The following is a 56,894-nucleotide window of genomic DNA, read 5'->3' as shown; positions in this document are numbered from 1 at the left end:
GCCGGCGACCTCGGGGTGACCGGCGCCCGGAGCCGGGCGGTGATCACGACCGTGGGCGGGATCGCCGCGGTGGCCGTGCTGCTGGGCAACGCCGCTATCCCGATCGCGGTCCAGGCCGGGTGGTTGACGTGACCTTCACCCCGCCCCCCGTCCTCATGCCCGACGCACGACAGGGACACGTGCTGAGCTCCGGCACACCCGGGGGCGACCCGGCCTCCGCTTGGGCGAGGCGTCGCGACGCCTACCGCCTGGTCGCGCCGGCCAACCGCCGCCACCTCCACGTGGTGGTGATCGGCACGGGCCTGGCCGGGGCCGGCGCGGCGGCCGCCCTCGGCGAACTCGGCTACCGGGTCACCGCGTTCACCTACCACGACGCCGCCCGGCGCGCGCATTCCGTGGCCGCCCAGGGCGGGATCAACGCCGCCCGCGGCCGCCGGGTGGACGGAGACTCCGTGGCCAGGTTCGTCGCCGACACCGTCTCGGGCGGGGACTTCCGTGGGCGGGAGGCCGAGGCGTTCCGGCTGGGCGAGGAATCCGCGCGGGTGATCGATCACTTCTCCGCCATCGGGACCCCCTTCGCACGCGAGTACGGCGGCGTCCTGTCGACCCGGTCCTTCGGCGGCGTGCAGGTCTCGCGCACGTACTACTCCCGCGGTCAGACCGGCCAACAACTCCAGCTCGCGGGCGTCTCGGCCCTGCAGCGGCAGATCCGTGCCGGCGCCGTCACGCTGCACACCCGCCACGAGATGCTCGACCTCGTCGTCGACGATTCGGGGTGCCACGGTGTGGTGGTCCGTGACCTGGTGTCCGGCCACATCCGGGCCGAGACCGCGCACGCGGTCGTCCTCGCGACCGGTGGCTACGGGACCGTCTTCCACGACTCCACGCTCGCGATCCACTCCAACGCCTCGGCGGTGTGGCGCGCGCACCAGCGGGGGGCCCTGTTCGCCTCACCGTCGTTCGTGCAGTTCCACCCCACCGCGCTGCCCAAGGACAACGACTGGCAGGCCAAGACGATCCTCATGAGCGAATCGTTGCGCAACGACGGCCGCGTCTGGGTCCCGCTCCACGACGGCGACGATCGGCCGCCCGGGGAGATCCCGGACGCCGACCGCGACTTCTTTCTCGAGCGCCGATATCCCGCCTTCGGCAACCTCGTGCCCCGCGACGTGGCCTCCCGGGCGATCACCTCCGAGATCCGTGCCGGGCGAGGGGTGGGGCCACGCCGCAACTCCGTCTACCTGGACTTCCGTGACGCCCTGGCCCGCGACGGCCGGGGGACGATCACCGAGCGCTACGGCAACCTGTTCGAGATGTACGCCCACGCCACCGGCGAGGACCCGTACGCCGTACCCATGCGCATCGCGCCGACGTGCCACTTCACGATGGGCGGGCTGTGGAGCGACTTCGACCTGCAGACGTCGATCCCCGGCCTGTTCGTCGGCGGCGAATGCGGCTGGGCGTATCACGGCGCGAACCGGCTCGGCGCCAACTCCCTGCTCAGCGCGAGCGTCGACGGGTGGTTCACCCTTCCCTACTCGGTGCCGGCGCACCTGGCCACCCGCCTCGGGGACGACCTACCGGGCGACGACGACGAGGTGGTCGTCACCGCCGTGGCCCGCGCCCGGTCGCGGGTGCGGAACCTGCTCGCGGTGGGCGGCTCGACCGGGCCCGAGCACTTCCACCGTGAGCTCGGCGAGATCCTCTACTCGGGGTGCGGCGTCACACGGACGGCCGACGGCCTGACCCGGGCGATCGAGCGCATCCGTGACCTGCGGACCCGGTTCTGGACCGACCTGCGGGTCACGGGCACAGGCGGTCACCTCAACCAGGTGCTCGAACTGGCCGGGCAGGTCGCCGACTTCCTCGAACTGGCGGAACTGATGTGCGTGGATGCGCTGGACCGGGACGAATCGTGCGGCGCCCACTTCCGCGACGAGCACCAGACGCCCGACGGCGAGGCCCGGCGGGACGACCGTCGGTGGGCCTTCACCTCCGCCTGGGCCTCCGAGGGCGATGACCGTGGCGGGCCCCGGTCCTTCACCCGACACGCCGAACCGCTGGAGTTCTCGGCGGTCGCCCCCACCGCGAGGGATTACCGATGAGACTGACCCTGCGCATCTGGCGGCAGTCCGGGCCACACGAGGCCGGACGGTACGAGGAGTTCGAGGTCCGCGACGCACGGCCGGAGATGAGTGTGCTGGAGCTGCTCGACGTCCTCAACGGCGACCTGGTGGACGCGGGCATCGAACCGGTGGCGTTCGACTCCGACTGCCGCGAGGGCATCTGCGGGGCCTGCGGCGTCACCGTCGACGGTCGCCCGCACGGTCCCGCGGAGAACACCCCGTCGTGTCACCAGCGGCTGACCCCCTACGCCGACGGGGACACCCTGCGCATCGAACCGCTTCGCGCCGCCGTGTTCCCCGTCATCCGCGATCTGGTGGTGGACCGGTCCGCTCTGGACGGGGTCGTCGAGTCCGCGGCCCATGTGGGAATCCCGGCCGGCGCCGCCCCGGACGCGGACTCGACCCTCCAGGGTCACGACACGGCGGAGACCGCACTGGACTTCGCGGCGTGCATCGGGTGCGGGGCGTGTGTGGCGGCCTGCCCCAACGGCTCGGCCAACCTGTTCGTGGGGGCCAAACTCGGGCACCTCGCCCTCATGCCCGTCGCGGGCGCCGACCGCGCGGCCCGCGCCCGCGAGATGGTCAGCGCCGCCGACGAGGAGTTCGGTCCCTGCTCGCTCTACGGGGAGTGCTCGCGGGTGTGCCCGGCGGGGATCCCGCTGCGGGCGATCGGCGTGGTCAACCGTGAACGGCTCCGGGCGGTCTTCCGGCGCTCGTGAGCGAGCGGCGCCGCCTTGGCCACGTGCACGAAGGCCGGCACGTCGCACTCGGGTGACGACCGGGCCGTCCGTGACCTAGACGTCGTCCTCCCCGACCGGTCCGCCCTCGCCCTCCCACGTCTCGATCATCCTGACCTTGGTCCGGGTGAACTTGCGGCGCACGCCCACTCCCCCGCGGTCGCTCTCCGGGATGAAGCGCGCACCGAAATGGGTCAGGGCGTCGGTGAGGGCCTGCACCTCGGCCTCGTCGAGGTCGCCCGCCCCGCGCTCGTAGTCCCGGATCCTCTCCTCGTTCACCCCGGAGCGAAGGGCGACGACCTTGGTGGAGACCAGGCACAACGCTCGCGCGGCACGCGCGAGACTGGGGTCCATGAACAGTTCTGAGTGAGTCATGACCCCATCCTGCCAGCGCGACGCCGGGGGGGCGCCGTCGACGGGTCAGCGCATGCGTTGGGAGATGACCTTGGAGATGCCGTCGCCCTGCATCGACACGCCGTAGAGCACGTCGGCCACGTCCATGGTGGGCTTCTGGTGGGTGATGACGATGAGCTGGCTGGTCTCCCTGAGCTGTTCGAACAGCCCGATGAGCCGCCGCAGGTTGGTGTCGTCGAGCGCCGCCTCGACCTCGTCCATGACGTAGAACGGGCTGGGGCGGGCCTTGAATATCGCCACCAGCATGGCGACCGCGGTGAGCGACTTCTCGCCGCCGGACAGCAGCGACAACCGCTTCACCTTCTTTCCCGGTGGCCGCGCCTCCACCTCGATCCCGGTGGCGAGCATGTCCTCCGGCTCGGTGAGGATCAGTCGCCCCTCCCCTCCGGGGAAGAGCGTGGAGAAGACACCCCGGAACTCGCGCTCGACGTCGACCCACGCCTCGGTGAAGATCTGCTCGATGCGCTCGTCGACGTCGTCGATCACCCCCTCGAGGTCGGACCGGGCCTTCTTCACGTCGTCGAGCTGGGTGGACAGGAACGCGTAGCGCTCCTCCAGGGCAGCGAACTCCTCCAACGCCAGCGGGTTGACCTTGCCCAGGGTGGCCAGGTCCTTCTGCGCCGACCTGAGACGACGCTCCTGTTCGGCGCGCACGAACGGCATCGGCGGCGGCGGGGTCACGTCCTCGCCGCGCTCGCGAGCCGCCTCGTACTCCTGCATCTCCAACGCCGACGGCGGCAGGTCCACGTCCGGGCCGTACTCCTCGACGAGGGCCTGCGGTTCGATACCGTGACGCTCGAGCACCGCCGCCTCGAGCTCCGAGACCTTGACCTCGAGCTGCGCCCGGACGATCTCGTCGCGGTGGGCGGCGTCGCCGAGCCTCGAGACCTCGGACTCGGCCGCCGCGAGATCACCGCGCAGCGCGGCGACACCGGCGGTGGCCTCGGCGCGCGCGGCCGAGAGCCGGTCCCGCTCGGTTCCGGCGGCGGTGATGAGTTCGTCGAGCCGCGAGAGCAGCCGCCCGCTGAGTTCGTCGACCACGCCGGCGACCTCCGCGCCGCGGCGCCGCTGCGCCGCCGCCCTGGCGGCCCGGGCCCGGGACTCGCGCTCCGCCTGCGCGGCCCGCCGCAGGGACGCCGACTTGCCGCGGACGCCGGCGGCCCGTTCCTCGGCGGACCGGTGGGCGAGCCTGGCCTCGAGTTCCGCGGCCCGGGCCGAGGCCACCGCGGCCTGCGCGGCACCACGCCCGTCGTCCTCGGGTGGCCGGACCTCGTCGTCGTCGTCCCCGGCCCTGGCGAGTCGGTCGGTCAGCTCGGCGTGTTCGGCGCGCGCGGCGTCGAGCTTGTCCACCGAGATCCGGCGGGTCTGCTCCAGGCGCCGCACCTCGGCCTCGGCGCGACGGCGCCGCTGGCCGATACGGGCGAGCTCCGCGTAGATCTCCTCGATCGCGGCGTCGGACTCGCTGATGGCGGCGAGCGTCTCGGAGAACCGGTCCGCCCGCTCGGTGTCCTCGGCCGCCGCGCCGGCCAACTCGGCGCGGGTGGTCTCGATCTCGGCCCGAACGGCGTCGCGCTCGACGACCGCGGCGTCGATCGCCGACTGGATCTCCAACCCGGTGCGCCCCGACGCGGACCCGCCCACGGTCCACCCCGCACCGGCCAGCTCACCGTCGCGGGTGACCGCGCGCACGCGGCGGTCCGCCTCGACCTGGGCGTGGGCGGCGGCGAGGTCGTCGACCACGACCACGTCGACCAACAGGGCGGTCACCGCCGCCACGAGGTCCTCCGGGACGTCCACCACGTCCAGCGCCCAGCGTGCCCCGCCGACCAGGTCGACCTCCAGTCGGTAGTCGCCACCCGGCGTCCCGGCTCCCACGAGACCCGCCCGGCCCGCGTCGGCCTCCCGCAGGGCCGCCAGGACCTGCCGGCGGTTCACGGAGGTGTCCACGACCACCGCGTCGACGGCCGGCCCGAGGGCGACCCCCACGGCGCGTTCCCACCCGTCGCGGACGCCGAGCATCTCCCCCACCGTCCCGGCGACGGCGTCGGCCCCGAGATGCCGCAGGACCCACTCGGCGCCGTCCCCGGCGCCCTTGTTCTGCTCGAGAGTCTCGATCCGGGCGGCCAGCCGCGCGATCCGCTGGTCGGCCTCCCGCTCGATCCCCTGCAACTCCGCGAGCCGGGCCCGTGCCGCGAGGTGGGCGCGCTCGGCCCGCCCCAGGTGTTCGTCGAGGGTCCGTTCGCTCTGCTCGTGCGCCCCCACCCTGGCGTGGACGGCGTCGAACTCGGCCTCGGCGTCGACCACGGCGGTGCGCGCGACCTCCGCCTCGGCGTCCACGCGCGCGATCTCCGCCTGGGTGGACTCCACTCTCGCGGCGAGGGTCTCGACCTTGCCCGCGAGCCTGGCCACGCCCTCCCGGCGGTCCGCGATCGCCCGGACGGCCTTGAGGTGCTCGGCCTCGAGCGCGGCGAGCGTCGACTCGGCCCGTCCCAACGCCTCGGTCGCCAGACGGGCCTTCTCGGCGGCGGCGTCGACCTGAGCGGCGAGTTCCTCCTCGTGCGCGGCGGCCCGCTCGGCCTGGCGGTCGAGCTCGTCCGGGTCGGTGCCGTGGTGCACGGCGACCTCGGCGGCCAGCGACCGCGCGCGGTCGGCGGCGATCCGGGCGGTGGCGCGGGCCCGCTCGGCCAACGTCGACAGGGCGAACCACCGCTGCTGCGCAGCGTCGGCGTCCGGGGTCAACCGATCGAGCTCGGCCTGGGTGTCGGCCACGGAGCGTGTGAGCGCATCCCGGCGGTCGACCGCCTGCGCGACCTGGTCCGCCAACCGGGCGCGGACACTCTCGGCGTCCGCGAGTTCGCGTCGACGGGTGACGAGGTCGTCGGCGGCGAGGCGGAACGTGGCGTCGCGCAGGTCGGCCTGGATGGTCTGCGCCCGACGCGCGACCTCGGCCTGCCGTCCCAGCGGCTTGAGCTGGCGCCGCAGTTCGGTGGTGAGGTCGTTCAGCCGGTCCAGGTTGCCCTGCATACCGGCGAGCTTGCGCTGTGCCTTCTCCTTGCGGCGCCGGTGTTTGAGGATCCCGGCGGCCTCCTCGATGAACGCCCGGCGTTCCTCCGGCTTGGACTCGAGGATCTCGGCGAGCTTGCCCTGGCCGACGATGACGTGCATCTCGCGGCCGATGCCCGAGTCCGACAACAGTTCCTGCACGTCCATGAGCCGGGCGCGGTCGCCGTTGATCTCGTACTCCGCGGCGCCGTCGCGGAACATCCGCCGTGTGATCGACACCTCGGCGTAGTCGATCGGCAGGGCGCCGTCGGAGTTGTCCAGGGTGAGCGTCACCTCGGCGCGGCCGAGCGGCTGCTTCCCCGCGGTCCCCGCGAAGATGACGTCCTGCATCTTGCCGCCGCGCAGCGACTTGGCGCTGTGCTCACCCATGACCCAGGTCAGGGCGTCGACGACGTTGGACTTACCCGACCCGTTGGGCCCCACCACGCAGCAGATGCCGGGCTCGAATCTCAGGGTCGTCGGCGCCGCGAAGGACTTGAAGCCCTTGAGCGTCAGCGACTTGAGATACACGGTTGTCGATCCTAGGTCAGCGTTCGACGAATCCCGGGAGTCCGCCCCGCGCCGGCTCCCAGGTGTCGACGACGAGGTCCACATGGCCGGGGGTCCCGCCGCCGCGGAGAAGTTCCAGCAGGGCACGGCACGCCGACTCCGGTCCCTCCGCCACCACGTGGACGCGTCCGTCCGGCTTGTTGGCCGCGTACCCGCTCAGGCCGAGTTCGAGTGCGCGGCTGCGGGTCCACCAGCGGAAGCCCACGCCCTGGACGCTGCCGTGGACCCAGGCGATCAGCCGGACCTGGTCGGGATCCGGTGCGCTCATGCCGCGCCGCCCCCGTTTCCGGCGTCAGCGCCGCCGGTCTCGGCGTCGGCGCCGCCGGTCTCGAACCCCAGCGCGATCTCGGTCCCCGCGGTGAGCGTCCGGCCAACCGTGCACGCGGAGTCCACCGAGCGCCGGATCATCGCCACCAGTCGCTCGGCCATCGCCGGGTCTAGCCCGGACAGGTCGAGCTCGTAGCTCTCCTCCAGCAGCGGGTATCGCTCGTTCTCGCGGTCGGCGTCTCCGGAGACGCGAACGGTCGCGGCGTAGTCGTCACCCAACCGGCGGGAGATCGTGAAGTCGGAGGCCATGGCCGTGCAGGCCCCGAGCGCGATCTTGAGCAACTCCCCCGGGGTGAACACCCCCTCGACGTCGGCCGAGCCGATCTCGACCCGGGCTCCCCGGGAAGATGTCCCCACGTAGCGTCGGGTCCCGGTGCGTTCGACACGGAGATCGGGAGCGGGGTGCGCCGCCTGCGGGGCGGCCGGCGCGGGCGTCTGCGTGGGGGTGGGGGGCGTCGACTCAGTCATGCGGTCATCGTACGACCGGTCCGCGGGCCACCTCAGCCCCGCCGCGGCGCGCGGGACCGACGTGGCGGGCGGGACCGGCGTGGCGCGGGCTGGCAGACCGGGCAGAAGTGCGAACCGCGGTTCATGAAGTCCTCCCGCACCACGGCCGTCCCACACCGCGCGCACGGCAGGCCCGCCCGTCCGTAGACGTCGAGGGAGCGATCGAAGTACCCCGAGGCGCCGTTGACGTTGACGTACAGCGCGTCGAATGAGGTGCCGCCGGCCGCCAGCGCGTCCGCCATCACCTCGCGGGCGTGCTCGAGGACCCCGGTCACGGCGCGGAGTGTCACGGCGCCGGACCGCCGGCGGCCGTGGAGACCGGAGCGCCACAAGGCCTCGTCGGCGTAGATGTTGCCGATCCCCGAGACCACGGTCTGATCCAGCAGGAGGCGCTTGATCTCGGTGTCCCGGCGTCGGATCGTCCGGGCGGCGGCGAGGGGGTCGAACCCGGGCTCGAACGGGTCCGCCGCGATGTGCGCGGCCGGCGCGGGCAGGAGCTGCCCCGTGCCGTCGAGTGCCTCCGCCAGTGGTACGACGGTCCACCCGCCGAACGTCCGCTGATCGACAAAACGCAGCTCCCTGCCGTCGTCGAGCTCGGCTCGCGCGTGCAGATGGCGTACCGGTGGCGCACCGCCCTCGGTGACCAACATCTGCCCGCTCATCCCCAGGTGTACGAGCAGACAGTCCGCCCCCGCCGCGTGGTCGGAGTCCAGGGTGAGCCACAGGTACTTGCCGCGACGCCGGGCGCCGCTGACGGTGCGGCCGGTCAGACGCGCGACGATCTCGGGGGCGCCGCCCGGCTGCCGGCGCGCGGTGCGGGCGCCGGTGACCTCCACGGACGTGATCGCACGACCGACGACGTGATCGGCCAGGCCCCTGCGGACGACCTCGACCTCGGGTAGCTCGGGCACGTCAGCGTGTGGTCCCGTCCAGGGCGGCCCACGCCTGCTCGGCGGCCTTCTGTTCGGCCTCCTTCTTGGTGCGACCGGTCCCCTCGCCCAGGGACTCGTCGCCCACGAACACCACCGCGGCGAAGGTCTTGTCGTGGTCCGGCCCGGTGGAGGTGATCTCGTACCGCACCCTGGGCCTGCCCGTCGACGCGCACTTCTCCTGCAGACTGGTCTTCCAGTCGAGGGCCGCCCCCAGATGCGGGACCACCTGCAGTCGGTCACCGATGATCCGTTCGATCAGACCCCGGGCCGTCTCGAGCCCGTGGGTCAGGTAGACGGACCCGAACACCGCCTCGAGGGTGTCGGCGAGGATCGAGTGCTTGTCGCGGCCGCCCGTCAGTTCCTCACCGCGGCCGAGCCGCAGGTGATCTCCCAGGCCGCCGGGACCGAGCTCGCGGGCGATGTCGGCCAGGACATAGGTGTTGACCAGGCTCGCACGGATCTTGGCGAGGTCGCCCTCGGGACGATCCGGGTACGCCGTGTAGAGGTGTTCCGTCACGACCAACTCGAGCACCGCGTCGCCGAGGAACTCCAACCTCTCGTTGTGGGGCAGGCCGCCGTGCTCATAGGCGTACGAGCGGTGGGTCAGAGCCTGGGTGGCGAGGTCGACGGGGAGGGCGACCCCCAGGACGGAGTCCAGTGGCGACGGCTGCTCCGTCACGCGCGGTCCTCACCGGCGTCGCCGGCTCCGGTTGACCCGAACTTCTCCGCCAACCCGGCCCACCGGGGATCGATCCGGCCCTCGGCGTCGCCGGAGACGCCGTCGGGAGCGGGGGTGTCCGGGTTGATGCACTCGTCGTGGCCGTAGTCGGTGCACGTCGGCGACATGGGGAACTCCAGACCGAACGCGTCGACGAGCGCGGGCTCGAGGTCGAGCAGGTCGCCATCCAGCAGGCGGACCTCGTCCTGCTCGGCGGCCTCGGCCGCGGCGGTGCCCTCGGCCGCGTACATGTCGGTCAGGTCCACGCCCACCGGGGCGGAGAACTCGCCCAGGCAGCGCGCGCACTCGACCTCGGCCCGACCGGTGACCGAGCCGGTGACGAGCACGCCCTCGTCGACGTAGGTCAGCATGAGGTCGAGGTCCACCTCGGAGCCCTCGGGGATCCGGATGAACTCCACGCCGATGGCCGAGGGGAGGACGGCGGCACGCTGCACCGGCACCATCGAGCCGGGGGCGCGTCCGAGGACGCGGGTGTCGAGGACGAGCGAATCGGCGGCGGGCCGGCCGTGGCGGGGGGTACGGGAGGTGGTGGACACGCCCAGCAGACTACCCGCCGGGGTCAGTAGTCCCCGTACCCGTCGCCCGGGCGCTCGTCCTCGCGGACCCCCCGCCGGCCGGTGGGCTCCCGTCGCCCGACCGGGGCGACACCGTGCAGCTCCTCGCGACCCCGGCTGACGGTGCGGATGGTGGTGCCGAGGAACTCCTCGAACCGGGCCATCTTCTCGTCGATGTAGGCGTCGCATTCCTCGCGCCGACGCTCGCTCTCGGCGTGCGCGGCGTCTCGCACCCGCGCGGCCTCCTCGTCGGCGATGCGGACGACCTCGGACTCGGACAGCATCCGCTGCTGCTCCTGCCGGGCTTCGGTGATCGTGCGGTCGTAGAGGATGTTGGCCTGTTCGACGAGCCGGTCGGCCTCCGCGCGGGCGCGGCTCGTGGTGGACTCGGCATCCCGACGCGAGCGGTCGAGGAGCTCCGCCGACTCGGCGCGGGCGTCGCCCACCAGCCCGTCGGCGTGGGTGGTCGCCTCGGCGACCATGCGGTCGGCGCGGGCCTTGGCGTCGGCGAGCATGGCATCCGCGTCCTCGCGCGCCTCGCGCAGGGTGCGGTCCGCCTCGGCGTCGGCGGCGGCGACCGTCTCGCGGGCGGTGGCATCGGCCTCCGCGAGCACCCTGTCGCGCTGGTCCAGCACGTCCTGGGCGTCGTCGAGTTCGCCGGGGAACGAGTCACGGATGTCGTCGAGCAACAGCAGGGACTCGTGCCGGGGCACCACGCAGTTCGCGGTCATGGGCAGACTGCGGGCGTCCTCGATCATCGCGTTCAGCTCGTCGAGGGCCTGGAACACTCGGTACACGCTCGTCCCTTCACCGGATCGTCACTCTTGTCCCACCAGTGTGCCCGCAACACAGGTCGCCGGGCCGGTGCGTGGGCGGTGTGTCCGGCAGGTCCGGCGGGCCGACGCCCGCGACCCGCCCCTCCCCGTCAGCCCAGGCGCTCCCTCAGGGCCCGGGCGACCGGCTCCGGAAGCAGGTGGGACACGTCGCCGCCGAGTCGGGTGACCTCGCGGCACAGCGAGGAGGAGACGAACGCCAGGTCGGCCCGGGTGGGCAGGAAGACGGTGTCGATCCCCGCGATCGAGCGGTTCATGTGGGCCATCGGCAACTCGTAGTCGTAGTCGGTGGAGTCGCGCAGACCCTTGATCACCGCGGTGGCACCCTGATCGCGGCAGTAGTCCACGAGCAGTCCGTAGAAGCTGTCCACCCGCACCCCGGGGATGTCGGCGCAGACCTCGTCGATCATCGCCTTGCGCTCGTCGATCGAGAAGGTGCCCTGCTTGTTGGGGTTGGCGACCACGCACACGATCACGTCGTCGAACAGCGCGGCGGCTCGCCGGATGATGTCGAGGTGCCCGAGGGTCACCGGATCGAAGGAGCCTGGGCACACGACGGTGGTCATGGGGCGACCGTATCAACAGGCCGGGCCATCTCCACGGCGGTCTCGCCGTAGGTGCGCTCGAACACGACCTCGTACCCGCCCGGCCACCGCACGGCCGGGTCCCGCTTCGACCGCTCCCAGACGACGAGCGCGTCCTCCGCGAGCCACCCCCCGGCGAGCAGGGCGTCCAGCACCGGTTCGTCCAGCTCGGCGGACCGCCCGTACGGGGGGTCGGCCAGGACGAGGTGGAATCCGCCCTCGACGGGGCACCCGCCACGGACAGCGGCTGGCAACGCCGCGCGCTTCACTGTGAGACGGAGCGGGGACGACGACGATGAGGACGACGACGACGACAACGACGACGACGACGACGACGCGCCCGCCGTGTTCTTCTTCAGGCACGCCACCGCGCGCTGGTTCTCCTCGACGAACCACGCCACGTCGGCTCCCCTGGAGACCGCCTCGAGCCCGAGTGCGCCGGAGCCCGCGAACAGGTCGAGAACGGCGGCGCCGTCCAGGTCCACCCGGCTTCCGATGGCACTGAAGAGCGCCTCGCGGACACGGTCCGTGGTGGGCCTGGTGCCGGCCGGCGGCACGGTGATCGACAGCCCGCGCAGGCGGCCGGAGATGATGCGGGTCATGTCTTCCCTGTGGTCGTGGGTCAGTATCTGAACAGGTAGTCGGATTCCTCGGAACCGGCCAATCGGCGGACCCGCTCCGCGAGCGCCGGGTGGGCGTGCAGCCCCGGGTCGGTCTCCAGGATCTGTTCGGCGTGGCGCCGGGCGATCTCGATCACCTCACCGTCGTCCACCACCGACAGCAACCGCAACGCCGAGAGGGCACCGGACTGGGCGTCCCCGAGGACATCGCCCTCGCGGCGCTGCACCAGGTCCAACTGCGCCAGCACGAAGCCGTCCGTCGTGGCCGCCACGGCATCGAGCCGCTCCATCGAGCGACCCCCGGTGCGGGAGTTGGTCACCAGCAGGCACAGGCCGGGCAGTCCGCCCCGGCCGACGCGGCCACGCAGCTGGTGCAGCTGACTCACGCCGAAGCGCTCGGCGTCCATGACCACCATGACGGTGGCCTGGGGAACGTCCACACCGACCTCGATCACGGTCGTGGAGACGAGGACGTCGAGAGCGCCGGCCGCGAACGCCGCCATGGTGGCGTCCTTCTCCTCCGGCGGGAGTCGGCCGTGCATGAGTCCGATCCTCAGTCCCGCCAGGGGCCCGGTGGAGAGGTGCTCGTGCAGGTCCACGGCCGCGGCCAACGGCGGTCGGTCGCCGCCGTTGTCGTCGTCGCCGTTGTTGTCGCCGCCCTTGTCGTCGCCCCCCTTGTTGTCGCCGCCCTTGTCGGCGCCGCCGCCCTTCTCGGGGTCGTCGGCGTCGATCCGCGCGCACACCACGTACGCACGGTGGCCGGCCTCCACCTCCTCGCGCACCCGCTCCCAGGTCCGCTGGAGCCACCGCGGTTTCTCCCTCGCCGGGACGACGGAGGTGGAGATGGGGCGACGCCCCCCGGGGAGCTCCTGGAGCTCGGACACCTCCAGGTCCCCGAACACGGTCATGGCGATGGTCCGCGGGATCGGGGTCGCGGTCATCACCAACAGGTGCGGCACCAACCCCGCCCGACCCTTGGCGCGCAGACGATCACGCTGTCTGACGCCGAAGCGGTGCTGCTCGTCCACCACCACCAGGCCGAGGTCGAAGAAGTCCACCGAGTCCTGGATCAGCGCATGCGTCCCCACGACGATCCCGGCCTCCCCGGTGACGATGTCGAGCAGGGCCGCGCGCCGCTGGGCCGTGGACATCGACCCGGTGAGCAGCACCACGCGGGTGGCCTGCTCGGCCGCGCCCAACCTGCCGCGCTCACCGAGATCGCCGAGCATCGCCGTCAGTGAACGGTGGTGCTGGACCGCCAGGACCTCGGTGGGGGCCAGCATCACGCACTGCCGGCCGGCGTCGACCACCTGGAGCATCGCCAACAACGCCACCACGGTCTTGCCCGACCCGACCTCGCCCTGCAGGAGCCGGTTCATGGGCTCATCACGGGTCAGGTCCGCCGAGATCTCCTCCAGTACCGCCGACTGTCCGCCGGTGAGCTCGAACGGCATCCGGGCCTCCATGGCCGCGCGGAGCCCGTCCCCGCGCACCGGACTGGCCGGCGCCGGGTCCCGCGCGACGAACCGGCGCCTGGCGCCGAGCAGCAACTGCAGCGCGAGCGCCTCGTCGAAGCGCAGCCGGTACCCGGCCCGATCCTTGTCCCGGGAGTTCTCGGGCAGGTGGGCCTTACGCAGTGCCTCGTCGAGGTCCATGAGGCCCGCCACCGACCGGACCGTGGCGTCGAGCGGGTCGACCACCGGCACCAACGCCCGCAGGGTGGTGACCACCGCGCCGAGCAGGTCCCAGGAAGTGACCCCCTCCTTGGCCGCGTACACGGGCAGCAGTGGCCGGTCGAACAGGCTCGGTCCGCCCTCGGCGTCGATCTCCGCGGCCAGGCGGGCCAGCGCCGCGAGGTCGCCGGACCCCTTGAGCTGGCCGCCGGGGCCGGTCACCGGACGCAGGACGAGGAACTCGGGATGCTTGAGGTCCAGTGACCGGCGGAAGCGGGAGACGGTGCCGTCGAACATCGCCAGCGTCCCCACCGGGAGCATGAACTTGATCTTGCGCCCGGCGAAGAACACGACCCGGAACGTGGTGTCGCCGTCCTCCACCGTCAGCGTGAGCATCTCCCGTGTCTGCCGCTGCTTGGTCTGGTAGGTGCGGGTCCGCGCGGTGGTGACCTTGCCGATCACCGTGACCCGCTCGCCGTCGACCAGTTCCCGCTTGTCGTAGCGCTGTCCGTGCTGGCGGTAGCGGCGCGGCAGGGTGTGCAGCAGGTCGCCGACGCTGCGGTGCCCGAACGCCGCGGTGATGCGCTCCGCCAGCCCGGGGTCGAGGACCTCGGCGAGCGGGGTGTCCGTGGTGGCCAGAGAGGTCATTCGACCCCGACGTGGGCCACGGCCCGCCCGGGGCCGGCGGCGTATCCGACCACCTCGATGTCGGGGTGGCGGGACCGCACGCGGGACAGCGCCGACTCGGTCGCCGCCTCGTCGTAGGCGTCACTGAACAGCACGGTGACGAGTTCGCCTCCGGAGGACAGCACCCGGTCGACGAGCGCACACACCGCGTCGACCGCGTCGGACTCGATCAGTGCGACGTCGTGCCCAACCACGCCGAGCAGGTCGCCAGCCGTGCACCGACCCACCAAGGTCAGCGCGTCCTGCTCAGCCCGGATCAGGTGGGCGTGCCGGGTCCCGGCCGCGGCGTCGGCCATGGAGAACCCGTCCAGCGACAGGGTGGTCGTGGGGTCGTGCACCGCCAGGGCGGCCAGGCCCTGGACCACGGATCCGGTCGGCAGGATCAGTGCGTGACCCTCGCCGTCGCGCAGCGCGGCATCGATGGCGCCGATCTGGTCGCGGGACAGTTCGCCGTTGGGTAGGACGAGGAGCTCGTCGGCGTCGACGGCGAGCACTGCGTCGATCACGCCCTCCCCGTCGTCCCCCGGGTCGACGGTCTCCGCCCCGGCCTCGGAGAACAGGTCGGCCAGCGGCCCTTCCGGCACGATGGCGACGACCTTACGCAGCCCGGGGTCGCCGGTTCGCGGGTCCGAACCGTGCGGGTCCCCGGCGCCGTGGGCCCGGTGCTGCCCGGGCCGATCGCCCACGGGGTCGAGCATGTCGGTCACCCGGATCTCGGTGACCCGCCCGAGCGACAGGGCCGCCTCGATCGCGGCGCCGATGTCGTCGGTGTGGACGTGCACCGCCCACCTGGCGTTGGCTCCGGAGCCACCGTCGCCGACGACACCCACGCTGTCGCCCACCATCCGGAGTGCGGTCCGCAGCTCGTCGGCGCGCGCGTCGTCGGAGTGGGTGAGCGAGTACATCACCTCGTAGCGGGTCCCGGCGTCCTCGTGCGGTTCGTCCGTATCGTGCCCGGGCGTTGACGACGCCTCTGCGCCGTCCTTCGGGATGAAGTAGTCCGGCCGTTCGGGGGTCTGACCCGCCAGGATCTCGACCATGGCGTCCAGCAGGACGAGCAGCCCACGCCCGCCGGCGTCGACGACGCCGGCCCTGCTCAGCGCGGGCAGTTGTGACGTGGTCCTGTCGAGCGCCTCGGCGCCGGCGTCGGCGGCCACGCGGGCCACCTCGACCAGCGAGGAGGCGGAGGACCGTCCGGCCGCGGTCGCGGCCTCCCGCAGGACCGTGACGATGGTCCCCTCGACCGGCTCGCTCAACGCGTGGTCCACGAGAGTCACCGCGGTCCGCAGTGCGCGCCGGTAGGTGGAGGCGTCGACCACGGTGAAGGTCGCCGCCTCGCCGACCGCCCGCAACACCTGCGACAGGATCACGCCGGAGTTCCCCCGCGCACCGTGCACGGCCCCGTGGCCCAGCGCGACGGCGATCTCGCGGGCGCCGGCGGTGCCCCCGCCCTCGGAGATCCACGCGTCCTCGCCCTCGGCCCGGTCCACGGCCGCCCGCATGGTGTAGAGCAGGTTCGTTCCGGTGTCGGCGTCGGGGACCGGGAAGACGTTGAGGGCGTTGATCTCCTCGCGGCGGGCGGCGAGCTGCTCGACGCACCGCCGGGCCCACGTGAGCAGCCCGTGCGCGTCGAGGGTCGACGGACGTTCCTCGACACGTGTCGACTCCTGCGTCATCACCCCTCCTCACCGCGCGCCCACCCCTGCGGCCATCTTCCCTGTCGGCCCGGCCAAGCCTAGTACCCTCTGCACTCGACAGCCGTCCGACTAGCCGAGACGGCCGACACGACCCGGGAGCACCACGATGACCGCAGACCTCACCGCCACCCCCCTCGTCACTCTCACCGATGGGGTACTCACGCTCCCGGTCTCGCTGGAGGGCAAGGGCAACTCACTCGATTCCGACGCGGTCGATCAGGCGGCCATCGCCCTCCGTGCGCTCCTCGACGGCGAGATCTACGCCGGGTCGGTCCTGCTGGTGGGCCTGGGCAAGAATTTCTGCAACGGCGGCAACGTCCCGGGCTTCGCCGCGGCCGAGGACCGTTCGGAGCACGTGCGGGAGCTCGCGGACCGGCTGCACGGGGTCGTCCGGATGCTCGACGAGGTGACCGTGCCCGTGGTCGCCGCGGTCGCGGGGTGGGCGGCCGGCGCCGGCGCCTCGCTGTCCATGGCCGCGGACTTCTCGGTCGGCGGGCCCGACACCCGACTGCTTGCGGCGTATCCGGGCATCGGGCTGTCGCCGGACGGAGGGATGTCGTGGCGCCTGCCGCGCGCGGTCGGTCAGCCCGCCGCGCGGGCGTTCATCCTCGGCAACGAGCCGATGGACGGTGAGCGAGCCTTCCAGTTGGGCCTGCTCACGACCTTCGTCGACGGCGACGTCCGGGAGGCCGCCCGGTCGCTGGCTGTGCGTCTCGCGGCCGGACCGCGCGAATCCCACGCCGCCGCGAAGGCGCTCCTGCGTGCCTCCGAGAACGCCACGCTGTCGGATCAGCTCGACGCCGAGCGCGAGTCGATCGCCCGCCTCGCCGTCTCGCCGGACGGCATCGAGGGCGTGGATGCGTTCGTCGCCAAACGTCGTCCGGAGTTCGGACGGGGCTGAGCCGGGAACGCCACGTCGTGGACCGGCCGGGTCCGCTACATCTGTAGCGGATCCTCCGGTAGTCGCCAGTCCATCGGCTCGGCACCGAGTCGCCTCAGTTCCTCGTCGGCGCGGCTGAACGGCCGTGAGCCGAAGAACCCGCGCGACGCCGAGAGCGGCGACGGGTGCGCGGAGGCGATCACGGGGGTGTCCCCCAGCATCGGCGCCAGCGACTGCGCATGGCGCCCCCACAGGATCGCCACCATCGGGCGATCCCGCTCGACCAGGGCCTCGATCGCCCGCCCGGTGACCTCCTCCCACCCCTTGCGACGGTGGGAGGCGGGCTCCCCGGGCGCGACGGTGAGCACCCTGTTGAGCAGCAGCACCCCTGCCCGGCTCCAGGCCCCGAGGTCGCCGTGGCCGGGGGCCGCCAGTCCCAGGTCGTCGGTGTACTCGCGATAGATGTTGACCAGGCTTCGCGGGAGCGGACGCACGTCGCCGTCCGCCGCGAAACTCAGTCCGACCGCGTGGCCGGGCGTCGGGTACGGGTCCTGCCCCACGATCAGCACGCGCACGTCGTCGAACGGCTGGGTGAACGCGCGCAGCACCCGGTCGGCGGCGGGGAGGTACCCCCGGCCCGCCGCGTTCTCGGCGCGGAGGAAATCACCCATCCGGTGGATCCGTTCCTCGACCGGCGCGAGCGCGCGTGCCCAGCCGGGGTCGAGAAGGTCGGACAACGGTGCGGGCGGGGTGTGTCGGTCGTCCACCGGTCAGTCGAGCCGACGCAGGTCGGCGCGGTAGCGCATGGCGTTGTCGTGGTACATCTGCGTGTTGCCCTCGAGCATCGCGGGGTCCACCTCGACGCCCTCGCGGATCTTCGCCGGCGTCCCCATCGCCATGCGGCGGGCGGGGAGGTCGAACCGGGGCGGGACCAGGCAGCCGGCGGCCACGACCGCCCCGTCACCGATCACGGAACCGTTGAGCACGATCGAGCCCGACGAGATGAGGACGCCGTTCCCGATGGTGGCCCCCTCGATGTGCGCGTTGTGGCCCACCACGCAGTGTTCACCGATGATCGTCGGTTCGGTGGCCGTGCAGTGGACGATCGTGCCGTCCTGGATATTGCTCATCGCGCCGATCTCGATGCGCCCGTAGTCGCCGCGCAGGACGGCGGTGGGCCACACCGAGGCGCCGGCGCCGAGTGTCACCCGGCCGATGACCACCGCATCGGGGTGCACCCAGGCGTCGGGTGCGATGTCGGGTTCGAGGTCTCCCAGTGCGTAGACAGCCATGCGGATCACCCTAGTTCGCGCCGCGGGCGGAGTCCCAGCCTCCCGGCGTGCGGGGCTCACCGTCGAGGGTGACCAGGCCGGGTTCTCCCGACCGGACGGTGCCGATCGCCGTGAACCCGGGCGGGATCACCGCCCCGGGCGGGAACGTCCCGAGCAGTCCGTGGTCCTCGCCACCGTCGAGGACCCAGTCCAGCACCTGACGCCCGGGGTCCGCGACGCCCAGTGTTCCCGCGGCCTCGGCCAGGACCGGGTCGACGGGCAGCGCATCGGTGACGAGGTCGGCCGCGACGCCCGATGCCCGCGCGAGCCCCGACAGGTCGCGCAGCAGCCCGTCGCTCACGTCGGTGAGAGCCCGCGCGCCCGCCAGTCGGGCGGCGGTGCCGGAGCCGATCGGCGGTACGGGTACCCGGTGCGACCGCTGGAGCGGGCCGTCGGCGTGCCCGGCCAGGAGCAGCGCCAGCCCGGCGGCCGAGCGTCCGGGCGCGCCGGTGAGCGCGACCGTGTCGCCGGGCTCCGCCCCGTCGATCCGCAGGGGGCGGGCGCCGTCCGGGAGGGTGCCGATCGCCGTCACGCCGACGACGACGAGGTCCGCTCTGGTGAGATCCCCGCCGACCACGACGGCGCCGGATCGCGCGGCCTCCCCGTGAACACCCTCCGCAAGGTCCGCAATCTGCCCCATCGTCGTCGCGGCCGGCACGGCGAGGGCGACCAGGACACGTGTGCACTCGGCCCCCATGGCCAGGACGTCGGAGACGTTCTGCGCCACCGCGCGCCTGCCCACGTCGCCCCAGCCGGTGAGGTCCAGACGGAAGTGGGTGCCCTCGACGAGCATGTCGGTGGTGACCACGGTGGCGGCGGCGGGTCCCAGGACCGCGGCGTCGTCGCCGTTGCCGACCGGGTCGTCCACGGCGTGCCCGGCCGCGCCGCTCAGGACGGCGAGCACCGCGGCCTCGCCCGCCTCGGCGACGGTGAGGGCGCGGTCGGACACGGCGGCCACCTCTGCTTCCCGTGGTGTCTCGTCGCCGGGCACACCGGCGGGGGTCTGTAGCGTTGCCGTCAGGTTAGCGGCCGCCCGAGTCGGCGGCCGATCGTGGGAGGAAGGACGACACGACGTGGCTTCGACGGATTCGGACCCGGCCGGGCGGTATGACGCCGGCCCGCGGGACACCGGTACCCCGGGTGCGCGGGCGGTCCCCGTGTCGACCATCGTGGTGGTCCTCGCGGTGGTCGTCCCGCTGGTCATGCTCGCCGTCGTGTTGGTGCTGTTCCGCTCGGTGGGTGAGGAGGCCACGGAGGCGGCCGCGAGCGAGCCGGTGGCCGCGGTGCCCATCCCCTCGCCCGGAGCCGGGTCCGAGGAGTGCGCCGCACTGATCGAGTCGCTCCCGGAGTCCCTCGGGGAGGCCGGCCGCGTCGCTCTGGCCGAACCGGCGCCGGAGGGGACGGCGGCATACCGGATGCCCGATGCCGAACCGGTGATCGTCCGCTGCGGACTGCCGGCTCCGCCGACCTTCACGGTGGGGGTGGGCCTGCAGGAGGTCAACGGCGTCCAGTGGTTCAACGAGCCCGATCCGGACCCGGCGGTCACCGCGTCGACCTGGGTCGCCGTCGACCGTCCGCAGTTCGTCGCGGTGACACTGCCCGACGGCAGTGGAACCGGCCCGATCCAGGACCTCTCCGACGCGCTCACCGCGAGCCTCGAGGCCGTCGAGCCGGACCCCGCACCGATCGGCTGACCCGGCCGACGGGGCCGGGGTGCGACCGTCTCAGCCGCGGGCGAGCGCGGTCCGCACCAGGGTGTCGAGCAGGGTCGGGTAGTCCACGCCCGTCGCCGCCCACATCTGCGGGTACATGGAGATCGGGGTGAACCCGGGAATGGTGTTGACCTCGTTGATCACCGGCCCGTCGGCGGTGACGAAGAAGTCCACCCGACTCAGCCCCCGGGCGTCCAACGCGTGGAACGCCTCCACCGCCAGTGCGCGCAGTCGCCCGGTCTCCTCGTCCGACAGATCGGCGGGCAGGTCGAAGGTGGTCACGTCGTCGAGGTACTTGGTGTCGAAATCGTAAAAGGCGTCACCCTCGGTCCCACCCTCCCCGCCGGTGGGCTCGCCGGGGATGTGCAGTTCGGCGGGCAGACTCGCCTCCACCCGGCCATCGGGGTACTCGAGGACCCCGCACTCGACCTCGCGTCCGACTATCGCGGCCTCGACGATCACCTTCGGGTCGAAGCGTCGCGCCTCGGTGATCGCCGCATCGAGTTCCTCCGCCCGCGACACCTTGGTGATGCCGATGGACGAGCCGCCGCGGGCCGGCTTGACGAACAAGGGAAGCCCCAAGCGGTCGAGGTCCGACGCCGGGAGCGTCGCGGTGCCCGGCCGGAGCACGACCTGCTGACCGATCGGCAGGCCCGCTGCGCCGAGGACGACCTTGGTGAACTCCTTGTCCATGCCGGCGGCACTGGCGAACACGCCCGGGCCGACATAGGGGATGCCCGAGAGTTCGAGCAAACCCTGGACGGTCCCGTCCTCCGCGTGGGTGCCGTGCATGACGGGGAAGACGACGTCCACCCGAGCGAGTTCCTCCCCGGCCCGGTCACCGCCAGAGAACCGCAGCACCCCGCGGTCGTCGGTGGACAGCCCCAGTGCGACCCCGGGGCGGTGCGGGTCGACGACCGGCATGCTGCGATCGACGATCCGCAGGTCGGACACGTCCTCCGGGCCGAGCGTCCACGTCCCGGATTCGGTGATCCCGACGGGGATGACCTCATAGATCGCGGGGTCGAGGTGCGACATGACGGCGCCGGCGGAGACGCAGCTCACGGAGTGCTCCGAGCTGCGACCGCCGTAGAGGACGGCAACGGTGATGCGATTCACCGGGCCGAGGCTACTCGGGCTTGGTGCTCCGCCTCATGAGGCGCACCGCCACCTCGACGGCGTCGCCCCCCTCGTGACAGATCTCGTGGATCGCCTCCGTCAGCGGCATCTCCACCCCGACCCTACGGGACAGCTCGCGGATCGACGTGCACGACTTGACCCCCTCGGCGACCTGACCGTTGGTGGCCTGCTGGGCCTGTTCCAGGGTCTCTCCCCTGCCCAGACGCTCGCCGAAGGTCCGGTTGCGGGACAGGGGCGAGGTGCAGGTCGCCACGAGGTCCCCGAGGCCCGCCAGCCCCGCGAAGGTCATCTGGTTGGCGCCCAGCGCCACACCGAGCCTGGTGGTCTCGGCCAGCCCTCGGGTGACGAGGGTGGCCATGGTGTTGTCGCCCAGCCCCATCCCGGTGGCGATACCGCACACGAGGGCGATGACGTTCTTGGTGGCGCCACCGATCTCGCAGCCCACGACGTCGGTGTTGGTGTACGGGCGGAAGTAGGGCGTGGAGAAGGCGTCCTGGAGCCGGGCCGCACGCTCGTCGTCCGTGCAGGCGATCACGGTCGCCGCGGGCTGCCCCTCCGCGATCTCCCTCGCGAGGTTGGGGCCGGACAGCGCGGCGATCCGGCGATCGTCGAGCCCGGTGACCTCCGCGACGACCTCGCTGATGCGCATCAGGGTCCCTGTCTCGATGCCCTTGGCCAGCGAGATCACCCCGGCCTCCGGCTCGAGGTGGTCGACCCAGTGCTCGAGGTTGCCCCGCAGACTCTGGGACGGGACCGCCAGCACGACCTCCTCGGCGCCGGCCAGGACCCGCGCCGGGTCGGTCGACGCGGTGACCGTCGCCGGCAGCACGATGCCGGGGAGGTATTTGGAGTTGCAGTGCGCGTCGTTGATCCCGGCTGCCACCTCGTCCCGACGGGCCCACATCACGACCTCGGATCCGGCGTCGGCGAGAACCTTGCCGACCGCAGTCCCCCAGGACCCCGCACCCATCACCGCGATCCGCGCCATCATCGCCTCCCGACCGTCGACCTGCTCCCGACCGCCACCCTCAGGCGGATCGTGGTCAAACGCTACCCGGCGGAGGACGCTCGTGAGGCCCGGCTGGCAGGATGGCGGGCGATGAGCACAGCGGGGCACGGCGGGTCGACGGCTGACGGGTGGACGATCGTCGTCCCCGTCAAGGCGCTCGAGCGCGCCAAGAGCCGGTTGGTGCCCGCACTCACCGCGGACGGCAGGAGGGCTCTCGTGGTGGCGATGGCCGTGGACGTCCTGGCCGCCTGCCGGGAGACCCCGGGAGTCGCCCGCGTTCGCGTCGTCTCCGCCGACCCCCGTGTGGAGGAACTGGCCTCGGGGGCGGGGGCGGAGTTCGTCGACGAACCCGCCCGTACGGACACCCGCCACGGTGACCCCCTCAATTTCGCCCTGGACAACGCACTCGCCGACGTCTCGGGCCCGGTCGGAGTGGTCGCGGCGGATCTCCCGGAACTGCGACCCGAGCACCTCGCGCGGATCCTGGACATCGCCGGCCGGCACCCGCACGCCACGGTCACGGACCACCGCGGAGCCGGGACCACGATGGCGTTCTGGACCGGCGCGCCCGCTCCCCGTGTCTGCCGGTTCGGTGTCGATTCGGCCGCCCGGTACCGCGACGAGGGCGGCGCGGTACAGATCGCGGCGGTGGGCGATCTGGCCGCCGCCGCCCGGGATGTCGACGTCCCGGAGGATCTCGCGAGGTTGCCGGGGCGGTCCGTCGGTCCCGCCACCGCCGGGGCCCTCCGTGACCCCTCCGTCCGCCTCCTCGCCCACGCGACCGGGGTATCGGCCACAATGGTCCCGTGACCGCCGAACCGACCGCCCTCCAGGGATTGCCCCGGCCCCGCGACCGCTACCTCAACCGCGAACTGAGCTGGCTCGACTTCAACGCCCGGGTCCTCGCACTCGCCGGGGAGAAGGACCTCCCGCTGCTGGAGAGAGCCAAGTTCCTCGCGATCTTCGCGTCGAACCTCGACGAGTTCTACATGGTCCGCGTGGCCGGTCTCCAGCGCCGCGACAAGACGGGACTGTCCGTACGCTCCGCGGACGGCCAGACCCCCGCCGAACAGCTGGGCCGCATCAGCCGACGGACCCGGGAACTGTGCGACGAACAGACCCGCCTGTTCGAGGACGAGATCCGCCCGGCGCTGGAGGAGCACGGGATCCGGATCCTGCCCTGGGCCGACCTCACGGCCGAGGAACGCTTCACCCTCGCGGAGCTGTTCCGGAACTCGATCTTCCCCGTCCTCACGCCCCTCGCTGTGGATCCTGCCCACCCGTTCCCGTACATCTCCGGGCTGAGCCTGAACCTCGCGGTGATCATCCGCGACCTGGACTCGGGCCAGGAGCACTTCGCCCGGGTGAAGATCCCGCACAACGTCCCGCGCTTCGTCCGGGTCGACCGCGGCGGCCCGGACGAGTACGCGTTCGTCCCCGCCGAGGACATCATCGCCGCGCACCTCCAAGATCTGTTCCAGGGCATGGAGGTCGTCGAGCACCACGTATTCCGGGTGACCCGCAACGCGGACATGGAGGTCGAGGAGGACCGCGACGAGGACCTGCTGCAGGCACTCGAGCGCGAACTCGCCCGCCGGCGCTTCGGATCGGCCGTGCGGCTGGAGATAGCGGAGGACACCACCCCGCGGATGCTCCGCATCCTGCAGCGTGAGCTCGACGTGGACTCGGCCGACGTCATCCGGTTCTCGGGCCTGCTGGACCTCACGGGGCTCTGGCAGATCCACGGGCTGGACCTGCCGGATCTCAAGGACCCGCCCATGGTGCCGGCCACTCCCCCGGCGTTCGGTGAGAGGGAGACGGCCCGCAACATCTTCGCCTCCCTCCAGGAGGGCGACGTCCTCGTCGAGCACCCCTACGAGTCGTTCGCCACCACGGTCCAGCGGTTCATCGAACAGGCCGCTGCCGACGACGACGTCCTGGCGATCAAACAGACCCTGTACCGGACCTCCGGCGACTCCCCCATCGTCAACGCGCTGGTCGATGCCGCCGCGGCCGGCAAACAGGTCGTCGCGCTGGTGGAGATCAAGGCCCGTTTCGACGAGCAGAACAACATCCGGTGGGCCCGCGAGCTCGAGCAGGCCGGGGTCCACGTGGTGTACGGCCTCCTGGGCCTGAAGACCCACTGCAAGACCTGCCTCGTGGTGCGCAAGGAAGGCGACCGGCTCCAGCGCTACGCGCACATCGGGACCGGCAACTACAACCCCAAGACGGCGCGCCTGTACGAGGACGTCGGCCTGTTCACCGCCGACGAGGACGTCGTGTCGGACCTGACGGATCTGTTCAACCACCTGACCGGGTTCTCCAACGTGAGCAAGTACCGCCGCCTCCTCGTGGCGCCGGAGGGCATCCGGTCGGGGATCATCGAGCGGATCGACCGCGAGATCGAGCTGGCCGCCGAGGGACGCGAGGCCGGTATCCGGCTCAAGGCGAACGCCCTGGTCGACGAGCAGGTCATCGATGCCCTGTACCGCGCATCCCAGGCCGGGGTGCCGGTCGACATCGTGGTCCGTGGCATCTGTTCCCTCCGGGCGGGCGTCCCCGGCCTGAGCGAGAACATCCACGTCCGCTCGATTCTCGGGCGCTTCCTCGAGCACTCCCGGATCCTGCACTTCCGGGGCGCCGACGAGGCTCTCATCGGCAGTGCGGACATGATGCACCGCAATCTGGACCGCCGCGTCGAGGTGATGGTCACCGTCAGCGATCCCCGGCTCAAGGCCCAGATCCACCGCATCTTCGACTCGGCCCTCGATCCGGCCACGCGCAGCTTCCATCTCCGGCACGACGCCAGCTGGGCCCGTATGCCCGCCCCGGAGGACTGGGCCGAGTCGGTCGACCATCAGGAGCGGTCGGCCTCACTGCACGCGGGATTCCGGGACCGATGAGCAAGAAGGCCACGGTCCGGGTGGTGCCGGCGGCGGGTGCGGTCCTGTACCGCACGGACGGCGACTCGCGCCTGTGTGCGGTGGTCCACCGCCCGCGCTACGACGACTGGTCCCTGCCCAAGGGCAAGGTCGACGCGGGCGAATCGTTGCCGGTCACCGCTGTCCGGGAGATCGCCGAGGAGACGGGGTTCACCGCCGTCCTGCAGTCCCGCATCGGCACCACCGGCTACCCCCTCAAGGAGAACACCCGCAAGGAGGTCACGTACTGGTCGGCGATGGCCCGCGAGGGGACCTTCGAGCCGAACTCGGAGGTCGACGAGATCCGGTGGCTCCCGGTGGAGCAGGCCAAGGATCTGGTCTCCTACCCGTTGGACCGTAAGATCCTCACCCGCTTCTGCGCGGCCCCGCCCGAGGGAAAGACCCTGCTCGTCGTCCGGCACGCCAAGGCCGGCAGCAGGAGCCAGTGGAGCGGGAAAGACGACCTGCGTCCCCTCGACAAGTCCGGACGGGCGCAGGCCGAGATGCTCGTGCCGATGCTCCGGGCGTTCGGCGTGACCCGGTTGTACAGCGCGCCCAGGGTCCGGTGCGAACAGACACTCGCGCCACTGGCGGACGAGCTCGGGGTGGGGATCGCGATCGAACCGGCGCTGAGCGACGAGGCGTACCTCGACGACCCGGCAGCCGCCGTGGCCCGGCTGGCCGCGATCGCCCCGGGCGACGGCGTCGCCGTGGTGTCCTCGCAGGGAACCGCCATCCCCGGGATGATCCGGGACCTGGCGGGCTCGACCGACATCGACGTCGGCGAGGCCGCCACCAAGAAGGCCGGCGTGTGGGCCCTGGGGTTCGACGGCACGCGGCCGACCTACGCCGACTACTACCCCAGCCCGCTACCGCTGTTCTGAGCTGCGGTAGCGGGCCGGTCGGTCAGCTGACCTTCTCGCGGTGGTTCACACCATTCTTGCGCAGGCCCCCGAACGACTGGTGGGAGCTGGAGCGCTTCGCGGCGAGCCGGTCCTCGGGGAGCGACTCGGTGCCCTGGATGACGGACTTGAAGTACTGGCCCGGCCGGAACACCGGTGAGTGGGTCGGCGGTACCGGGATCGACTCGCCGGTATGGGGGTTACGGGCGACCCGGGCCGCACGGGACTTCTTCTCGAAGATGCCGAAACCCATGATGGTGATGGATTCCCCGGACGCGACGGTCCGGACGATGATGTCGAGAGTGTTCTCCAGGGCCTCGGTGGCGAGTTGGTGATCTCCGCCCATCCGGTCCGCCAGTTCGGCGATCAGGTCGGCTTTGTTCACGTGGGGATCCCCCTTCGGGTGAGGTATGCGGGCGCGGTACCTGTCCGCGCCGAACTAAACATAAGCATACTCACATGGTTTCGCCACACGGGGCGTTTCGGAGGTTGCTCCGAAACGACTTCTTATCCCACGATCAGCGCGGGGTCGTGACCGGCTTGAACGCGGGTCGCCGACTCTCGAACTCCTCGATCCGGTGGGCTTCGCGCAGCGTGAGGCCGATGTCGTCGAGCCCCTCCATGAGACGCCACCGGGTGTTGTCGTCGATGTCGAACGGTACCGTGACGTCACCGGCCGTGACGGTGCGCGACCCCAGGTCGACGGTCAGCTCGATACCCGGTCGCTCGTCCATGACCTTCCACAGGAGTTCGACGTTCTCCTGCTCGACCTGGGCGGCCACGAGACCGGACTTCCCCGAGTTACCGCGGAAGATGTCGGCGAACCGCGAGGAGATGACCACACGGAACCCGAAATCCATCAGGGCCCACACTGCGTGCTCGCGCGAGGACCCGGTTCCGAAGTCCGGTCCGGCGACCAGGACGGAGGCGCGGTCGTAGGGCGCCCGGTTGAGGACGAAGTCGGGCTCCTTCGCCCGCCAGGAGGAGAAGAGTCCGTCCTCGAAGCCGGTGCGCGTGACGCGCTTGAGGTACTCGGCCGGGATGATCTGGTCGGTGTCCACGTTGGAGCGGCGCAGCGGGGCGCCGATGCCGGTGTGGGTGGTGATCGGCTCCATGAGGTGTCAGGCCCCCTTCGCGGGCTCGAGGTCGACGGGTGAGGCGAAGTGTCCGAGCACCGCGGTGGCCGCGGCGACCGACGGACTGACCAGATGGGTGCGGGCCCCCTTGCCCTGGCGGCCCTCGAAATTGCGGTTCGATGTGGACGCGCACCGCTGGCCCGGCAGCAACGAGTCCGGGTTCATGCCCAGGCACATCGAACAGCCGGGTTGGCGCCATTCGGCGCCGAAGGCGGTGAAGACCTTGTCCAGGCCCTCCGCCTCGGCCTGTTCGCGCACGCGCATCGAGCCCGGCACGATGAGCATCCGGACCCCGTCGGCCACCGTGTGACCGTCGACGACCTCGGCGACGGCGCGCAGGTCCTCGATGCGGCCGTTGGTGCACGAGCCGACGAACACGACGTCCACCGGCACGTCCCGCATGGGGGTGCCGGCCTCGAGGTCCATGTACTCCAGGGCGCTCTCGGCGGCGATGCGCGCGCTCTCGTCCGTGAACGACTCGGGGTCGGGGACGGCCGCACCCAGGGGCACGCCCTGGCCGGGGTTGGTGCCCCACGTGACGAAGGGGGTGAGGGCGGCACCGTCGATGACGACCTCGGTGTCGAACACCGCGTCCTCGTCGGTCCGGAGCCCGTCCCAGTACCGCACGGCCTCGTCCCACTCGTCACCCGCGGGCGCGTGCGGGCGACCGCGCAGGTAGTCGTAGGTGATCTGGTCCGGGGCGACCATGCCGGCCCTGGCACCGGCCTCGATGCTCATGTTGCAGATGGTCATCCGCGCCTCCATCGACAGCTTCTCGATGGCCTCGCCGCGGTACTCGATGATGTAGCCCTGCCCGCCGCCGGTGCCGATCTGGGCGATGACGGCCAGGATGAGGTCCTTGGCGGTGACGCCGGGCTGCAGCTCGCCGGTGACGGTGACGGCCATGGTCTTGAACGGGCGCAGGGCCAGCGTCTGGGTGGCCATGACGTGCTCGACCTCGGAGGTGCCGATGCCCATCGCGATGGAACCGAACGCCCCGTGCGTCGAGGTGTGCGAGTCACCGCATACCACGGTCATGCCCGGCTGGGTCAGGCCGAGTTGCGGACCCACGACGTGGACGATCCCCTGCTCGAGGTCGCCCATCGGGTACAGCCGGACACCGAACTCCTCGCAGTTGGAACGCAGCGTCTCGATCTGGATCCGCGAGGTCTGGTCGGCGATGAGGTTGACCGCGCCGCCGACGATGTCGGTCGGGACGTTGTGGTCCTCGGTCGCCAGGGTCAGGTCCGGGCGGCGGAGCCGGCGTCCGGCCAGGCGGAGACCGTCGAAGGCCTGAGGGCTGGTGACCTCGTGGACGAGGTGGAGATCGATGAACAGCAGGTCGGGCCCCCGGGACCCGCCCTCGCCCTCGCCCTCGACCACCACGTGGTCGTCCCAGACCTTCTCGGCCAGGGTCCGCGGTCGCGTGCCGCCGGACACGGTCTCGTTCATCACGCCTCCACTCCACGTCCTGATGGGATCCGATGGATTCTCACCATGTAGGACGATATAGTCGAACTGTGAGACAGTATAGCGGGATCGGGGTCCTCGACAAAGCGATGACGGTGCTCCACGCCGTGGCCGAGCAACCGTGCGTCCTGGCCGACCTCTGCGAGCGGACGGGCCTGCCTCGCGCGACCGCCCACCGGCTCGCGGTGGGGCTCGAGATCCACCAACTCCTCTCCCGTGACGACGCCGGGGTGTGGAGCCTGGGGCCCGGTCTGGCCAAGCTCGCCGCGCACGTGTCGGACTCCCTGGCCGAGGCCGCGTCCTCCGTGCTGCCCCGCCTGCGCGAGGTGACCGAGGAGAGCGTGCAGGTGTACCGGCGCGACGGTGACCGCCGGATCTGTGTGGCCTCCGCGGAACCACCGACGGGACTGCGGGACACGGTGCCCGTCGGGGCGATCCTGCCCATGACACGGGGCTCGGGCGCGAAGGTGTTGGCGGCGTGGGCCGACCCCGCCACCCAGCGCACCCTGCTCGCCGACGCCACGTACACCGAGCGCCAGCTCGCCGACGTCCGGCGGCGCGGCTGGGCGCAGTCGGTCGCCGAGCGGGAGGCGGGCGTGGCCTCGATCTCCGCGCCGATCCGGGATGCCGCCGGCACGGTGGTCGCCGCGATCTCCGTGTCGGGCCCGGTCGACCGCATCGGTCGCCGCCCCGGCGTGAAGTGGGCGGCCGATCTGCTCGCCGCCGCCGATGCGATCCACAAACGGCTCTAGTCGACAGGGACGCCGCCGCGCCGGCCCTACGCGGGCCGCCGGCCGCGGGTGAGCCGCTCGAGCGCCCATGGCAGGCTGGCCACGCTTGGTTGGCGCGCCGCGGCCACGAGATCGTCGTCGCGCGGGTCCACCCGCACCACCTGCAGGCCCGGCCGCCGGAGGTTCCGGTACGGAACGGGGTCGGGGCGCGAGTCCACGTCGAAGCCCAGCGCACGGATCTCGGCGCCGAGTGGCGACGTCGCCGCGAGGGTGGCGACGGGGGTGTCGGGCCGCGCGCCGGTGCCGATGACGACGACGAGGGCGTCCACCCCGAGGCGACGCTGCCCCTCCGACCACTCCTCGAGCGCCTTCTCGGCCGTCTCGGCTGCCGGGGTGGGATCGCGGTCGACGGCCCCGGCCACGAGATCGAGGTGGTCCCGCCACCCGGGTCTCCCCTGCGGGTCGACGATCACCGTGGCGAGCTGCTCGTACCCACGGAGCTCGGGCCCGGTGACGTCGGCCGCGACCAGGACGAACGCGTCCACCCCGAACGGCAGCAGCGACCGCAGGCTCGGCAGTCCGGGGCCGTCCCACTCCGGCGACGGCGGTGCCGGGTGGTCGCGCCACGGTCGCGGGCCCGTCCCGTCGACGGCCCACGCGGCGGTGGGCTCACGGTCGAGGGCGTGCAGGACGTCGAGGTCGGCCGAGGAGAGCGCGATGAGGCGGCGTGGCGGAGCGTCCGGTGTGGGGGTACGGATCGGACTGGGGGGAGTCAGCGGGTCGCTCGCCGTCGGAGCCGGTGTCGTCGTCGTCGACCCCCCTCCCGGGCCGCACGCGGTGAGCCCCGCGAGGGTCAACCCGCCACCGACGGCCAGGCGGAGGAGGTCACGGCGAGAGGTCACCCCGGTGATCCTGCCACGGCCACAAATGCGAGATGTCCCGGCTCGTCGTTGCCGACGAACCGGGACATCTCCCCTGTACCCCCGATGGGATTCGAACCCACGCTACCGCCGTGAGAGGGCGGCGTCCTAGGCCGCTAGACGACGGGGGCTTGGCGCTCGACCACTATATCCGGACGGTGGACGACGAGCCAAATCGCGACACCACCCCCGTACACCGGGTGTAAAGATGCACTCGGTGAAGTAAGCGGCTATCGTGACTGGAATGTCCTCTCCCCCCGACCCCGACTCACTGCGCGACCGGAAGCGCCGCGCGACCATGGTGTCCATCGAGAACGCGGCGACCTCCCTGGTGCTCGAGTACGGCTTCGACGCGGTGACGGTCGACCAGATCTGCGCCGCCGCCGAGATCTCCAAGCGGACGTTCTTCAACTACGTGCCCTCCAAGGAGGCCGCCGTCATCGGCGCCACGCCCGAGGACGTCACCGACACCGACCGCGCTGCCTTCCTCGACCGCGGCGAGGAGGGCGTCCTCGACGCGCTACTCCGTCTCTACCTCGCCGCCTTCGCGACGACCCGCACCGCCGACAGGGACCAGACCGCCACGCTGGCCCAGCGCCGCCGGGCCATCTTCCGCGCCGAGCCCGAGCTGGCGGCCGCGCGGATGACCGCCTCGTCTCGCTTCCAACTCCGCCTGACCGACCTGGTCATCGTGCACCTCGACCGGCACCCGTCGCTGCGTCGGCTGGCCGGGGTGGCGGTCGAGGCCGAGGCCCGGGCCTGCGTGGCCCTGGTCGCGGCATCGGCGAACCTCGGGCTGTCCGCGTGGCTCGCCCGCGACTCCGCCACCTTCGAGGACCTCGACGGTGACTGCGCCACCGCGTTGCGGCAACTCGCCCTGCTCGCCGGTGCACCCGACACCACCGCACCCGACACAACCGCACCCCCCGCCACGACGCCCACCGCACCCTCAGCCTCACATCCCGCCGGGAGTCCCGCATGAGCGAAACCGATATCCGCACCTCCGCGCCCTCCCCCGGCGCCGATCCGGGAACCACGACCTCCGCGTCACCGGCGCCGGTGACCCACAACGTGCCGCTGGTGTTCACCTCCTTGCTGCTCGGGATGCTCATCGTCTCCCTGGGCCAGATGATCTTCGCCACGGCACTGCCGACCATCGTGGCCGACCTCGGTGGGGTCGACCGGATGAGCTGGGTCATCACCGTCTACCTGCTCACCATGACGATCGGCCTGCCGGTCTACGGCAAACTCGGCGACCAGATCGGCCGCAAGCCGCTCTTCGTGACCGCGATCCTCCTGTTCTCCGCGGGCTCTCTTCTGGGGGCGGTCGCGTGGGACATCGACCTGCTCATCGTGGCCCGCGCGATCCAGGGGCTCGGGGGTGGCGGTCTCATGGTGCTCTCCCAGGCGATCGTCGCCGACGTCGTCCCCGCCCGGCAGCGCGGCCGGTACATGGGCGTACTGGGTGCCGTCTTCGGCTTGTCCTCCGTCCTCGGGCCCCTGCTCGGCGGGTTCTTCACCGAGGGCCCCGGTTGGCGCTGGGCCCTGTGGTTCAACCTCCCCGTGTGCCTGGTCGCCCTCGTCGTGGCCGTGGTCTGGCTCCGCCTGCCGAATCGTGGCGCCGGTCGACGAACCGACTGGCCCGGCACGGTCCTCATGGCCACCGGCACCACCGCTCTGATCCTCATCTCCTCCTGGGGCGGTAACCGGTACAGCTGGACGGACCCGATGATCCTCGGCATGGGCGCCCTGTTCGTCGTGTGCGCGGTCGCGTTCGTCCTGGTGGAGTTGCGCTCGGAACACCCGCTGATCCCCATGACGTTGTTCGCCGAGCGGAACTTCTCGCTCTCGACCGGCGCCGGGCTCCTGGTCGGTGTCGCGATGTTCGGCTGCATGGCGTACCTGCCCACCTACATCCAGATGGTCCACGGGCTCGGCCCCACCGCCGCCGGACTGATGATGACGCCGATGATGGCCGGCATGATGGGCACGTCCATCATCGTGGGCAACATCGTCAGCCGGACCGGCCGATACAAGTGGTACCCGGTGGTCGGCACCGTGATCATGGCCGCGGGCCTGTGGCTCATCGGTTCGCTGGAGGCCGGAGACACCCTGGTGCACCTGGGCGTGGTGCTGTTCGTGTTCGGCTTCGGTCTCGGATTGTGTATGCAACTGCTCGTACTGATCGTGCAGAACACCTTCCCGATCACGATGGTCGGCACCGCCACCGCGTCCAACAACTTCTTCCGCCAGATCGGCGGCACCATGGGTTCGGCGATCGTGGGTTCGCTGTTCGTCAGCCGGCTCGCCGATCTCATGGGCGAGCGGGTCCCCGCCGCGGCCGCGGAACTCGGTCCCGAGGGCGCCGCGGTGGCCGAGACCTTCTCGAACGGTTCGGGCGCGGCCAACTCCATGAGCCCGGAGATCCTGGCCGGGTTGCCCGGGCCCCTGCACGACGCGATCGTCGGTTCCTACAACGACGCGTTGGTGCCGATCTACCACGTCGTGGTGCCGCTCATCCTGGTCGCCACGGTGCTTCTGCTGTTCGTGCGCGAGGACACCCTCAAGGAGACGGTGGACTGATTCTCCTCCCACGCCCCCGCGTCCCGGCTCACCGTCCGTCGGCGCGGGGGTGAGGAGTCCGTCACGGAATCCGTACGCGCGGCAACCGTCCCGTCACGCGCTGTCACTAGCGTGCGGAGCGTGACCACACCTCGTCAGACCGTCCTGCGGTTCCTCGCTGCGCCCACCGATGTCGGCACGGGCACGCAGGTGCACACCGGCCGCATCCTCGAGTGGATCGACAAGGCCGCCTACGCCCTGGCGGCGGGGTGGTCCGGCGGATACGCCGTCACCGCCTATGTCGGGAACATCCGCTTCTCCCGCCCGGTCGTCTCCGGCGAACTCATCGAGGTTTCGGCCCGACTCGTCCACACGGGTTCGACGTCGATGCACATCCAGTGCGACGTCCGGGCCTGCGATCCCGTGACGCTCGACTACCGGCACTGCGCCGAGTGCCTCGTGGTCTTCATCGCCGTCCGCGACGGCGCGCCCACCCCCGTACCTCCCTGGACGCCCGCGTCCCGCCTGGAGGTCCACGAGTCCGACGAGGCTGTCATGCGCATCGGGCTGCGCAAGGACATCGAACGGGCGATGGCGGAGCAGACCTATTCCGCCGCGGGCACAGCGCCTCGTTCGACCCTGCGGTTCCTCGCGGCACCCGGGGACGTCAACTGGGGCGGCAACGCGCACGGCGGGCGCATCATGTCCTGGATCGACGACGCGGCGAACCTCTGCGCCACCCGGTGGTCGGGTACCCCCTGCACCTCGGTGTACGCCGGCGGTGTCCGGTTCTACCACCCGGTGAAGATCGGCCACGTCGTGGAGGTGGAGGCCCGTCTGCTGCACACGGGTCACGAGACCATGCACGTCTCGGTCCACGTGGGCTCCGGAGAGGCCACCTCTCCGGAGAGGACGCTCACCACCCACTGCCTGACCGTCTGTGCGGCACTCGGGCCGGAGGGTAGACCCACCCCGGTGCCCCGGTGGGCCCCGGTGTCCGCCGAGGACCACGCACTGGACGAGCACGCCCGCCATCTCATCCGCCTCCGGGGGCGGGGCAGGGTGACCGGGCCGGTCCGGGCCCCGGCCTGAACGGCGACGCGAATGCGGGGGCCGACGGCCGACCGCGATCCCTGGAATCCGCCCCCGTCCCCCGCAACGAGGAAGGCGCCCGGAGCGTTGTGCTCCGGGCGCCTTCTGCTGTACCCCCGATGGGATTCGAACCCACGCTACCGCCGTGAGAGGGCGGCGTCCTAGGCCGCTAGACGACGGGGGCTAGGACACGGATCCGCGTGGGATCCGCTGTAGCGAGCGCTGCGACGCGCTCAGCTGGCCTACCAGGACTCGAACCTAGAACGACGGTACCAGAAACCGCTGTGTTGCCAATTACACCATAGGCCACTGCATTCACTTTTCCGCCCCTCGCGGGGCGCCTCGAAGAGACTATCAAACCACCGAGGGTGAATAGCAAATCGCCTGGTCAATCCGTCTGTTTCCGGACCCCGAGCTAGTCGGCGACGGGAGCGGACCGCAGCCGCGACAGTGTGGCCTCCCGACCGAGCAGCTCCAACGACTCGAACAGCGGCGGCGAGATGTGCGATCCCGTGACCGCCACGCGCACGGGGCCGTAGGCCTTTCGGGGCTTGATGCCCAGGTTCTCCACCAGCGCGCCGGACAGTGCGGCCGCGATGGCCGGGGTCGTCCACTCCTCGACTGCTTCCAGCGCCGCGATCGCCGCGTCCACGACCTCTCGGGATTCCGCCTTGAGGTTCTTGGCCGCAGACTGGGCGTCGACGGTGAACCCGGCCTCGTCCACGAGGAGGAACCGGATGAGCTTCCACGCATCCGACAGGACGACGATGCGGGTCTGGAGGAGATCTGCCACGATCGCCCACCGCTGGGCGTCGACACTCTCCGGCAGGGTCACTCCGTCCTCGTCGGGGTGCGCGACGAGGTACTCGCGCAGGCGGCGGGCGAACTCCTCGGCCGGCAGCTGCCGGATGTGCTCGGCGTTGATCGCGTCGGCCTTCTTCTGGTCGAAGCGGGCCGGGTTGGCGTTCACCTGGCGCACGTCGAACGCCTCGACCATCTCCTGCAGGGAGAACACGTCGCGGTCATCCGACAGCCCCCACCCGAGCAGGGCCAGGTAGTTGAGCAACCCCTCCGGCAACATCCCGCGGTCGCGGTGGAGGAACAGGTCCGACTCGGGGTCACGCTTGGACAGCTTCTTGTTGCCGTCGCCCATGACGAACGGCAGGTGCCCGAACGCGGGGACGTCATCCGCCACCCCGATCCGCATCAGGGCACGGTAGAGGGCGATCTGTCGGGGGGTGGAGCTGAGCAGATCCTCGCCCCGGAGGACGTGGGTGATCTTCATCAGTGCGTCGTCGACCGGATTGACCAACGTGTAGAGCGGGATCCCGTTGGCCCGCGTGAGCGCGAAGTCCGGCACGGTGCCCGCCCTGAACACGGTCTCCCCGCGGACCAGGTCGTCCCAGGCGAGATCCTCGTCCGGCATCCGCAACCGGATCACCGCGCCGCGCCCCTCGTCACGGAACGCCTGCTTCTGGTCCTCCGTGAGGTCGCGATCGAACCCGTCGTACCCGAGTTTGGGGTCCCGCCCGGCGGCCCGGTGGCGGGCCTCGACCTCCTCGGGGGTGGAGAACGACTCGTACGCCTCCCCCGCCTCGACCAGCCTGCGCACCACGTCCAGGTGCAGATCGCGCCGCTCGGACTGGCGGTACGGCGCGTACGGGCCACCCACCTCGGGGCCCTCGTCCCAGTCGAGGCCCAGCCACCGGAGGGCGTCGAGGAGCGACTGGTACGACTCCTCCGAATCCCGGGCGGCGTCGGTGTCCTCGATGCGGAAGACGAACGTGCCACCCGTGTGCCGGGCGTGGGCCCAGTTGAACAGGGCCGTACGGACGAGACCCACATGGGGTGTGCCGGTGGGGGACGGACAGAAGCGGACGCGGACGTTCGAGGCGGTCATGGAGCCCATCCTAGTGACGGTCCCGGCTCGCACCCCCGGCGAGGACCGGCCTAGGATCGGCGGGTACCCGTGGCCGCCGTCCGAGGAGGCGCGATCCACGCAGGAGTCCGAATCGAGGGAGGCGTGCCGTGGCGTCTGGGCACCAACCCGACGTCGCACGCCCGGTGACCGCCCCGGACTTCCTGCTGTCCCGTCCGACCGGCTCGCTGCGCACCCAGGGTGCCCTGAACTCGTTCACGGATCCGGCGGACGCGGCCCTGGCCCTGCGGTCCGGCGCCAGTGGTCTGATCGTGGGCGCTATCGGTTTCGAGCCCGACGCGCCCGCCGCTCTGGTCGAACCCGACGTGGTGGTCCGCGTCGACGGCCCACTGGAGCCCCCCGCCTACTTCCGCCGGATGCGCACCCGCGCCCACGTCACCCGGGAGATCCCCACGTCCTCGGAGCACCGCGCCAGGGTGTCGACCGCGATCGCGGGGGTGCGCTCCGGCGAGATCGACAAGGTGGTGCTGGCCAGGGCGGTCCGGCTGTCTGCCGATCAGCCCATCGACCCCCACGCCGTGTGCGCCGCACTCATCGACTCCAGCCCGGCGGCGGACGGCTACCTCGTCGACCTCTCCCCCGCCGGCGGGGTCCACGCCGGGCGGGTCCTGGTGGGCTCGAGCCCCGAACTCCTCGTCCGCCGCCGAGGCGATCTGGTGGAATGCCACCCGCTGGCAGGGTCCGCGCCCCGCTCCACCGACCCGGCCGCGGACCAGGCCGCCGGCCGCGCCTTGCGCGCGTCGGGCAAGGACGCCTCCGAGCACGCATTCGTGGTGGAGTCGCTGGCACGGGCCCTGGAACCACTGTGCACGGATCTGGAGATCCCGGACCGCCCCACTCTCACGTCCACCCGCGAGATGTGGCACCTCGGGACCCGTATCCGGGGCCGTGTCGCCGACCCCCGCACCACCTCGCTGGACCTCGCCCTCGCCGTGCACCCCACGCCGGCGGTGTGCGGGACACCGACGGACGAGGCCCGGAGGCTCATCGCCGCGATAGAAGGGGAACGGGGATTCTACGCCGGGGCCGTCGGGTGGTCGGACGCCGGCGGAGACGGCGACTGGATGGTCACCATCCGGTGCGCCGAGATCGACGCGGACCGGTCGGGAGCGATCGCCTGGGCCGGCGGCGGCCTGGTCGCGGACTCGCAACCCGACGACGAGGTCGCCGAGACCGGCGCCAAACTCCGCACCATCCTGAGGGCGTTCGGAGCGTCCTAGAGCGATGGTCGGCGCCGGTCGCCCGGACCTACCGGTCGACGACGGGGTTCGTCAGCGAGCCGATGCCCTCGATCTCGATCGTCACACGGTCGCCGGGCAGCATCGGGCCGACCCCTGCCGGGGTACCCGTGAGGATCACATCGCCGGGAAGGAGGGTCATGACCCGGCTGACGTACTCGACGATCTCGCCGACGGTGTGCATGAACTGGGAGGTGTTGCCGTCCTGCCGCACCTCGGACGTGCCGTCGGGGTGGGTGAGGGTGACCCGGACGTCGAGCCCGTTGGGGTCCAGGTCGGTGACGATCCACGGACCCAGCGGGCAGAAGGTGTCGTACCCCTTGCCCCGCGTCCACTGACCGTCCGAGAGCTGCTGGTCGCGGGCGGTGACGTCGTTGGCGCAGGTGTAGCCGAGGATGACCTCGTGGGCCCGCGCGGCGGCGACGTCCCGGCACGGCTGCCCGATCACCACGGCCAGCTCGCCCTCGTGGTCGACCCGCTCCGAACTCGGCGGGTAGGCGATCGATGCCTCGGGGCCGACGACCGACGTGTTGGGCTTGAGGAAGATCAGGGGCTCGGCCGGGGCCTCCGACCCCATCTCCTCGGCGTGGTCGGCGTAGTTCTTACCGACGCACACGATCTTGGAGGCCAGGATCGGGGCGAGCAGACGCACGTCGGCCAGCGGCCATACGCGGCCGGTGAACTCGGGGGTACCGAAGGGGTGCTCGGAGATCTCGGCACAGGTCAGCGAGGACGGGTCGGACATGTCTCCGCGGACCTCGACGAAGGCGAAACCCTGCGGGTGGGCGATACGGGCGAGACGCATACCCGCGATCCTAGGCGGTCCGCAGGTCCCGCAGCGTCCGCGCCCCACGGTCGCGGAGCTCGGTGACCTGTGCGAGGTACAGCTCGGCGCAGGCGAGGGCGTCGACCAGCGGGTCGTGTGCGCGGTACTGCGGCAACCCGTACCTCTCGCGAGCACCCCAGAGCCGCAGCCTCTCGGGCGACGGGTCGGCGGTGAAGCCCATGTCGACGCCCCCGCCCAGGACCCGCCGGTGCAGTTCCAGGGTGTCGACGGACTCCAGTGGTGGCCGGATGCCGAACGTGCGCCGACACAACGCTCGCAGGAAGTCGACCTCTATCGGGCAGTAGTGCGCGACCAACACCCGCCCGGTCAGAGCCGTGAACACCCGGTCCAGGACGTCCTCGACATCCTCCCCGGTGGCCATCGTGTCGTCCGTGAGTCCGTGCACGGTGGCACTCTGCCCCACCCCGTCGTCGTCGTCCGGACCGTGATCGGGACGCAGCAGCACCGATCCCGCTCCGCCCAGGACGATCCGGTCCCCGTCGACGGGGACGAACCCCACCGCCAGGACCCGGTCGTGCCGGGGATCGAGCCCGGTGGTCTCGACGTCCACCGCGAGGAGGGACAGGTCCTCGAGCGGAGTGGTCGGATCCGGCGGCGGTGTCTCCAGAAATCGCCGCAGTGGCCCGTCGGGGGCCCGGCGGGCGGCACTCCTCCGGCGGCCGGCCGCGGTCAGCCGTGGCAGGACCATCACATCTGCCCGACCCGGTATCGGATCTGCAGCGCGCTCTGCGCTCCCGCGATGATCCGGAACGCCGCCCGGAGCCGATGGCGGTCCTTGGTTCCGAGGGTCGACGGGTCCACGTTGTTGTCGAGGTCCGAGTGCTCCTGGATCTGACGTGCGTGGTGGCGCAAGGCCAGCCCGCGCAGGAACCGGAACGCCTCGATGAGGTTCTCCGCGTCCGAGCGGGCGATCACCCCGGCGCTCGCCGCCGCGTCGAGACGGCCGAGCGTCGATACCTCGTCCAGCCCCGCGGACAGGGCGTACAGACGCGCGATCTGGACGACGGGCGCGATCCCCCCGGCCTTGAGGTCCAGGGTGTTGCGGTACTCGCCGCGGCGTGCGACGACGAGCCCGCGGAGGAAGCCGAGCGGCGGTTGCCACTCACACGCGATCCGGGCCAGATGCGCCTGGAAGCGCGGGCTGCCCTTCGAGCGGAGGAGCATCTCGCGCTGGACGCGGACGGCGAGTCCGCTCTCACCGTGGACGGGACGGAGATCGAAGAACACCTGGCTGTGCAGAACTGCGTCGGCCTCGGGGGCCCCGACCCAGTCCCGTACCGTCCCCTCCCACTCCGCGCAGGTCCGCCGCCACCGCGGGTTGGTCGCCATCACCCCACCGGGACAGAGCGGGAAGCCCGCCCGGTCGAGACCCGTGCAGACGCGGTCGGCGAGCTCCGCGAAGTAGTCGTCGGAGCCGGCGACCTCGTGTGCCCCGTCGTCGAGGATCAGCGCGTTGTCCTGGTCGCTGGACACCCCGAGCTCACCCCGGGCCTGGGAACCGAGTCCCACCCAGCAGTACGGCACGGGAGGCGGTCCGAGGTCGGCCTCCGCCAGCGCGATCAGGCGGCGCGTCGCCGCATCGGCGGTGGCGGTGACGACCCGGCCGATATCCCGCGGCGTGGTGCCCCGCCGGACGAACTCGCCGACCAGCGGTAGCAACCGGGCGGACAGTTCCGCCACGGTCTCGGTGTCGGGGGCCCGCGAGATCCGCGCGGCCAGATAGACCGGGTCGGACTGCGCCAGGCGCAGCAGGTCCCCGCTCGTGACCATCCCCGCGGGGGCACCGGCCTCGCACACCGGCAGGTGATGGACGCCGCGTTCGATCTGGAGCAGGGTCGCGTCGAACGCGCGGGTCCGGGCGTCCACCGACACCGGGTCGTGGGTCATGATCGTCGACACCGGCGCCGCGGTGTCGCCACCAACCGCGACCACCTTCGAGCGCAGGTCGCGATCGGTGAAGATGCCGACCACGCGTCCGCTCTCCACCACCAGCAGCGCGGAGACGCGCTCCCGGGACATGATCTGCGCCGCCTCCAGGATGGTGGTCCCGGGCTCGGTGGTGACCGCGTCGCGGGTGAGGAGATCCCCCACCGGTGTGCTCAGGGGGTCTCCCCCGGCCGCGGCGACCCGGGCGGAGGCGAGGTCCTGGCGGATCCGATCACTCCGCGCACCGAAGAAGTCCCGGATCCCGGGGTGGGCGGCCGCGAGTTCGTCGAACACCTCGCGCGGCATCTCGAGTAGCAGAGTGTCCGCGACGGCCTCCATGCGGTACCGCGACGGGCCGGAACGGGTCAGCGTCGAGTAGCCGAAGCAGTCACCCTCGTCGCGCGCGTCGAGCAGGACACCGTCCGGGTCGCACACCTCGACGGCGCCCGTGCGGATGATGTGGAGGGTGTCGTTGGCGTCCCCTGCCTCCAGGATGACGGTCCCCCGCCGGTGGTAGCGCTGACTGAGCCTCGCGGGCAGGCGGTCGAGCACCTCTCCGGGCAGCTCGTCGAAGGGGGCACAGCGCGCGAGGAAATCCCTGACCTCGGCGAGTTCGACGTCCATTCCACCACTGTGGACGCCCACGGCCCGCGGTGTGATCACTTCTCGCGATTCACACCCGCGGGCCGGGGTCCGGACGTGGGGTCAGCGGGGCGGTGGACTAACCGCTGACGGCCGCGACGATCCGGTCGCCCACCTCGGAGGTGACGATCGGGGCGTCGCCGCGCGAGCCGAGGTCGGCCTCGACGGCCGCCTCCACTCGATCGGCCTCGGCCATGTGACCGAGGTGGCGCAGCAGCAGTGCCACGGACAGGATGGCGGCGGTGGGGTCCGCCTTGCCCTGTCCGGCTATGTCCGGGGCCGAACCGTGGACGGGCTCGAACATGGACGGGTTGGTCCCGGAGGCGTCGATGTTGCCCGACGCCGCGGTGCCGATGCCTCCGGTGACCGCGGCCGCCAGGTCGGTGATGATGTCGCCGAAGAGGTTGTCGGTGACGATCACGTCGAACCGGGACGGATCGGTGACCATGTAGATAGTGGCGGCGTCGATGTGGCAGTAGTCCACCTCGACCCCGGGGAACTCCGGAGCCACCTCGTCGACGGTGCGCTGCCACAGCCCACCGGCGTTGACGAGGACGTTGGTCTTGTGGACCAGCGTGAGCTTGTTGCGCCGCGACTGCGCACGGGAGAACGCGTCGCGGACCACGCGCTCCACGCCGTACCGGGTGTTGACGGAGGTCTCGGTACCGATCTCGTGCGGTGTCCCCACACGGATCGCACCGCCGTTACCGGTGTAGAGCCCCTCGGTGCCCTCGCGGACGACGACGAAGTCGATCTCGCCCGGGTCCTTCAGCGGGGTTGCCGACCCAGGGAAGAGCCGGGAGGGCCGCAGGTTGACGTGGTGGTCGAGTGCGAACCGCAGCGGGAGCAGCATGCCCCGCTCGAGCACGCCGGCCGGCACGGAGCGGGGATCACCGATGGCGCCCAGCAGGATCGCGTCGTGGCCTCTGAGGCTCTCCACGTCCGCGTCCGTCAGGGTCTCGCCGTTGCGGAGGTACCGGCGCGCGCCGAGGTCGTATTCGGTCTTCTCGACACCGGGGACCAGCGCGTCGAGCACCTTCAGTGCCTCGGCCGTGACCTCGACGCCGATACCGTCGCCGGGGATGACTGCGAGCTTCATGATGTCGTCGTCCCCGCTCAGACCAGGTTGATCTGGGTCGCGGTGGCGTCGAGCTCGGAGACGATCCGGTCGACGGTCGGCTCGGCGACCGTGCGGTCGACCCGCAGGATCAGCGACGCGCCCTCGCCGGAGGCGTCCTGGCTCAGTGCTGCGGCCTGGATGTCGATGCCCTCCCCGCCGAGGATGGAGCCCACCTTGCCGAGCACGCCCGGGCGGTCGGAGTAGTGAACGAACAGGTTCTGGCCCTCGGCGCGCAGGTCGAACCCGCGCTCGTTGATCCGGACGATCTTCTGCACCTGATCCAGGCCGGCCAGCGTGCCGGTGACATCGGCCGACGCGCCGTCCGCGGCCACGGCCGTGACGGTGACGGTGCTGCGGTAGGACTTGGACTCGCTGTGGGTCTCCACCGAGTGGGTGACCCCCCGCTGCTCGGCCATCTGGCCGACGTTGACGAAGGTCGCGGGCTCGTCGGTGATCGCGGAGAACATGCCGCGCAGGGCGGCCAGCCCGAGGACGTCGACCTGCTCGGATGCGAGCTCGCCGGCGACGTCGATCCGGACGGTCGTCGGGATACCCGGGCACAGGTGGCCGGCGACCAGTCCGAGCTTGCGGACGAGGTCGAGCCAGGGTGCGACCTCGTCGCCGACGGGACCACCGGTGACGTTGACGGCGTCGGGGACGAACTCCCCGCGCAGGGCGAGCAGCACACTGCGGGCGACGTCGGTGCCGGCGCGGTCCTGCGCCTCGCTGGTGGAGGCGCCGAGGTGCGGCGTGACGACGGTGTTCTCGAGCTCGAAGAGCGGCGAGTCGGTGCACGGCTCGGTGTCGAACACGTCGAGCGCCGCGGAGCGGACCTTGCCGGACTTCAGTGCGTCGACGAGCGCGTCCTCGACGATCAGACCGCCGCGGGCGGCGTTGACGATCACGACGCCGTCCTTGGCACGGGCCAGCCGCTCGGCGTCGAAGAGACCGGCGGTCTCCTTGGTCTTGGGCAGGTGCATCGTGATGATGTCGGCGCGGGAGACCAGCTCGTCGATGTCGACCAGCTCGATTCCCAGCTGCGCCGCGCGGGCGGCGGGCAGGTAGGGGTCGTAGGCGATGAGGTTGGTCTCGAACGCGGCGAGTCGCTGCGCCACGAGCTGGCCGATGCGGCCCAGGCCCACGACGCCGACGGTCTTGCCGAGCAGCTCGACGCCGTTGAAGGAACTGCGCTTCCAGGTGTGCTCGCGCAGGGTGCGGTCCGCGGCCGGGATCTGGCGGCAGGCGGACATGAGCAGCGCGACCGCGTGCTCGGCGGCCGAGTGGATGTTGGAGGTGGGCGCGTTGACCACCATGACGCCGCGCTCGGTGGCGGCGGGGATCTCGACGTTGTCCAGGCCGACGCCCGCGCGCCCGATGATCTTGAGGTTCGGCGCGGCGGCGAGCACCTCGGCGTCGACGGTGGTGGCCGAGCGCACGAGCAGTGCGTCGGCGTCGGCGACCGCCTCGAGCAGCTTGGGGCGATCCGGGCCGTCCACCCAGCGGACCTCCACGGCGTCGCCGAGCGCGTCGACGGTCGACTGGGCGAGCTTGTCGGCGATGAGGACGACGGGCCGTCCGGATGCTGTCACAGTGGGTTCTCCTCGGTGTCATTTCGGGCACGGCCAGTCTAGGGCACCTGTCACCGGCGCCGAGCAGTGGCCGGTACGCGCCCGGACGCCTACCGTGACGAGGGTCGGCGACCCGACGTGACCACCGCCGCGCGACGAACGGAGCACCGATGCCCCGCACTCCCCGGTCGGCCCAGCCGCCGGTCCGCTTCCCCGACCCCTGGTTGCCCGTGCTGGCCCCGGCACGCGGCCCGACGGCGGTGGCGATGTATCTGCGGGCCCACCTGTACGGCGCCGCGGTGGGGCGCAGCGTCCTGGACCGCTGCATCAGTGCGGTCGATCCGGAGGACCGGGTGCGGTTGGTTCCGCTGCGCCGGGAGTTCGAGGAGGAGATCGACACCGCCGCCCGCCTGTTGGCGGTGCTCTCACCTCTGGGGGCCCCGGGCCGTCGGCTGGTGCGGTGGTCCGCCGCGGTCAGCCTCACCGCACTGCCGGTGGGCCCGGTGGTGCGCGATCCTCTGGCCCGGCTCGCGGTCCTGGAGGCGCTGCGCACCCTCGTGGTTGCGAAGCGCTCGATGTGGGAGTTGCTCGCCGCGTCGTGGGTCGCGGACGGCCCGGCGTCCGCTGCCGGGAGGTCCGGAGCGGAACCCGACGTCAGCAACGACGACAACTGCGACGACGACGACAGCGGCGACGACGACGAGCCCGGCGGTCCCGACACCGGCCGGCTGCTGCTGGGACTGGCCGACCAGGCCCGGTCACAGGAGGACCTGCTGGAGCAACTGCGACGCGCCTACGGTCTGGCGGTCTTCGAGTGAGCGCGTCCGGGACCGTGCGTGCGGACGTCGTCGTGGTGGGCTCCGGCCCCAACGGCCTGGCCGCCGCGCTGTTGTGTGCGCGGGCCGGGCGGCGGGTGGTGGTGCTGGAGGCCCAGGAGACCATCGGTGGCGGGTGCCGAACCCTGCCGATGGGCGATATCGCGACCGGCATCCCGGAGGACGTCGTGAACGGGTTGCTGGTGGATCCGTGCTCGGCCGTGCACCCCATGGCGGGGGCATCCCCGTTCTTCCGTGGGTTCGACCTGCCGGCCCACGGGGTCGAGATGCTCACTCCCCCCGTTCAACTGGCTCACGCACTGCCGGCCCGCGACGCGATCGTCGTTCCCGCGTCCCCATCCCCCGCCGCCCTCGCAGAGGGCCTGGGGTCGCGCGCGGAGGCCGACCGGTGGTGGAGCCTCATGGGCCCCCTGGGTCGCAGGGCGGAGGACGTCGTCGCCACGGCCCTGTCCGATCAGCGCTCGGTCCCGCACCTGGGGGCGACCGCGGCGCTCGGCGCGGCGTTCGTCCGCGCCCACCCCCGCGGTGTGGTCGGCGATCCCCTCGGTCCGGACGGACGGACGCTGCTGTCCGGGATCTCGGCCCACGCGATCACCCCGCTGTCCTCCCCCGCCGCGACGGGGGTCGGCCTCGTCCTGGGCTCGTTGCTCCACTCGCCGCTCGGCTGGACGCTGCCGGTCGGCGGCAGCGGGGCCATCACCGCCGCACTGGCCGAGGCGATCCGGGATGCCGGGGGGGAGATCCGCACCGGGGTCGGCGTGGATTCGCTGGCACGGCTCGACGCCCGGGACGTCGTCTTCAACACGTCCTCCCGGATCCTCGGCGAGATCCTCATGGCATCCTCGCCCTCTCCGGCCGTGGCCCGCCGCGCACGCAGACTCCTGGAGGCGCCGGTCGGCGGGGCCGCGGCGAAGGTCGACCTGGTCCTGTCCGGCCCGGTTCCGTGGCGCGACGGCCGGCTCGCCGACGCCGGCACTGTCCACCTGGGTGGGGATTCCCATGCCATCGCGGCCGCCGAGCGCGAGGTCGCCGCCGGTCGGCACGCCGATCGGCCCATGATCCTCGTCTCCCAGCCGTGGGTGACCGATCCGGGACGAATCGCCCCGGACGGTCGACGTCCACTGTGGTCCTACGCGCACGTGCCCGCGTTCTCCGACCGTGACCAGACCGAGCAGGTGCTCGCCGCGCTCGAGGCGGTCGCGCCGGGGGTGCGGGACGTGGTCGTGGCCGCCCACTGCACGCCCGCGGACCGGATGGCCGAGCACAACGCCAACAACGCCGGTGGGGACATCGCGGCGGGGCGCGTGGACCTGCGGGGGCTCATCGCCCGCCCGGTGCCGCGGGCCGACCCGTTCGCGACCGGCATTCCCGGGGTGTGGCACGCCTCCGGCTCGACCCCTCCCGGCCCGGGCGTGCACGGCATGGCCGGGCAGCACGTGGCGGAGCGCATCCTCGGCGGGTTACCGACTCGCTGGTAGGAAGCGAATCACTGGTAGGACACGAACCACGGCCGGGGCTCGACCGCCATGGTCTGCTCGGGCGTGAACGTGGGGGTGTCCTCGTCATAGAAGTTCTTCCACGCCATCCGGATGCCGGACGGCAGCCCGCTGCGCAGGACGTCCCACGTCTCCATCTTCAGGTCCGGGGTGCCGTGACCGTCGGCGTGCAGGACGATTGACACCTCCGGCCTGGAGGTGTCGATCTGGTCGCGGTCGTCGATCATGGCCATGCTGAACTGGTGGAGGATGAGGAGCTTCTGTGGCCCTCCGCTGTCCCGGGTCAGGTCCGCCAGCCAGTCGGTGACCCGGTTGATCTCCTCGGCGTCCACCGACCCGATCTGCGCGCCCGGCTGTTGTCCCGGCTCGAGCTTCCACTCGGGGTCGAGCGCGAGTCCGACGTTCGGGCGGGTGAGCAACTCCTCGAAGATCCTCGCCTGATCGAGGAGGTCGGCCATGCCGGGCTGGAGGTCAATCACCGCGTACCCGCCGGCGTCGGTGATGGCGTCGATCAGCGGGACGAACTCCTGCGGGTCCCACTCGTTGGTGTAGTTGCCGTCGGGTCCGGCGGACGTCGAGGCGACCGTCGCGATGATCTCGAACGCCGGGATGACCGGTTCCGGGGAGTGCGGCTGGTACTCCCCGACCAACTGCTGAACCCGCGCCACGCTCTCCTCTGGTCCCTGCTCGCCGAGGATCCCCAGGGCAGGGGTGATCGGCGACCCGTAGGCGGCCACGAACCGCCGGCCCGGGAACAGCAGCTGTCCGCCGCCCGGCAGTTCGGGAACCGTCCGCGCCTTCTCCACCCGGTCCTCGAGTTCGTCCTCGGTGCCCCACCCGGGCCCGAGCGCGTAGACCGCCTCGGCGTCCCGCACCGCCTCCACGGACCCGCCGTCGACCCGCGGGTCCGGGGTACGGAGGTGGGACACCGCCGCCCCGACGGCCACTGCCGTCGCGACCGCCGCGACCGGCGTCTCGTCGTACACGAGCACGCTGGGTGCGCCCTCGCCGTCCCATGCGGGTTCGCCGCTGTCGAACGGATCGGGGGCCGCGCCCGCGCCGTCGGCAGCGGTGATCTCCCCGGCCGTCATCAGCGCAGGCGTACCCGGCACCTGGTGGACGGTGACGTCGTCGATCCGCCCCGGCGGGACCTCGACCTCGGAGTCGAACGTGATCCCGGTCAGCTCCTCGAGCTCCGGCCGACCTCCCGGGGCGTCGACCACCTCGCCGTCGTCGGGTGTGAAGGCCACCTGCCCGACCCGCAACACCCGCTCGGCGCCGAGTCGCGACACCTCGTCGGCCAATGCCGCGTCCCCGCCCTCGACGGCGGTGAGCATCGGTGCGTGCAACCCGACCGCGACGGAGGCGGCGCGCGCCTGCGCGGCGGCGTCCGGGGCTGCCACCACGACCACCGGGGCGGACTCGATGAGCAGTCTCGTGGTCTCCACGCCGGACCCGTCGGCGTCGGCGGCGACCCGCGTGCCCTCCACCGGGGCGGCTTCGGTTCTCGGTCCGCCGTCACCGGGGTCGGACGTACACGCCACGGTCGTCCCCACCAGGGAAACGGCGAGGACCGCCGCACCCACTCCTCGGTTGAAGTGGCGCACGGCGGTCCTCCTGCTGAAGTCGGGAATCGATCCCGGTGGACCCTACAGGGGCTTCACCGGGTCGGACCCGCGGACCCTCAGGCAGTCTCCGTGATCGGCCGGTCGACCCAGCTCATGAGGTCGCGCAGCTTCTGGCCGGTGACCTCGATCGGGTGCTCGGCGTTCTCCTTGCGGAGCTGCTCAAGCTCCTTATTGCCGCCCTCGACGTTGGCCACGAGGCGCTTGGTGAAGGTGCCGTCCTGGATGTCGGACAGGATCTCCTTCATGCGCTCCTTGGTGCCGGCGTCGATGACCCGCGGGCCGGAGAGGTAGCCGCCGAACTCCGCCGTGTCGGACACCGAGTAGTTCATGCGCGCGATGCCGCCCTCGTACATGAGATCGACGATGAGCTTGAGCTCGTGGAGCACCTCGAAGTAGGCGAGCTCCGGCTCGTAGCCGGCCTCGACCATGACCTCGAAGCCCGTCTTGACGAGCTCCTCGGTGCCGCCGCACAGCACGGCCTGCTCACCGAACAGGTCGGTCTCGGTCTCGTCCTTGAAGGTGGTCTTGATGACGCCCGCGCGGGTGCCACCGATCGCCTTCGCGTAGGACAGCGCGAGCGCCTCGCCCTCGCCCTTCGGGTCCTGCTCCACGGCGATGAGCGCCGGGACGCCCTTGCCGTCGACGAACTGACGACGCACGAGGTGACCGGGGCCCTTGGGGGCGACCATCGCGATGGTGATGTTCTCCGCCGGCCTGATGAGGCCGAAGTGGATGTTGAGGCCGTGACCGAAGAACAGCGCGTCGCCGTCGTTCAGGTTGGGCTCGATGTCCTCGGTGAAGATCTGCGCCTGCGAGGTGTCGGGGGCGAGCAGCATGATGACGTCGGCCCACTTGGTGGCCTCGGCGGCGGTCATGACCTTGAGGCCGGCCTCTTCGGCCTTCGCGCGGGACTTGGAGCCCTCACGCAGGCCGATCGCGACCTCGACTCCGGAGTCGCGCAGGCTGAGCGAGTGCGCGTGCCCCTGCGAGCCGTACCCGATGACGGCGACCTTGCGGCCCTGGATCAGCGACAGATCCGCCGAGTCGTCGTAGAACATCTCCACTGCCATGGTGGATTCCCTTCGTGTTGTTTCGTGAAGTCGAGACTTGTGTAGGAGTCGAGACTATCGAGTGGTGTTGATGGACTTGGGGCCGCGTCCGAGCGCGACCATGCCGGACTGCACGATCTCGCGGATCCCGTAGCCGTCGAGCATCCGCAGCAGCGCGTCGAGCTTGTCGGGGGTACCCGTGGCCTCGAGAGTGAGCGACTCGGGTGAGACGTCCACGATGTGTGCGCGGAACAGACTCGCGATCTCCACGATCTGACCGCGGTTGGTGGCGTCGGCGCGGACCTTGACGAGAGTGAGCTCGCGGGCCACCGAGCCGGCCGGATCCTGCTCGACGATCTTGATGACGTTGACGAGCTTGTTGAGCTGTTTGGTCACCTGCTCGAGCGGGAAGTCCTCGACGTTCACGACGATGGTCATGCGCGACAGGCCTTCGGTCTCGGTCGGGCCCACGGCCAGCGACTCGATATTGAACCCGCGCCGGGAGAACAGCGACGAGACGCGCGCGAGCACGCCAGGCTTGTCCTCCACCAGCACGCTCAGGGTGTGGGAGCGAGCGCTCACTGGTCCTCCTCCTCGGCGGCGATCACCGCGGCGTCGATCCGCTCGGTCGCCTCGTGGATGTCCGCGGCGTCGTCCGCCACGGAATCGGTGTCGTCGAACAGCGGCCGGATGTCCCGGGCCGCCATGATCTCGTCGTTGGACGTGCCCGCCGCGACCATGGGCCACACCTGGGCGTCCTTGCCCACGATGAAGTCGATGAGGACCGGGCGGTCGTTGATCGCGCGGGCCTGTGCGATCACGTCGTCGACGTCCTCGGCGCGCTCACACCGCAGCGCCACGCAGCCCAGGGCCTCGCCGAGCTTGACGAAGTCCGGGATGTGCATGGAGTGGGTCGACAGGTCGGTCTGCGAGTACCGCTCCTCGTAGAACAGTGTCTGCCACTGACGGACCATGCCGAGGTTGCCGTTGTTGATCAGCGCCACCTTGATGGGTGCGCCCTCGATGGCGCAGGTGGCCAGCTCCTGGTTCGTCATCTGGAAGCAGCCGTCGCCGTCGATGGCCCAGACCTCGGCGTCCTGACGGCCGAACTTGGCACCCATCGCCGCGGGGACCGCGTACCCCATGGTCCCCAGGCCGCCCGAGTTCAGCCACGTGCGCGGCTTCTCGTACTGGACGAACTGGGCCGCCCACATCTGGTGCTGGCCGACGCCCGCGCAGTACACGGCGTCCGGGCCGGCGGCGGCGCTCAGCCGCTCGATGACGTACTCGGGAGACAGGGAGCCGTCCGACTGCGGGCCGTAGCCCAGCGGGAACTCGCTGCGGATCTCGTCCAGCTCACCGACCCACACGGCCGGCTCGCCCAGCGTGCCGGATTCGCGCTCGCCGCGCAGCGTCTCGACGAGCTCGACGAGGACCTCCTTGATGTCGCCGACGATCGGCACGTCGACGGCCCGGTTCTTGCCGATCTCGGCCGGGTCGATGTCGGCGTGGATGACCTTGGCGTCCGGGGCGAAGGTGTCGAGACGACCGGTGACCCGGTCGTCGAACCGGGCGCCCAGGGTGACCAGCAGGTCCGACCGCTGCAGCGCCGCGACGGCGGCGACGGTTCCGTGCATCCCCGGCATGCCGTAGTGCAGCCGGTGGGAATCCGGGAACGCCCCGCGCGCCATGAGCGTGGTCACGACCGGGATGCCGGTCAGCTCGGCGAGCGCCATGAGCTCCGCGGAGGCGTCGGCCTTGATGACGCCGCCGCCGACATACAGCACCGGGCGCCTGGCCTTGCCGATCATCCGGGCGGCCTCACGGATCTGCTTGCCGTGCGGCTTGGTGACGGGCCGGTAGCCGGGCAGCTTCATCTCCGGCGGCCACGAGAACGTCATCTCGGCCTGCAGGACGTCCTTGGGGATGTCCACGAGCACAGCGCCGGGGCGACCGGTCTGCGCGATGTGGAACGCCTCGGCGATCATCCGCGGGATGTCCTCGCCGTGGGACACGAGGAAGTTGTGCTTGGTGATCGGCATGGTGATGCCCGAGATGTCGGCTTCCTGGAAACCGTCCGTGCCGATGAGTGCGGTCCCGACCTGACCCGTGATCGCCACGATCGGGACCGAGTCCATCTGCGCGTCCGCGAGCGGGGTCACCAGGTTGGTGGCGCCGGGGCCCGAGGTCGCCATGCAGACGCCGACCCTTCCGGTGGCCTGGGCGTAGCCGGTCGCTGCGTGACCGGCGCCCTGCTCGTGCCGGACCAGGACGTGCCGGACCTTGGCCGAGTCGTAGAGCGGGTCGTAGACCGGCAGGATGGCCCCGCCGGGGATGCCGAAGACGACCTCGGTGCCGATCTCCTCGAGGGACCGGACGACGGCCTGGGCCCCCGTCATCCGCTCTGGGGCCGCGGACCGGGCCTTCTGCTCTGCACCCGGACGGGGTCCGGGCTGTGCCGTTGGTGCGCTCACTTCAACTGTCCTTCATGCTGGTCGTGGAGCCGTGGTTCGTGGTCGGCCGTGATCGTGGATTTCTCTGACCGCGGTCTGACCCGGCAACAAAAAACCCCCGTCGGCCACGAAAGGCCGGCGAGGGTGCGCGTCGACGGAAAGCCAGGTAGGGCTCAGGCGCCGACGCGCCGGCCGAGTACGAGACCGTTCCAGGTGTTCACGAGGCCCAGACTAGGCCGCGGTCGACGGCAGCGTCAACTCGTGGAACATCGATCCCACTATGTGGGCCATGCCAGACTGGAGGCATCATGAGTGCCCCTTTCAGAGCTCCCGTCCCGGAGTCGAGCCCCCGCGATCACGCCCTCTTCCGGGTCAACCCGATGTCGTACGTCGTCATCGCCATTTTCGTGCTGGCGATCCTCTGGCCCGTCACGTCCTACCCCGTCGCCCTGGGCTGGCTGGTGCTGCTCCCCGTCGCCTTCGGTTGGTGGGTGGCCCGGACCTGGACCCGACTGGACGAGGACGGTGTCCACCTGTCGTCCTGGCGCTCCCGACGGTCCGTGCCGTGGGATGAGGTCAGGGGTGTGATGTTCCCCAAGCGTGGGTTCGCCCGGCTCGTGACCACCTCTGACACGTCACTCCCGATGGGCGGGGTCTCGTTCCACGACCTCCCGCGACTGTCCGGCGCCAGCCGTGGCCGTATCCGCGACCCGTACGCCGCGAGCGGACCCGAGTCCGCCTGACCCTCCCGCTCCGCCGGTCACCCCGCGGCCGGCGGGGACCCGGTCGGCCACGGCCTGGCGTCGCATACCCATCCGCTCGTAGACGACCGTGACCGCCACACCCACGACGAGTCCTGCGACCGCCCAGCCGCCGAGGACCCAGACCGCGTGTCCGAGACCCGCCTCCCACCCGGAGTCGAAGAACATGATCGACCGCAGCCCGAGGTAGGCCTGGTGCATCGGCTGTAGCGTCCCGATGGCCACGAACACCCGCGGGAGCATCTCGGTCGGGGTGGCGCCGCCCGAGGTGGGGATGCCCAGCACCACGAACACCACGAGGTTCACGAGCAGACCGGCGTTGCCGACAGCAGCGATGATCGTGTGCGCACACACCCCGACCGCGATGATGACCAGGTTCGAGAACCAGAACATGTGCCACGGGTCGTACCCGGTGACACCGATGATGTCCGCCACCCACAGGACGAGCCCCGAGACGAGCGGCGCCGTGATCAGGGTGACCACCCACTTGCGGGCCAGTGTCTGGAGCCGCCCGAACGGCGCCACGTGGAGATGGAGCGCCAACGGCCCGATCTCCAGCGGGATGAAGCCGAGCCGGGCGTCCAGGAGCGCGGAGATGATCATCGCCCCGGTGAATCCCGCCAGGATCACGACCAGCGCGTAGAACATCGGGAGCGACGCGTTCGACACCCCGTCCGGCAGCGGGTTCCACGCGACGACGTCGATCGCCACCGGATCGGAGAGCGCGACCGCGGCCGCGGCGCCGACGGTCCTGCCCTCGGCCTCGGCCAGCAGCCGGGACTGCGACAGCAGTTCGGTCCCCATCCGGTCGTGGAACGATTCCTGCATCGCGTCCGCCATGGTGTTCATGACCTGACCGGAGACGATGGACACGCGTGGCGAGTACTCGAGTGAGATGCGGGCGCGTTCGGGTGGCCCCGCCGCGTCGCCCGCCTCCGTCGCCGCGGCCTCGACGAGCCCGGCCACCCGCCCGCTCAGTTCGGGTGGGATACGGACCGCACCGAAGTACGTGCCGTCCCGGAGGCCCTCCTCGGCGGCCTCCGGATCCACCACGTGCAGCCGGACCCTCCCCCAGTCGTTGTTCTGGAGCAGCCCCGCGGTGATCCGCGACCCCATGTCGAGACCACGCGGACCGATCGGGGTCTCCAGGGTCGCGGCGACGTCCTCGTCCACCACCGCCACGGGGATGTACCTCGCGTGGGACTGCGGATCCGCGGTGCCCCCCAGGTACATGAACGACAGGAGGAAGAACAGTCCACAGACCAGGGCCACCGCCCCCGCCGAGTGCGAGAGGAACTCACGTAGCCCACCCGTGTGACCGGAGTCGGTCATGTCCATCCCCATTCGCGTCACGTCGAGGCCGGCCGGATGGCCGACCGTGAGAAGAGTAGACCCACATCGGGGCGTATTGTGTGGTGGTCACGGCGCGATCGGGTGTCGCCGCGGGGCGCGCGCACACCGCGGCCCCGTACGGCACGACCCCCGGAATGCGCCCTCCCCATCGAGTCGGAGCGAGGTCCCATGCCGCCCCTGAGGTCACGAACCAGTACCGCCGGACGCAACGCCGCGGGGGCGCGTGCCCTCTGGCGCGCGACCGGCATGACGGACTCGGACTTCGGTAAGCCGATCATCGCGATCGCGAACTCGTACACCCAGTTCGTGCCGGGCCACGTCCACCTGAAGAACGTCGGTGAGATCGTCGCCGAGCAGATCGCGGCGTCGGGCGGCGTGGCCCGGGAGTTCCACACCATCGCGGTGGACGACGGGATCGCGATGGGCCACGCGGGCATGCTCTACTCGCTGCCCAGCCGGGAGATCATCGCGGACTCGGTGGAGTACATGGTCAACGCCCACACGGCGGACGCGCTGGTGTGCATCTCGAACTGCGACAAGATCACCCCGGGCATGCTCAACGCCGCGATGCGGTTGAACATCCCCACCGTGTTCGTCTCCGGCGGGCCGATGGAGTCGGGGTTCTCCGTCGTCGTCGACGGCGTGGTCAAGGCGGGCTCGGACCTCATCACGGCGATCTCCGCGTCCGCCAACTCGGCCGTGGACGACGAGGGCCTGGACGCCATCGAGCGCTCGGCCTGCCCGACGTGCGGGTCCTGCTCCGGGATGTTCACCGCCAACTCCATGAACTGCCTCACCGAGGCCCTGGGGCTGTCGCTGCCCGGCAACGGCTCGACCCTGGCCACCCACAGTGCGCGGCGTGAACTGTTCGCCGAGGCCGGCCGGGTCATCGTCGACCTGTGCACCCGCTACTACCGGGACGAGGACGCCTCGGTGCTCCCCCGTTCGGTCGCCACCAGGTCGGCGTTCACCAACGCCATGGCGCTGGACGTCGCGATGGGCGGCTCCACCAACACCGTGCTCCACATCCTCGCCGCCGCGCAGGAGGGCGAGGTCGACTTCGACCTGGGCGACATCGAGCAGATCTCCCGCCGGATCCCCTGCCTGGCCAAGGTCGCGCCCAACTCGGACTACTACATGGAGCACGTCCACCGGGCCGGCGGCATCCCCGCGATCCTGGGCGAGCTGTACCGCGGGGGCCTGCTGGAGACGGACGTCCACTCGGTCCACTCCCCGTCGCTCGAGCAGTACGTCGCGGACTGGGACATCCGCAGCGGCACCGCGACCGAGAAGGCGATCGAGTTGTTCCACGCGGCCCCGGGCGGGGTGCGGACGATCGAGCCGTTCTCGACCGACAACCGCTGGGAGTCGCTCGACACGGACGCGGAGAACGGCTGTATCCACTCGGTCGAGCACCCGGCGACCGCGGAGGGCGGGCTCGCGGTCCTGCGCGGGAACATCGCGCCGGACGGGTCCGTCTTCAAGACCGCCGGCGTGTCCGAGGACAGTTTCCACTTCTCCGGTCCGGCCAGGGTGGTCGAGTCCCAGGAGGAGGCCGTCTCGGTCATCCTGGACAAGACGCTGCAGGCCGGCGAGGTGCTGGTGGTGCTCTTCGAGGGCCCGGCCGGCGGTCCGGGGATGCAGGAGATGCTGCACCCCACGGCGTTCATCAAGGGCGCCGGCCTCGGGACGAAATGCGCGCTCATCACCGACGGCCGCTTCTCGGGCGGGTCGTCCGGGCTGTCCATCGGTCACATCGCCCCGGAGGCCGCCTCGGGCGGCCCGATCGGCCTGGTGCGTGACGGTGACATCGTGACCATCGATGTCGCCACGCGGTCCATCTCGGTGGATGTCGACGACGACGAGCTGTCCCGCCGCCGCGCCGAGAGGGGCCCTCTCCCGTGGCGGCCGGTCAAGCGTGATCGGAAAGTGTCCACCGCTCTCCGCGCGTACGCCTCGATGGCGTCCTCGGCGGACAAGGGTGCCGTACGCATCCTGCCCGACTGACGCGCCTGGTCAGGGCCGCGCGCCCCGGCTCCCGAGCTCTCAGCCCGCGGTGACCGGGGCGCTGTCGGCTGAGGAGGTCAGCGGGTTGGTGCCGTTGAGGAAGTACCACACCAGACCGGCGATGACCGCCACGACGATCACCCACACGACGCCGCTGAAGCGGGGACGGTGGGACCATGCCCACTTGCGGTCGGCGGACCATCGCCCCGGTCCGGAGAAGAGGAGGGTCACCAGCGCCGCGGCGTAGAGGATCGACACCTCGAGTCCGCGGGTGGTGTCACTCAGCACGGGGATGGGGTCGGTCCCGGTCAGTCGGATCGCTATCCCCAGTCCGATGAGCCCCAGCAGACCGGCCGCCGCCACCGGGGTCGCGAGTCCCACCACGAGCATGACGCCCGCCACCAGTTCGACGGCGCCGCCGGCGATCGCCAGGATGCGGGCCTGATCGAATCCGGAGTCGGTGAGGGTCTGCGTGAACCCGTCGATCCCGGGCCCGCCGAACAGTCCGAAGAGCTTCTGCAGTCCCCGCATCGCGAGGAGGACGCCCACGGCCAGTCTCAGGACGAACAGCCCGAAATCGGCCGTTCCCCGGCGGCCGATCGTGTCCCGCGACGCGGGCGCGATGGTGGTGGGCTGGTCACCGAAGGGCAGGGGCGAGGACACGTCGTACCCCCCGGACTCGGCGAACTGCGAGTAGTCGGTGCGCCCGGCCGCGGGGAACGCGGTGGTCGCGCCGTCCCCCGAGCCGCCCCGCGAACCGGCGCCCGCGCCCTGGGCGTTGGGGACGTCGAGCGGGTAATCGACGTCGTGGATGATCTCGGTACGGGCGTCGTCGTCTCCGCGCTTTGAGGAAGTCACGGATCGACTGTAGGCCGATGCCGGTGCCCGGACGCTGAAGGACACGGCGCGCCGTAGTCTGGTCGGCATGAGATCGCTCCCGCTGCTGCTGGCACTGGCCGTCGCCGTGTCCGGTTGCGCGAGGTTCGACGACCGCCTCGAGGACCCGTTCACGCCTGCGGCCGGGCCGGGAATGGGTGCCGCTCCGCCGAGCCCTCCCGGCGCACCGACCCCGCCCCCGACGTCGCGCCCCGGGGAGCCGGAGCCCCCGGCCGAGACGGGCCCCTGCGTCGATCCCGACCCCGCCGTCATCGCGACCTGCCTTGAGCCGGCCGTCGCGGTGGCCGGGCTCGGTGAGCGAGCGCTGGTCGCCGAGTCCACGGGCGGGGTGAAGATCGTCTCCGCCGATGCCGACCCCGAGCAGTTCGGCAGGGTGGATCCCCGGTCCGGCCGGGTGGCCGCGGTCGCGCCGTCCCCGGATTTCGCCCAGGACCGGTTGGTGTATCTCCTCGTCGTCGGCGACGGACCCACCCGGGTCGAACGACTGGCGCGCGGCGACGCCCCCCGCACGATCGCGGAGCTCGCACCCGCGGACAGCGGTGGCCTCGCGTTCGTCGACGACATCCTGACCGTCGGCGCCGGCTCCGAGGTCGTCCGGTTCCCGACGTTCACCGGGATCGGCCGCGCGGAGGACCCCGAGGTGATCGGACGCGACCTCGGGCGCATCCAGGCGTTGTGTCCTCTCGGCGAGGATCTCTTCCTCTCCACGGTCACCGACCGCGGTGCGGCGATCCGGACACCGGATCGCACGGTGTGGACGTGGCCGGACCAGCGTTCCGCCGGTGGGTGCGCCGCATCCGAGGGCACGCTCGCCATCGCCCTCCCGGACGCCGAGCGGGTCGACACCCTCCAGACCGCCGGCGGCGCGGCTCGTGGTCAGCCCGAGGCGCTGGCCGAGGGCCGGTACGGGCGGCTGACCGGGTTGTCCGTCGTCGGCGAGGGCGTCCTGCTGGCGGGCACCACCAACAAGGATGGTGCATCACCAGTGCCCACCGATGACCGGGCCGTGATCCTCCCCCAGTCCGGTGGTGGCGGCGACGCCCGGACCTAGCTCGTCGAACGCTTGTGCCAATACGACACCCCGGGTAGGGTAGTACACACATTCGATTCGGAATGCCTGGCGCATGGGGGTGAGGGCCTTGGTGACGACGATGAGCCCTTCCGACTTCTGGGCGCTGCGCGCGGTGGATGAGCCGTTGGAGTCGTTGGACGCGTCAGCGCTCAGCGAGGTGGCCCGGTCGGTGACGCTGGCGCAGAACCTCGCCGCGGCGACCCGGCTGCACGCC

Annotated in this window: 51 protein-coding genes and 3 tRNA genes (1 of these 54 running past the window's edge); 18 read left to right on the top strand and 36 right to left on the bottom strand. The window is 71.5% G+C overall.

All coding sequences use genetic code 11. The features are described 5' to 3' along the window. The 3 genes in view from AC3DEV_RS05495 to AC3DEV_RS05485 are tightly spaced (at most 23 nt apart) and all read left to right on the top strand, a layout consistent with a single transcriptional unit that may run on beyond the window. Positions 1–132, top strand: partial view of a succinate dehydrogenase cytochrome b subunit gene (locus AC3DEV_RS05495; RefSeq protein ID WP_082923992.1) — the 3' end only. Its footprint begins 504 nt before the window's first position; the window shows 132 of its 636 coding nt (coding positions 505–636); the start codon falls outside the window, past its left edge; its stop codon occupies positions 130–132. Between the two features lie 23 nt (positions 133–155). Beyond that, entirely contained in the window at positions 156–2,105 is a 1,950-nt protein-coding gene (locus tag AC3DEV_RS05490; protein WP_488371689.1) for a fumarate reductase/succinate dehydrogenase flavoprotein subunit, read from the top strand. Beyond that, a complete protein-coding gene (locus AC3DEV_RS05485) occupies positions 2,102–2,845 on the top strand; it encodes a succinate dehydrogenase/fumarate reductase iron-sulfur subunit (RefSeq protein ID WP_067717583.1) in 744 nt (247 codons plus the stop codon). Before AC3DEV_RS05490 ends, AC3DEV_RS05485 begins: the two co-directional genes overlap by 4 nt. Before the next feature lie 75 nt (positions 2,846–2,920). Here the strand turns inward: AC3DEV_RS05485 and AC3DEV_RS05480 are convergent, their stop codons facing one another. The 12 genes from AC3DEV_RS05480 to AC3DEV_RS05425 form a co-directional block, all read right to left on the bottom strand. After that, a complete protein-coding gene (locus AC3DEV_RS05480; RefSeq protein WP_227022022.1) occupies positions 2,921–3,238 on the bottom strand; it encodes a hypothetical protein in 318 nt (105 codons plus the stop codon). Positions 3,239–3,283: 45 nt separating this feature from the next. Continuing rightward, on the bottom strand, positions 3,284–6,850 hold the full coding sequence (gene smc, locus AC3DEV_RS05475; protein ID WP_067717577.1) for a chromosome segregation protein SMC: 3,567 nt from the start codon (positions 6,848–6,850) through the stop codon (positions 3,284–3,286). A gap of 16 nt (positions 6,851–6,866) precedes the next feature. Next, positions 6,867–7,157, bottom strand: coding sequence for an acylphosphatase (locus tag AC3DEV_RS05470; RefSeq protein WP_488371521.1), 291 nt, complete (start codon positions 7,155–7,157; stop codon positions 6,867–6,869). Continuing rightward, on the bottom strand, positions 7,154–7,684 hold the full coding sequence (locus tag AC3DEV_RS05465) for an OsmC family protein (protein ID WP_488371520.1): 531 nt from the start codon (positions 7,682–7,684) through the stop codon (positions 7,154–7,156). Before AC3DEV_RS05465 ends, AC3DEV_RS05470 begins: the two co-directional genes overlap by 4 nt. A 32-nt stretch (positions 7,685–7,716) precedes the next feature. Next, entirely contained in the window at positions 7,717–8,634 is a 918-nt protein-coding gene (gene mutM, locus AC3DEV_RS05460; RefSeq protein ID WP_488371519.1) for a bifunctional DNA-formamidopyrimidine glycosylase/DNA-(apurinic or apyrimidinic site) lyase, read from the bottom strand. 1 nt (position 8,635) lies between these two features. Beyond that, positions 8,636–9,334 carry a ribonuclease III gene (gene rnc, locus AC3DEV_RS05455; protein ID WP_206472308.1) on the bottom strand — a complete coding sequence of 233 codons (699 nt, stop codon included), beginning with the start codon at positions 9,332–9,334 and terminating at the stop codon, positions 8,636–8,638. Further along, the gene (locus AC3DEV_RS05450; protein WP_067717567.1) at positions 9,331–9,930 is read right to left on the bottom strand and encodes a YceD family protein; all 600 of its coding nucleotides are present in this window, start codon (positions 9,928–9,930) and stop codon (positions 9,331–9,333) included. Before AC3DEV_RS05450 ends, rnc begins: the two co-directional genes overlap by 4 nt. 23 nt (positions 9,931–9,953) lie before the next feature. Beyond that, on the bottom strand, positions 9,954–10,745 hold the full coding sequence (locus tag AC3DEV_RS05445) for a DivIVA domain-containing protein (protein WP_119192434.1): 792 nt from the start codon (positions 10,743–10,745) through the stop codon (positions 9,954–9,956). A gap of 128 nt (positions 10,746–10,873) precedes the next feature. Further along, on the bottom strand, positions 10,874–11,347 hold the full coding sequence (gene coaD / locus AC3DEV_RS05440) for a pantetheine-phosphate adenylyltransferase (protein WP_067717556.1): 474 nt from the start codon (positions 11,345–11,347) through the stop codon (positions 10,874–10,876). Next, a complete protein-coding gene (gene rsmD / locus AC3DEV_RS05435; protein WP_488371518.1) occupies positions 11,344–11,967 on the bottom strand; it encodes a 16S rRNA (guanine(966)-N(2))-methyltransferase RsmD in 624 nt (207 codons plus the stop codon). Before rsmD ends, coaD begins: the two co-directional genes overlap by 4 nt. A 20-nt stretch (positions 11,968–11,987) precedes the next feature. Continuing rightward, positions 11,988–14,306: an ATP-dependent DNA helicase RecG gene (recG, locus tag AC3DEV_RS05430; RefSeq protein ID WP_488371517.1), complete on the bottom strand. Its 2,319-nt coding sequence runs from the start codon at positions 14,304–14,306 to the stop codon at positions 11,988–11,990. After that, positions 14,303–16,021 carry a DAK2 domain-containing protein gene (locus AC3DEV_RS05425; RefSeq protein ID WP_206472314.1) on the bottom strand — a complete coding sequence of 573 codons (1,719 nt, stop codon included), beginning with the start codon at positions 16,019–16,021 and terminating at the stop codon, positions 14,303–14,305. The genes recG and AC3DEV_RS05425 overlap by 4 nt, the downstream gene beginning before the upstream one ends. A gap of 127 nt (positions 16,022–16,148) precedes the next feature. Between AC3DEV_RS05425 and AC3DEV_RS05420 the strand changes: the two genes are divergently transcribed. After that, positions 16,149–16,943, top strand: coding sequence for an enoyl-CoA hydratase/isomerase family protein (locus AC3DEV_RS05420; RefSeq protein ID WP_488371516.1), 795 nt, complete (start codon positions 16,149–16,151; stop codon positions 16,941–16,943). A 35-nt stretch (positions 16,944–16,978) separates the two neighbouring features. Here AC3DEV_RS05420 and AC3DEV_RS05415 read toward each other — a convergent pair whose 3' ends face one another. Genes AC3DEV_RS05415 through thiL form a run of 3 tightly spaced genes read right to left on the bottom strand, consistent with a single transcriptional unit; the run spans position 16,979 to position 19,202 of the window. After that, positions 16,979–17,689: a uracil-DNA glycosylase gene (locus AC3DEV_RS05415; protein ID WP_488371515.1), complete on the bottom strand. Its 711-nt coding sequence runs from the start codon at positions 17,687–17,689 to the stop codon at positions 16,979–16,981. A gap of 3 nt (positions 17,690–17,692) precedes the next feature. Further along, positions 17,693–18,214, bottom strand: coding sequence for a gamma carbonic anhydrase family protein (locus AC3DEV_RS05410; protein ID WP_067717980.1), 522 nt, complete (start codon positions 18,212–18,214; stop codon positions 17,693–17,695). A 10-nt stretch (positions 18,215–18,224) separates the two neighbouring features. Further along, a complete protein-coding gene (thiL, locus tag AC3DEV_RS05405; protein WP_253001909.1) occupies positions 18,225–19,202 on the bottom strand; it encodes a thiamine-phosphate kinase in 978 nt (325 codons plus the stop codon). A 124-nt stretch (positions 19,203–19,326) separates the two neighbouring features. Between thiL and AC3DEV_RS05400 the strand changes: the two genes are divergently transcribed. Next, a complete protein-coding gene (locus AC3DEV_RS05400; protein ID WP_132061051.1) occupies positions 19,327–19,947 on the top strand; it encodes a DUF3515 family protein in 621 nt (206 codons plus the stop codon). A 30-nt stretch (positions 19,948–19,977) separates the two neighbouring features. Here the strand turns inward: AC3DEV_RS05400 and AC3DEV_RS05395 are convergent, their stop codons facing one another. Both AC3DEV_RS05395 and AC3DEV_RS05390 read right to left on the bottom strand, forming a co-directional pair. Continuing rightward, positions 19,978–21,084: a D-alanine--D-alanine ligase family protein gene (locus AC3DEV_RS05395; RefSeq protein ID WP_396443735.1), complete on the bottom strand. Its 1,107-nt coding sequence runs from the start codon at positions 21,082–21,084 to the stop codon at positions 19,978–19,980. A 10-nt stretch (positions 21,085–21,094) separates the two neighbouring features. Beyond that, complete coding sequence (locus AC3DEV_RS05390; protein WP_069388469.1) at positions 21,095–22,093, bottom strand: NAD(P)H-dependent glycerol-3-phosphate dehydrogenase; 999 nt, start codon at positions 22,091–22,093, stop codon at positions 21,095–21,097. A gap of 111 nt (positions 22,094–22,204) precedes the next feature. On the opposite strand from AC3DEV_RS05390, the gene cofC reads away from it, so the two are divergent. Genes cofC through AC3DEV_RS05375 form a run of 3 tightly spaced genes read left to right on the top strand, consistent with a single transcriptional unit; the run spans position 22,205 to position 25,919 of the window. Next, positions 22,205–22,924: a 2-phospho-L-lactate guanylyltransferase gene (gene cofC / locus AC3DEV_RS05385; RefSeq protein WP_488371514.1), complete on the top strand. Its 720-nt coding sequence runs from the start codon at positions 22,205–22,207 to the stop codon at positions 22,922–22,924. Continuing rightward, on the top strand, positions 22,921–25,017 hold the full coding sequence (locus AC3DEV_RS05380; protein WP_488371513.1) for an RNA degradosome polyphosphate kinase: 2,097 nt from the start codon (positions 22,921–22,923) through the stop codon (positions 25,015–25,017). Before cofC ends, AC3DEV_RS05380 begins: the two co-directional genes overlap by 4 nt. Next, positions 25,014–25,919: an NUDIX hydrolase gene (locus AC3DEV_RS05375; protein WP_488371512.1), complete on the top strand. Its 906-nt coding sequence runs from the start codon at positions 25,014–25,016 to the stop codon at positions 25,917–25,919. Before AC3DEV_RS05380 ends, AC3DEV_RS05375 begins: the two co-directional genes overlap by 4 nt. Before the next feature lie 22 nt (positions 25,920–25,941). Here the strand turns inward: AC3DEV_RS05375 and AC3DEV_RS05370 are convergent, their stop codons facing one another. From AC3DEV_RS05370 to leuC, 3 genes are all read right to left on the bottom strand, one after another. After that, on the bottom strand, positions 25,942–26,322 hold the full coding sequence (locus tag AC3DEV_RS05370; RefSeq protein WP_067717527.1) for an HU family DNA-binding protein: 381 nt from the start codon (positions 26,320–26,322) through the stop codon (positions 25,942–25,944). A gap of 133 nt (positions 26,323–26,455) precedes the next feature. Beyond that, entirely contained in the window at positions 26,456–27,052 is a 597-nt protein-coding gene (leuD, locus tag AC3DEV_RS05365; RefSeq protein ID WP_067717524.1) for a 3-isopropylmalate dehydratase small subunit, read from the bottom strand. A 6-nt stretch (positions 27,053–27,058) separates the two neighbouring features. Beyond that, positions 27,059–28,525, bottom strand: a complete 1,467-nt coding sequence (gene leuC / locus AC3DEV_RS05360) for a 3-isopropylmalate dehydratase large subunit (protein ID WP_067717515.1) — start codon at positions 28,523–28,525, stop codon at positions 27,059–27,061. Between the two features lie 68 nt (positions 28,526–28,593). Between leuC and AC3DEV_RS05355 the strand changes: the two genes are divergently transcribed. Further along, the gene (locus AC3DEV_RS05355) at positions 28,594–29,295 is read left to right on the top strand and encodes an IclR family transcriptional regulator (RefSeq protein ID WP_067717512.1); all 702 of its coding nucleotides are present in this window, start codon (positions 28,594–28,596) and stop codon (positions 29,293–29,295) included. A 26-nt stretch (positions 29,296–29,321) separates the two neighbouring features. On the opposite strand, the gene AC3DEV_RS05350 is transcribed toward AC3DEV_RS05355, so the two are convergent. Together AC3DEV_RS05350 and AC3DEV_RS05345 are read right to left on the bottom strand one after the other, a co-directional pair. Beyond that, positions 29,322–30,176, bottom strand: a complete 855-nt coding sequence (locus tag AC3DEV_RS05350) for a TroA family protein (RefSeq protein WP_488371511.1) — start codon at positions 30,174–30,176, stop codon at positions 29,322–29,324. Between the two features lie 76 nt (positions 30,177–30,252). After that, positions 30,253–30,325, bottom strand: a tRNA-Glu gene (locus AC3DEV_RS05345). Positions 30,326–30,438: 113 nt separating this feature from the next. Here AC3DEV_RS05345 and AC3DEV_RS05340 point away from each other — a divergent pair. From AC3DEV_RS05340 to AC3DEV_RS05330, 3 genes are all read left to right on the top strand, one after another. Beyond that, positions 30,439–31,176 (top strand): TetR family transcriptional regulator, encoded by a 738-nt coding sequence (locus AC3DEV_RS05340; RefSeq protein ID WP_488371510.1) that lies wholly within the window; start codon positions 30,439–30,441, stop codon positions 31,174–31,176. After that, on the top strand, positions 31,173–32,777 hold the full coding sequence (locus AC3DEV_RS05335) for an MDR family MFS transporter (protein WP_488371509.1): 1,605 nt from the start codon (positions 31,173–31,175) through the stop codon (positions 32,775–32,777). The genes AC3DEV_RS05340 and AC3DEV_RS05335 overlap by 4 nt, the downstream gene beginning before the upstream one ends. Positions 32,778–32,897: 120 nt before the next feature. Next, a complete protein-coding gene (locus AC3DEV_RS05330; protein WP_488371508.1) occupies positions 32,898–33,848 on the top strand; it encodes an acyl-CoA thioesterase in 951 nt (316 codons plus the stop codon). 111 nt (positions 33,849–33,959) lie between these two features. Here AC3DEV_RS05330 and AC3DEV_RS05325 read toward each other — a convergent pair. The 3 genes from AC3DEV_RS05325 to gltX form a co-directional block, all read right to left on the bottom strand. Then, positions 33,960–34,032, bottom strand: a tRNA-Glu gene (locus AC3DEV_RS05325). Between the two features lie 53 nt (positions 34,033–34,085). Then, positions 34,086–34,157: transfer RNA gene (locus AC3DEV_RS05320), tRNA-Gln, on the bottom strand. Positions 34,158–34,263: 106 nt separating this feature from the next. Beyond that, positions 34,264–35,748: a glutamate--tRNA ligase gene (gene gltX, locus AC3DEV_RS05315; RefSeq protein WP_488371507.1), complete on the bottom strand. Its 1,485-nt coding sequence runs from the start codon at positions 35,746–35,748 to the stop codon at positions 34,264–34,266. 128 nt (positions 35,749–35,876) lie between these two features. Between gltX and AC3DEV_RS05310 the strand changes: the two genes are divergently transcribed. Beyond that, positions 35,877–37,007, top strand: a complete 1,131-nt coding sequence (locus AC3DEV_RS05310) for an isochorismate synthase (protein ID WP_488371506.1) — start codon at positions 35,877–35,879, stop codon at positions 37,005–37,007. A 28-nt stretch (positions 37,008–37,035) separates the two neighbouring features. Here the strand turns inward: AC3DEV_RS05310 and AC3DEV_RS05305 are convergent, their stop codons facing one another. From AC3DEV_RS05305 to serA, 5 genes are all read right to left on the bottom strand, one after another. Beyond that, entirely contained in the window at positions 37,036–37,830 is a 795-nt protein-coding gene (locus tag AC3DEV_RS05305; RefSeq protein WP_488371505.1) for a fumarylacetoacetate hydrolase family protein, read from the bottom strand. A 10-nt stretch (positions 37,831–37,840) separates the two neighbouring features. Beyond that, entirely contained in the window at positions 37,841–38,560 is a 720-nt protein-coding gene (locus AC3DEV_RS05300; protein WP_119192420.1) for an exonuclease domain-containing protein, read from the bottom strand. Next, entirely contained in the window at positions 38,560–40,422 is a 1,863-nt protein-coding gene (locus tag AC3DEV_RS05295) for a putative nucleotidyltransferase substrate binding domain-containing protein (RefSeq protein ID WP_488371504.1), read from the bottom strand. The genes AC3DEV_RS05300 and AC3DEV_RS05295 overlap by 1 nt, the downstream gene beginning before the upstream one ends. A gap of 97 nt (positions 40,423–40,519) precedes the next feature. After that, positions 40,520–41,539: a 3-isopropylmalate dehydrogenase gene (locus tag AC3DEV_RS05290; RefSeq protein WP_069390246.1), complete on the bottom strand. Its 1,020-nt coding sequence runs from the start codon at positions 41,537–41,539 to the stop codon at positions 40,520–40,522. Between the two features lie 17 nt (positions 41,540–41,556). Further along, positions 41,557–43,149 carry a phosphoglycerate dehydrogenase gene (serA, locus tag AC3DEV_RS05285; RefSeq protein ID WP_067718235.1) on the bottom strand — a complete coding sequence of 531 codons (1,593 nt, stop codon included), beginning with the start codon at positions 43,147–43,149 and terminating at the stop codon, positions 41,557–41,559. A gap of 149 nt (positions 43,150–43,298) precedes the next feature. Here serA and AC3DEV_RS05280 point away from each other — a divergent pair, with 149 nt between their 5' ends. Then, complete coding sequence (locus tag AC3DEV_RS05280; RefSeq protein WP_488371503.1) at positions 43,299–43,946, top strand: hypothetical protein; 648 nt, start codon at positions 43,299–43,301, stop codon at positions 43,944–43,946. Continuing rightward, positions 43,943–45,442, top strand: coding sequence for a phytoene desaturase family protein (locus AC3DEV_RS05275; protein ID WP_488371502.1), 1,500 nt, complete (start codon positions 43,943–43,945; stop codon positions 45,440–45,442). Before AC3DEV_RS05280 ends, AC3DEV_RS05275 begins: the two co-directional genes overlap by 4 nt. Before the next feature lie 8 nt (positions 45,443–45,450). On the opposite strand, the gene AC3DEV_RS05270 is transcribed toward AC3DEV_RS05275, so the two are convergent. The 4 genes from AC3DEV_RS05270 to AC3DEV_RS05255 form a co-directional block, all read right to left on the bottom strand. Continuing rightward, positions 45,451–47,067, bottom strand: a complete 1,617-nt coding sequence (locus AC3DEV_RS05270) for a hypothetical protein (RefSeq protein WP_182633856.1) — start codon at positions 47,065–47,067, stop codon at positions 45,451–45,453. Between the two features lie 77 nt (positions 47,068–47,144). After that, positions 47,145–48,158 (bottom strand): ketol-acid reductoisomerase, encoded by a 1,014-nt coding sequence (gene ilvC / locus AC3DEV_RS05265; protein WP_488371501.1) that lies wholly within the window; start codon positions 48,156–48,158, stop codon positions 47,145–47,147. A gap of 54 nt (positions 48,159–48,212) precedes the next feature. Next, positions 48,213–48,719 carry an acetolactate synthase small subunit gene (ilvN, locus tag AC3DEV_RS05260; protein ID WP_067718247.1) on the bottom strand — a complete coding sequence of 169 codons (507 nt, stop codon included), beginning with the start codon at positions 48,717–48,719 and terminating at the stop codon, positions 48,213–48,215. Next, positions 48,716–50,611 carry an acetolactate synthase large subunit gene (locus AC3DEV_RS05255; RefSeq protein WP_082924012.1) on the bottom strand — a complete coding sequence of 632 codons (1,896 nt, stop codon included), beginning with the start codon at positions 50,609–50,611 and terminating at the stop codon, positions 48,716–48,718. The genes ilvN and AC3DEV_RS05255 overlap by 4 nt, the downstream gene beginning before the upstream one ends. Before the next feature lie 287 nt (positions 50,612–50,898). On the opposite strand from AC3DEV_RS05255, the gene AC3DEV_RS05250 reads away from it, so the two are divergent. Beyond that, on the top strand, positions 50,899–51,333 hold the full coding sequence (locus AC3DEV_RS05250; RefSeq protein WP_083249449.1) for a PH domain-containing protein: 435 nt from the start codon (positions 50,899–50,901) through the stop codon (positions 51,331–51,333). On the opposite strand, the gene AC3DEV_RS05245 is transcribed toward AC3DEV_RS05250, so the two are convergent. Next, the gene (locus AC3DEV_RS05245) at positions 51,226–52,683 is read right to left on the bottom strand and encodes a YhgE/Pip domain-containing protein (RefSeq protein ID WP_488371500.1); all 1,458 of its coding nucleotides are present in this window, start codon (positions 52,681–52,683) and stop codon (positions 51,226–51,228) included. The genes AC3DEV_RS05250 and AC3DEV_RS05245 overlap by 108 nt on opposite strands. A gap of 189 nt (positions 52,684–52,872) precedes the next feature. Between AC3DEV_RS05245 and ilvD the strand changes: the two genes are divergently transcribed. Further along, entirely contained in the window at positions 52,873–54,711 is a 1,839-nt protein-coding gene (gene ilvD / locus AC3DEV_RS05240) for a dihydroxy-acid dehydratase (protein ID WP_366220066.1), read from the top strand. A 39-nt stretch (positions 54,712–54,750) separates the two neighbouring features. Here the strand turns inward: ilvD and AC3DEV_RS05235 are convergent, their stop codons facing one another. Continuing rightward, positions 54,751–55,569: a DoxX family protein gene (locus AC3DEV_RS05235; protein ID WP_069388420.1), complete on the bottom strand. Its 819-nt coding sequence runs from the start codon at positions 55,567–55,569 to the stop codon at positions 54,751–54,753. A gap of 67 nt (positions 55,570–55,636) precedes the next feature. Between AC3DEV_RS05235 and AC3DEV_RS05230 the strand changes: the two genes are divergently transcribed. After that, positions 55,637–56,659 carry an oxidoreductase gene (locus tag AC3DEV_RS05230; RefSeq protein WP_488371499.1) on the top strand — a complete coding sequence of 341 codons (1,023 nt, stop codon included), beginning with the start codon at positions 55,637–55,639 and terminating at the stop codon, positions 56,657–56,659. Positions 56,660–56,894 lie beyond the last annotated feature (235 nt).

This window comes from Dietzia sp. IBK-p2-15D (assembly GCF_057773105.1).
Note: the sequence above shows the minus strand (reverse complement) of the source record. Positions and strands in the feature narration are given on the sequence as shown.

Coding starts and splice junctions, on each gene's coding strand:
- coaD (WP_067717556.1), bottom strand. CDS start 11,347: ATGACCACCGTCGTGTGCCCAGGCTCCTTCGATCCGGTGACCCTCGGG.
- AC3DEV_RS05420 (WP_488371516.1), top strand. CDS start 16,149: ATGACCGCAGACCTCACCGCCACCCCCCTCGTCACTCTCACCGATGGG.
- AC3DEV_RS05300 (WP_119192420.1), bottom strand. CDS start 38,560: ATGGTCCTGCCACGGCTGACCGCGGCCGGCCGCCGGAGGAGTGCCGCC.
- ilvC (WP_488371501.1), bottom strand. CDS start 48,158: ATGGCAGTGGAGATGTTCTACGACGACTCGGCGGATCTGTCGCTGATC.
- AC3DEV_RS05410 (WP_067717980.1), bottom strand. CDS start 18,214: ATGGCTGTCTACGCACTGGGAGACCTCGAACCCGACATCGCACCCGAC.
- AC3DEV_RS05490 (WP_488371689.1), top strand. CDS start 156: ATGCCCGACGCACGACAGGGACACGTGCTGAGCTCCGGCACACCCGGG.
- AC3DEV_RS05295 (WP_488371504.1), bottom strand. CDS start 40,422: ATGGACGTCGAACTCGCCGAGGTCAGGGATTTCCTCGCGCGCTGTGCC.
- AC3DEV_RS05465 (WP_488371520.1), bottom strand. CDS start 7,684: ATGACTGAGTCGACGCCCCCCACCCCCACGCAGACGCCCGCGCCGGCC.
- AC3DEV_RS05230 (WP_488371499.1), top strand. CDS start 55,637: ATGAGATCGCTCCCGCTGCTGCTGGCACTGGCCGTCGCCGTGTCCGGT.
- leuD (WP_067717524.1), bottom strand. CDS start 27,052: ATGGAGCCGATCACCACCCACACCGGCATCGGCGCCCCGCTGCGCCGC.
- AC3DEV_RS05305 (WP_488371505.1), bottom strand. CDS start 37,830: ATGCGTCTCGCCCGTATCGCCCACCCGCAGGGTTTCGCCTTCGTCGAG.
- recG (WP_488371517.1), bottom strand. CDS start 14,306: ATGACCTCTCTGGCCACCACGGACACCCCGCTCGCCGAGGTCCTCGAC.
- AC3DEV_RS05290 (WP_069390246.1), bottom strand. CDS start 41,539: ATGAAGCTCGCAGTCATCCCCGGCGACGGTATCGGCGTCGAGGTCACG.
- AC3DEV_RS05250 (WP_083249449.1), top strand. CDS start 50,899: ATGAGTGCCCCTTTCAGAGCTCCCGTCCCGGAGTCGAGCCCCCGCGAT.
- AC3DEV_RS05480 (WP_227022022.1), bottom strand. CDS start 3,238: ATGACTCACTCAGAACTGTTCATGGACCCCAGTCTCGCGCGTGCCGCG.
- cofC (WP_488371514.1), top strand. CDS start 22,205: ATGAGCACAGCGGGGCACGGCGGGTCGACGGCTGACGGGTGGACGATC.
- AC3DEV_RS05485 (WP_067717583.1), top strand. CDS start 2,102: ATGAGACTGACCCTGCGCATCTGGCGGCAGTCCGGGCCACACGAGGCC.
- ilvD (WP_366220066.1), top strand. CDS start 52,873: ATGCCGCCCCTGAGGTCACGAACCAGTACCGCCGGACGCAACGCCGCG.
- leuC (WP_067717515.1), bottom strand. CDS start 28,525: ATGAACGAGACCGTGTCCGGCGGCACGCGACCGCGGACCCTGGCCGAG.
- AC3DEV_RS05470 (WP_488371521.1), bottom strand. CDS start 7,157: ATGAGCGCACCGGATCCCGACCAGGTCCGGCTGATCGCCTGGGTCCAC.
- AC3DEV_RS05340 (WP_488371510.1), top strand. CDS start 30,439: ATGTCCTCTCCCCCCGACCCCGACTCACTGCGCGACCGGAAGCGCCGC.
- AC3DEV_RS05245 (WP_488371500.1), bottom strand. CDS start 52,683: ATGACCGACTCCGGTCACACGGGTGGGCTACGTGAGTTCCTCTCGCAC.
- gltX (WP_488371507.1), bottom strand. CDS start 35,748: ATGACCGCCTCGAACGTCCGCGTCCGCTTCTGTCCGTCCCCCACCGGC.
- AC3DEV_RS05425 (WP_206472314.1), bottom strand. CDS start 16,021: ATGACGCAGGAGTCGACACGTGTCGAGGAACGTCCGTCGACCCTCGAC.
- AC3DEV_RS05280 (WP_488371503.1), top strand. CDS start 43,299: ATGCCCCGCACTCCCCGGTCGGCCCAGCCGCCGGTCCGCTTCCCCGAC.
- rsmD (WP_488371518.1), bottom strand. CDS start 11,967: ATGACCCGCATCATCTCCGGCCGCCTGCGCGGGCTGTCGATCACCGTG.
- AC3DEV_RS05335 (WP_488371509.1), top strand. CDS start 31,173: ATGAGCGAAACCGATATCCGCACCTCCGCGCCCTCCCCCGGCGCCGAT.
- AC3DEV_RS05390 (WP_069388469.1), bottom strand. CDS start 22,093: ATGGCGCGGATCGCGGTGATGGGTGCGGGGTCCTGGGGGACTGCGGTC.
- AC3DEV_RS05375 (WP_488371512.1), top strand. CDS start 25,014: ATGAGCAAGAAGGCCACGGTCCGGGTGGTGCCGGCGGCGGGTGCGGTC.